At 37.5% G+C, this 57,671-nt stretch carries 48 protein-coding genes and 2 pseudogenes; 18 read left to right on the forward strand and 32 right to left on the reverse strand.

Going from position 1 to position 57,671, the window contains the following annotated elements:
• The 4 genes from B2C77_RS22420 to B2C77_RS00460 all read right to left on the reverse strand — a co-directional run.
• Positions 1-113: transposase (locus B2C77_RS22420; protein ID WP_141130633.1), on the reverse strand; the 113-nt coding region annotated here is incomplete at its 3' end.
• Positions 114-264: 151 nt separating this feature from the next.
• Positions 265-828, reverse strand: coding sequence for an HAD-IA family hydrolase (locus B2C77_RS00450; RefSeq protein ID WP_077701825.1), 564 nt, complete (start codon positions 826-828; stop codon positions 265-267).
• 64 nt (positions 829-892) lie between these two features.
• A complete protein-coding gene (locus B2C77_RS00455) occupies positions 893-1,855 on the reverse strand; it encodes a D-2-hydroxyacid dehydrogenase (protein WP_077701826.1) in 963 nt (320 codons plus the stop codon).
• A gap of 218 nt (positions 1,856-2,073) precedes the next feature.
• Positions 2,074-2,460: an SLAP domain-containing protein gene (locus B2C77_RS00460; RefSeq protein WP_077701827.1), complete on the reverse strand. Its 387-nt coding sequence runs from the start codon at positions 2,458-2,460 to the stop codon at positions 2,074-2,076.
• A gap of 251 nt (positions 2,461-2,711) precedes the next feature.
• On the opposite strand from B2C77_RS00460, the gene B2C77_RS00465 reads away from it, so the two are divergent.
• Both B2C77_RS00465 and B2C77_RS00470 read left to right on the forward strand, forming a co-directional pair.
• Entirely contained in the window at positions 2,712-3,338 is a 627-nt protein-coding gene (locus B2C77_RS00465; RefSeq protein ID WP_073008462.1) for a LysE family translocator, read from the forward strand.
• Between the two features lie 93 nt (positions 3,339-3,431).
• Positions 3,432-4,190, forward strand: a complete 759-nt coding sequence (locus B2C77_RS00470; protein WP_077701828.1) for a YqcI/YcgG family protein — start codon at positions 3,432-3,434, stop codon at positions 4,188-4,190.
• 39 nt (positions 4,191-4,229) lie between these two features.
• On the opposite strand, the gene B2C77_RS00475 is transcribed toward B2C77_RS00470, so the two are convergent.
• Together B2C77_RS00475 and B2C77_RS00480 are read right to left on the reverse strand one after the other, a co-directional pair.
• Positions 4,230-5,525: an amino acid permease gene (locus B2C77_RS00475; RefSeq protein WP_077701829.1), complete on the reverse strand. Its 1,296-nt coding sequence runs from the start codon at positions 5,523-5,525 to the stop codon at positions 4,230-4,232.
• Positions 5,526-5,530: 5 nt separating this feature from the next.
• Entirely contained in the window at positions 5,531-6,472 is a 942-nt protein-coding gene (locus B2C77_RS00480; protein ID WP_077701830.1) for an arginine deiminase family protein, read from the reverse strand.
• A 144-nt stretch (positions 6,473-6,616) separates the two neighbouring features.
• Here B2C77_RS00480 and B2C77_RS00485 point away from each other — a divergent pair, with 144 nt between their 5' ends.
• Complete coding sequence (locus B2C77_RS00485) at positions 6,617-7,240, forward strand: spore coat protein (RefSeq protein WP_077701831.1); 624 nt, start codon at positions 6,617-6,619, stop codon at positions 7,238-7,240.
• 163 nt (positions 7,241-7,403) lie between these two features.
• Here the strand turns inward: B2C77_RS00485 and ltrA (B2C77_RS00490) are convergent, their stop codons facing one another.
• The 6 genes from ltrA (B2C77_RS00490) to B2C77_RS00515 all read right to left on the reverse strand — a co-directional run bounded on the left by ltrA (B2C77_RS00490) (position 7,404) and on the right by B2C77_RS00515 (position 16,136).
• Positions 7,404-8,792 carry a group II intron reverse transcriptase/maturase gene (gene ltrA, locus B2C77_RS00490; RefSeq protein ID WP_077701832.1) on the reverse strand — a complete coding sequence of 463 codons (1,389 nt, stop codon included), beginning with the start codon at positions 8,790-8,792 and terminating at the stop codon, positions 7,404-7,406.
• A gap of 484 nt (positions 8,793-9,276) precedes the next feature.
• Entirely contained in the window at positions 9,277-10,446 is a 1,170-nt protein-coding gene (locus tag B2C77_RS00495; RefSeq protein ID WP_077701833.1) for an MFS transporter, read from the reverse strand.
• A gap of 308 nt (positions 10,447-10,754) precedes the next feature.
• A complete protein-coding gene (locus tag B2C77_RS00500) occupies positions 10,755-12,086 on the reverse strand; it encodes a 6-phospho-alpha-glucosidase (protein WP_077701834.1) in 1,332 nt (443 codons plus the stop codon).
• Between the two features lie 1,029 nt (positions 12,087-13,115).
• On the reverse strand, positions 13,116-14,444 hold the full coding sequence (locus B2C77_RS00505) for an aromatic amino acid transport family protein (protein ID WP_077701835.1): 1,329 nt from the start codon (positions 14,442-14,444) through the stop codon (positions 13,116-13,118).
• Positions 14,445-14,539: 95 nt separating this feature from the next.
• Positions 14,540-15,421, reverse strand: a complete 882-nt coding sequence (gene sdaAA, locus B2C77_RS00510) for an L-serine ammonia-lyase, iron-sulfur-dependent, subunit alpha (protein WP_077701836.1) — start codon at positions 15,419-15,421, stop codon at positions 14,540-14,542.
• Between the two features lie 22 nt (positions 15,422-15,443).
• The gene (locus tag B2C77_RS00515) at positions 15,444-16,136 is read right to left on the reverse strand and encodes a serine dehydratase beta chain (RefSeq protein WP_077701837.1); all 693 of its coding nucleotides are present in this window, start codon (positions 16,134-16,136) and stop codon (positions 15,444-15,446) included.
• Between the two features lie 909 nt (positions 16,137-17,045).
• Between B2C77_RS00515 and B2C77_RS00525 the strand changes: the two genes are divergently transcribed.
• The 3 genes from B2C77_RS00525 to sdaAA (B2C77_RS00535) all read left to right on the forward strand — a co-directional run bounded on the left by B2C77_RS00525 (position 17,046) and on the right by sdaAA (B2C77_RS00535) (position 19,974).
• Positions 17,046-17,720 (forward strand): helix-turn-helix transcriptional regulator, encoded by a 675-nt coding sequence (locus tag B2C77_RS00525; RefSeq protein ID WP_077701839.1) that lies wholly within the window; start codon positions 17,046-17,048, stop codon positions 17,718-17,720.
• 642 nt (positions 17,721-18,362) lie between these two features.
• Positions 18,363-19,025: an L-serine ammonia-lyase, iron-sulfur-dependent subunit beta gene (gene sdaAB / locus B2C77_RS00530; protein ID WP_077701840.1), complete on the forward strand. Its 663-nt coding sequence runs from the start codon at positions 18,363-18,365 to the stop codon at positions 19,023-19,025.
• 82 nt (positions 19,026-19,107) lie between these two features.
• A complete protein-coding gene (gene sdaAA, locus B2C77_RS00535; protein ID WP_077701841.1) occupies positions 19,108-19,974 on the forward strand; it encodes an L-serine ammonia-lyase, iron-sulfur-dependent, subunit alpha in 867 nt (288 codons plus the stop codon).
• Positions 19,975-20,402: 428 nt separating this feature from the next.
• Here sdaAA (B2C77_RS00535) and B2C77_RS00540 read toward each other — a convergent pair whose 3' ends face one another.
• The 5 genes from B2C77_RS00540 to B2C77_RS00560 all read right to left on the reverse strand — a co-directional run bounded on the left by B2C77_RS00540 (position 20,403) and on the right by B2C77_RS00560 (position 25,077).
• Positions 20,403-21,011, reverse strand: coding sequence for a hypothetical protein (locus tag B2C77_RS00540; protein ID WP_077701842.1), 609 nt, complete (start codon positions 21,009-21,011; stop codon positions 20,403-20,405).
• 60 nt (positions 21,012-21,071) lie between these two features.
• On the reverse strand, positions 21,072-21,386 hold the full coding sequence (locus B2C77_RS00545) for a PTS sugar transporter subunit IIA (protein ID WP_077701843.1): 315 nt from the start codon (positions 21,384-21,386) through the stop codon (positions 21,072-21,074).
• A 1-nt stretch (position 21,387) separates the two neighbouring features.
• The gene (locus tag B2C77_RS00550) at positions 21,388-21,693 is read right to left on the reverse strand and encodes a PTS sugar transporter subunit IIB (protein WP_077701844.1); all 306 of its coding nucleotides are present in this window, start codon (positions 21,691-21,693) and stop codon (positions 21,388-21,390) included.
• 90 nt (positions 21,694-21,783) lie between these two features.
• Complete coding sequence (locus tag B2C77_RS00555) at positions 21,784-23,739, reverse strand: BglG family transcription antiterminator (protein ID WP_077701845.1); 1,956 nt, start codon at positions 23,737-23,739, stop codon at positions 21,784-21,786.
• Between the two features lie 69 nt (positions 23,740-23,808).
• Complete coding sequence (locus B2C77_RS00560) at positions 23,809-25,077, reverse strand: PTS sugar transporter subunit IIC (RefSeq protein ID WP_206193304.1); 1,269 nt, start codon at positions 25,075-25,077, stop codon at positions 23,809-23,811.
• Positions 25,078-25,699: 622 nt separating this feature from the next.
• Between B2C77_RS00560 and B2C77_RS00565 the strand changes: the two genes are divergently transcribed.
• Complete coding sequence (locus B2C77_RS00565; protein ID WP_077701846.1) at positions 25,700-25,975, forward strand: hypothetical protein; 276 nt, start codon at positions 25,700-25,702, stop codon at positions 25,973-25,975.
• A 364-nt stretch (positions 25,976-26,339) separates the two neighbouring features.
• On the opposite strand, the gene B2C77_RS00570 is transcribed toward B2C77_RS00565, so the two are convergent.
• Positions 26,340-26,882, reverse strand: coding sequence for a GbsR/MarR family transcriptional regulator (locus B2C77_RS00570; protein WP_077701847.1), 543 nt, complete (start codon positions 26,880-26,882; stop codon positions 26,340-26,342).
• A 275-nt stretch (positions 26,883-27,157) separates the two neighbouring features.
• On the opposite strand from B2C77_RS00570, the gene B2C77_RS00575 reads away from it, so the two are divergent.
• From B2C77_RS00575 to B2C77_RS00590, 4 genes are all read left to right on the forward strand, one after another.
• On the forward strand, positions 27,158-28,294 hold the full coding sequence (locus B2C77_RS00575) for a betaine/proline/choline family ABC transporter ATP-binding protein (RefSeq protein ID WP_077701848.1): 1,137 nt from the start codon (positions 27,158-27,160) through the stop codon (positions 28,292-28,294).
• Between the two features lie 156 nt (positions 28,295-28,450).
• On the forward strand, positions 28,451-29,104 hold the full coding sequence (locus B2C77_RS00580) for an ABC transporter permease (protein ID WP_077701849.1): 654 nt from the start codon (positions 28,451-28,453) through the stop codon (positions 29,102-29,104).
• 17 nt (positions 29,105-29,121) lie between these two features.
• Entirely contained in the window at positions 29,122-30,039 is a 918-nt protein-coding gene (locus B2C77_RS00585; RefSeq protein WP_206193303.1) for an osmoprotectant ABC transporter substrate-binding protein, read from the forward strand.
• A gap of 21 nt (positions 30,040-30,060) precedes the next feature.
• On the forward strand, positions 30,061-30,699 hold the full coding sequence (locus B2C77_RS00590) for an ABC transporter permease (RefSeq protein ID WP_077701850.1): 639 nt from the start codon (positions 30,061-30,063) through the stop codon (positions 30,697-30,699).
• A gap of 318 nt (positions 30,700-31,017) precedes the next feature.
• Here B2C77_RS00590 and B2C77_RS00595 read toward each other — a convergent pair whose 3' ends face one another.
• Positions 31,018-32,316 (reverse strand): MFS transporter, encoded by a 1,299-nt coding sequence (locus B2C77_RS00595; RefSeq protein WP_077701851.1) that lies wholly within the window; start codon positions 32,314-32,316, stop codon positions 31,018-31,020.
• A 403-nt stretch (positions 32,317-32,719) separates the two neighbouring features.
• Here B2C77_RS00595 and B2C77_RS00600 point away from each other — a divergent pair, with 403 nt between their 5' ends.
• Positions 32,720-33,274, forward strand: a complete 555-nt coding sequence (locus B2C77_RS00600; RefSeq protein ID WP_077701852.1) for a helicase — start codon at positions 32,720-32,722, stop codon at positions 33,272-33,274.
• 291 nt (positions 33,275-33,565) lie between these two features.
• Here B2C77_RS00600 and B2C77_RS00605 read toward each other — a convergent pair whose 3' ends face one another.
• From B2C77_RS00605 to B2C77_RS00640, 8 genes are all read right to left on the reverse strand, one after another.
• Positions 33,566-35,575, reverse strand: coding sequence for a methyl-accepting chemotaxis protein (locus tag B2C77_RS00605; RefSeq protein ID WP_176087244.1), 2,010 nt, complete (start codon positions 35,573-35,575; stop codon positions 33,566-33,568).
• Positions 35,576-35,954: 379 nt separating this feature from the next.
• Complete coding sequence (locus tag B2C77_RS00610; protein ID WP_077701854.1) at positions 35,955-36,443, reverse strand: arginine repressor; 489 nt, start codon at positions 36,441-36,443, stop codon at positions 35,955-35,957.
• Positions 36,444-36,610: 167 nt separating this feature from the next.
• Positions 36,611-37,552, reverse strand: a complete 942-nt coding sequence (gene arcC, locus B2C77_RS00615) for a carbamate kinase (RefSeq protein WP_077701855.1) — start codon at positions 37,550-37,552, stop codon at positions 36,611-36,613.
• 32 nt (positions 37,553-37,584) lie between these two features.
• The gene (gene arcD, locus B2C77_RS00620; protein WP_077701856.1) at positions 37,585-39,012 is read right to left on the reverse strand and encodes an arginine-ornithine antiporter; all 1,428 of its coding nucleotides are present in this window, start codon (positions 39,010-39,012) and stop codon (positions 37,585-37,587) included.
• 47 nt (positions 39,013-39,059) lie between these two features.
• The gene (argF, locus tag B2C77_RS00625) at positions 39,060-40,076 is read right to left on the reverse strand and encodes an ornithine carbamoyltransferase (protein ID WP_077701857.1); all 1,017 of its coding nucleotides are present in this window, start codon (positions 40,074-40,076) and stop codon (positions 39,060-39,062) included.
• 129 nt (positions 40,077-40,205) lie between these two features.
• On the reverse strand, positions 40,206-41,438 hold the full coding sequence (gene arcA / locus B2C77_RS00630; protein ID WP_077701858.1) for an arginine deiminase: 1,233 nt from the start codon (positions 41,436-41,438) through the stop codon (positions 40,206-40,208).
• 462 nt (positions 41,439-41,900) lie between these two features.
• Complete coding sequence (argS, locus tag B2C77_RS00635) at positions 41,901-43,568, reverse strand: arginine--tRNA ligase (RefSeq protein ID WP_077701859.1); 1,668 nt, start codon at positions 43,566-43,568, stop codon at positions 41,901-41,903.
• 315 nt (positions 43,569-43,883) lie between these two features.
• Positions 43,884-44,561 carry a Crp/Fnr family transcriptional regulator gene (locus tag B2C77_RS00640; protein ID WP_077701860.1) on the reverse strand — a complete coding sequence of 226 codons (678 nt, stop codon included), beginning with the start codon at positions 44,559-44,561 and terminating at the stop codon, positions 43,884-43,886.
• Positions 44,562-45,571: 1,010 nt separating this feature from the next.
• Here B2C77_RS00640 and B2C77_RS00645 point away from each other — a divergent pair.
• Entirely contained in the window at positions 45,572-45,883 is a 312-nt protein-coding gene (locus tag B2C77_RS00645) for a helix-turn-helix domain-containing protein (protein WP_176087245.1), read from the forward strand.
• Between the two features lie 151 nt (positions 45,884-46,034).
• Here B2C77_RS00645 and B2C77_RS00650 read toward each other — a convergent pair whose 3' ends face one another.
• The gene (locus tag B2C77_RS00650) at positions 46,035-47,747 is read right to left on the reverse strand and encodes a sensor histidine kinase (protein ID WP_176087246.1); all 1,713 of its coding nucleotides are present in this window, start codon (positions 47,745-47,747) and stop codon (positions 46,035-46,037) included.
• Complete coding sequence (locus B2C77_RS00655) at positions 47,734-48,450, reverse strand: response regulator transcription factor (RefSeq protein ID WP_077701863.1); 717 nt, start codon at positions 48,448-48,450, stop codon at positions 47,734-47,736. Before B2C77_RS00655 ends, B2C77_RS00650 begins: the two co-directional genes overlap by 14 nt.
• Positions 48,451-48,865: 415 nt before the next feature.
• Between B2C77_RS00655 and B2C77_RS00660 the strand changes: the two genes are divergently transcribed.
• A complete protein-coding gene (locus tag B2C77_RS00660) occupies positions 48,866-49,558 on the forward strand; it encodes an ABC transporter permease (RefSeq protein ID WP_077701864.1) in 693 nt (230 codons plus the stop codon).
• Positions 49,559-50,468, forward strand: a pseudogene (locus B2C77_RS00665) (ABC transporter ATP-binding protein).
• Between the two features lie 140 nt (positions 50,469-50,608).
• On the opposite strand, the gene B2C77_RS00670 reads toward B2C77_RS00665, so the two are convergent.
• Positions 50,609-51,226: a fumarylacetoacetate hydrolase family protein gene (locus tag B2C77_RS00670; protein ID WP_176087247.1), complete on the reverse strand. Its 618-nt coding sequence runs from the start codon at positions 51,224-51,226 to the stop codon at positions 50,609-50,611.
• Positions 51,227-51,709: 483 nt separating this feature from the next.
• Here B2C77_RS00670 and B2C77_RS00675 point away from each other — a divergent pair, with 483 nt between their 5' ends.
• Positions 51,710-52,594 (forward strand): fructose bisphosphate aldolase, encoded by an 885-nt coding sequence (locus tag B2C77_RS00675; RefSeq protein ID WP_077702139.1) that lies wholly within the window; start codon positions 51,710-51,712, stop codon positions 52,592-52,594.
• 298 nt (positions 52,595-52,892) lie between these two features.
• Positions 52,893-53,807: a ferritin family protein gene (locus B2C77_RS00680; protein ID WP_077701866.1), complete on the forward strand. Its 915-nt coding sequence runs from the start codon at positions 52,893-52,895 to the stop codon at positions 53,805-53,807.
• 333 nt (positions 53,808-54,140) lie between these two features.
• Here the strand turns inward: B2C77_RS00680 and ltrA (B2C77_RS00685) are convergent, their stop codons facing one another.
• On the reverse strand, positions 54,141-55,529 hold the full coding sequence (gene ltrA, locus B2C77_RS00685; protein ID WP_077701867.1) for a group II intron reverse transcriptase/maturase: 1,389 nt from the start codon (positions 55,527-55,529) through the stop codon (positions 54,141-54,143).
• Positions 55,530-55,974: 445 nt separating this feature from the next.
• Positions 55,975-56,772, reverse strand: a pseudogene (locus tag B2C77_RS00690) (IS4 family transposase); the annotation flags it as partial.
• A gap of 397 nt (positions 56,773-57,169) precedes the next feature.
• On the opposite strand from B2C77_RS00690, the gene B2C77_RS00695 reads away from it, so the two are divergent.
• Entirely contained in the window at positions 57,170-57,508 is a 339-nt protein-coding gene (locus B2C77_RS00695; RefSeq protein WP_176087248.1) for a nucleotide pyrophosphohydrolase, read from the forward strand.
• The last annotated feature ends 163 nt before the right edge of the window (positions 57,509-57,671 follow it).

The raw sequence follows: 57,671 nt of genomic DNA on the forward strand, positions 1-57,671 counted from the left end.
ATTGGTGATTGGCTTGGAATACCATGTTTTTTCGCTAGCAATCCATAGCCCAAGGAATTTTCAAGATATTCTTTTACAATCATCAATTTAAATTCATAACTATATTTAGCCATATAAAAACACCCCAAAAGTCAGATTTTCACTCTAACTTTTGGGGTGCGGCACCGGAAAGCAAATGACCTCTCCCTTTTTACATTGATACCTACAATTTAGAAGAAAGCCATTAAATCTCTATAGCAACTTTCCTCTAAACCGTAAAATGGTCTACTTTCCTATCGTGTAAAAAAAATCATGATAGTAAGAAAGATAAAAATCTGCTTCTGCATGCGTATTTTGAAAACTGCACGTCTTCATTCCTAGCTCTTTCGCAGGTAACAAATCAAGTTCTCTGTCTCCTATCGCCATATCGATACGGTGCTTTTGATGTAAATAAGCATAGGAAGCACTATCCGGCTTACGTGGAAATCCATCATCACTTGTAACCATATCATCAAAATAAGATGTCAAACCATGGTAGTCCAAGATGCGTTTCACGTTTTTATAATCCTTATGCGTCATAATGACATTGACATCTGCTGCCTGTAATACGCGCTCCAAACCGTCGAAAGGTTTCACTTCCTCTGGTTGAATTTGATTAACAAGACGACGCACCTCTAATTCCTGGTCTTTCGTCATATGAAAATGTGCAATGGCATGAGAAAAAGATTTTTTCAGTTGCGTATATATTTCCTCCTCTGTTGCTCCTTTTCCTATAACTTGCTGACAACATTTCGTATACATCGGATACGTATTTATCAGTGTTCCGTCAAAATCCCATAATAAGTGCATCTATTTTTCCTCATTTCTTCCTATAATGAAGCTATCTCCTATAAAGAAGATAGCTACCGATATTCTAATAGCCTTTATCAAAATGAACGGCATTCACTTTAGGTGTTTTTCCTTGAAGATATTGCTGTAAGTTAGGTAGAAAAATGTCGTCTATAACACGTTCATCATAATACTCCGTCGATCCAGCGGTATGAGGAGTTATAATCACATTTTCCATTTCCCAAAGCGGGCTGTCTTCTGGTAATGGTTCTTTAGCAAAAACATCTAAACCAGCCCCGGCTATTTCATTTGCTTGCAATGCTTTAATCAAATCCTCCTCATGAACAATAGCACCACGCCCAATATTTATCAGAAGAGCAGAATCTTTCATCTGTTCAAACTGCTTTCTTGCAAACATATGTCTCGTTTCTTCTGTTAATGGCAGTGTAATAACAATAATATCGCTCTCTGCAAGTACGTGATCTAGTTGTTCAGGCTTGTACATATCATCAACATACGCAGTAGGCTTCCCGGAATGACGCACCCCGAGCACTTTCATGCCAAATGCTTTAGCAATTTTAGCTGTTTCCTGACCAATTGCTCCAGCACCGATAATACCGATCGTCTTGTGGTGTATTTCCTGATTCAAACGTGCATGATACCAAACTTTATCTTGTTGCTGCTTCACATACGTATGAATCTTTCGGGTAAGTCCCAATATAAGCGCAAAAATGGTTTCCGAAATTGGATAAGCATGCACACCATTAGCACTTGTGACGTGAACCCCTCTTTGCTCAAGCTCTGATAATGGTAGGTTATCAATGCCCGCACTCCATGTTTGCACCCACTGCAAATTCTTGTTTTCTTCAAATACAATGGATTCCATATCTTTTTTCCAATGCAACATGATTTCAGCTTCTTTTATATCGTCCTGCACGTCATCCAACGCTTTATTTGCAACAATTTTCCAATCTGGCAATGCCTGCTGAATTCTTTGCACATGTGCTTCTTTTACATCTACATTCATTACTAATGTCCGCTTAGCCATCCTATCCTCCCTTTCTAAATACACGCTGGTTTTGCTCTTATTAGAAAAACATGGATTGTCGGCAAAGACTTATGGAAAAAGCTCGTCCAATCTATTTATGACAGTTTCCTATACTTTAAGTCTTGGCGTTTAAATGCTTTTCCTACAGTAGAAACCGAGATTTTAAATGTTGTTCCGTATTAGATCTTCCTTACACCCTCCTCCTAAATGAGTTGGCTTTATCGTTGGGAAAACATCTGTAATGTCCCTTTTTTAAAATTCGGTTCCTGTTGTACGGAGCTTTCAGGAAAAATAAATGTCCACGGCATGCTGCACTTGGCAGGAACGATTAATCGCTTATCAGAAAAAACTTCCGTGGCAATAAGCTTATTTGCTTCGTAATACGTTAATTTCCCTCCACAGAGAACCCAGTCCGTTTCCAAACCATTTTGAATGAGCACAGTTACAAGCAAATCGTTACGATGATTACGCGCTTGGCTTAATATAAAAAACGATTGCCTCGATTCTTTCATTTCCTTTACTTGTTCAAAAACTTTTTCTATTTCTTCCCGATCTCTAGCATCGATTGTCTTTTCCCATGAAGCCTCAAAAAGTAAACGTTGCATCTTTTCACCTCGTCTATGCTTAGTATACCATCTGTCATCTTTCTTGTGTGCATATTCATCTATATCTCTACTACTCCTAAATAAAAAACTTTTCAGAAAAGATTAGCTTGATCAGAGATTTTTATACATTTCCGTCGTGTAAAAATAAAATAGTGGTACAAGCTACATACTATGAATACAATAGTATGGAAATATACATAGCTGTTTTCTCCATGATGCGCCATCCATTCATTTTAAAAGAAGGTGAACGAATGAATTTCTTTAGCTATATCTTATTAGGAATTTCTCTCTCTGCGCCCGTTGGACCAATAAACGCGGCACAATTAAATAAAGGGATGAATCACGGTTTTATCCATGCTTGGTTAGTTGGGCTCGGTGGAATGATTGGCGATCTAGTTTTTATGTTGCTCATTTACTTTGGCGTGGCGCAATTTTTAACGACGCCACTCATGAAGACCTTCCTCTGGCTATTTGGTTTTTTCATTCTTGTTTATACCGGAATAGAAAGTATCGTCAGCGCAAAAAAATCATTACACATTCATCGTTCTTCTCGACAAACATCAAAATTCAAATCATTTCGCGCAGGTTTTCTACTTGCTATTTCTAATCCGTTAAACATTATTTTCTGGCTAGGTATTTACGGCGCTGTATTGGCAAAAACAAGTGATTTATACAGTAATTTCCAGCTGATTATATATAGTAGTGGTATTTTTCTTGGTATTCTTATTTGGGATTTGGTGATGGCGAGTGTAGCTACTTCTTTTCGCAAATTTTTTCATGCAAAAGTGCAGTATATCATTACCGTTGGAGCTGGGATCATGCTTATCGGCTTTGGCGTCTATTTCGGATACGAGGCTTTCCTGCTGTTAACAAAGTGATATTTTACTTAACTCCTAACTTCATCATGCGTATAGGCAAGCACCTAATATGCCCTTTTTTCATACGTTACCACTAGAAAGGGGAAGTGAAAAATGGGTGCATTATATGAGAAACACTCACTTGATGAGGAAATAACCAATTTGCCACTATGGAAACAGCAAGCCTATCAGACCTTCACCAGTATGCTTATAGATACGAATACGTACCCTTGCGTTCCTGCAAGACAAGGTTTTTTAGACAATCAGCTTCGTTTCTGCTTCGTATCCGATCCACGTGAAACGAGCGCTTCAGAAGAGCTAGCAACTGCATTAAAAACTTATGGCAATCATGCTAGAAGCTTTGGCAACTACACGTCATTGGCCGTGTTCTTTGAGACACCAGAGGATATGATTCGCAATTATTCCGTAGAAGATTATCGCAATTTGTTTTGGAATGCTTTGAATCAAGTTACTGCTTATGATGAACAACCGTGGCCAGAAGCAATTCCACAAGAACCTGAACACCATGAGTGGGAATTTTGTTTTGCTGGCGAGCCTTACTTTGCTTTTTGTGCTACCCCTGCACATCGAAAAAGGAAAAGCCGCTATTTTCCTTATTTTATGATAGCATTTCAGCCACGCTGGGTATTCGAAAACCTGAATGGAAACACCACATTTGGGCGCAAAATGAAAAATATTATCCGCAAGCGTCTATTCCAGTATGACGGGATACCTGGCCACCCCGATTTAAAATGGTATGGCGAAGAGGATAACCATGAATGGAAACAATACTTCTTAAGTGACGATGATGAGAGTCCTAGCAAGTGTCCGTTTATGCGTATGAAAGAAAAAATGAGCTCGTTCTTACAATAGAAGAAGGTAATGAGAACACATGGATGGGACGCTCGCCACCTATCCATGTTGTCTTGTAGAACGAGACAAGAAGGTAGCTAAAGCAATGAAACAAATAAAAACAAAGCTGACGAAAAAACCAATTCTACTCGTTTTCTCCACCCATGTACCAGATACAGCTATGGTGATGAGTAGCATTCCAATGAGCGGCTTTATTTTTTGCCACCCTGTCTGTTTCTTTTGTTTTAAGAAAGTAGCTAATATAAACATCCAATTATAGAGTAACATTAACCCAGCAGCAGTCGTCACATATTCAAATAAGCGATCTGGTAACACAAGCGCAATAATAACGGATACCACCAACCCACCTGTCGTGCATAAAAATGCTGGCCAAGGCACATTCCATTTCCCATGATGCTGAAAAATAGAAGGGGCATGGTGGTCTTCTGCTAACGAAACTAAAATCGTGAGGACTGCAAATAGTGCTGCAACCATCGTAGAAAAGCCCGCAATAATGAAGACCCCGGTAAAAATATCTGTGACATAAGGAATGGAGAGTGGTTTAAGCGCTGTAATAAACGGACTTTCATCAGCATGGATCGTTTGCCATGATACAAGTACGAGAATGAGACTAATGGATATAATATAAATAGCAGTGAGTGCGATCATCATTACCCTTCCAGCTTTGGGAGCCTCTTTCGGTTTTTTTAAATCAATAACTAGTAACCCCATTACCTCCACACCACCGAACGCATAAAAAGCATAAATCAATGCATGCCAAACACCGGTTGGTCCTTCTGAAAATAGGTTTGTTTTGTTGAAGGAAGGGATTAAACTTTCTCCTCCTGCAAATGTCACTAATAGAAACACCGCTACGAAAATAAACATAAGGATGGCAGCTGTTTTCATTATGCCAAATAAGCCTTCTATTTTTTCAAACCCTTTCATACCGGTTAAAATGACTAGTAACCCTAGCGCGCCATATATGGCACAAAGCAGCCATAAAGAAACATTGGGAAACCAGAATTGTGTAAATATCCCTAAGGCGATAAGTTGGCTACCCATAATTAGAATTTCTGAAAAAGCATACACCCACCCATTACTAAAACCTGCCCAACTGCCAAATGCTTTTTGAGAATAGTAGCGAAATGATCCTTTATTTGGATCATCCACCGACATACTCGCCAAAGAATCGTAGACGATAAACGTTCCTGCTGCCGCTAAGACAAATGCCACTATAACCGCAGGACCACTGTTTTTAATCGCCATACTACTTCCAAGGAAAAAGCCTGTTCCAATGGTACATCCCACACCTAATAAAGACAGCTGCCACCAGTTCATTTGCCCTTTTTTCATGTTGCTTATTTACGAACCAGAGGCAGCGTCATACAACGGATACCTCCGCCAGCTTTTTCTAATTCGGAAACGTCAACTTCTATAAAGCGTTTATTCTTTAATTTGGGATGGGATTTTAACATTTGCTTATGTGCTTGTTTACTAATTAATAATGTATCTGGGTTTATATTAAGAAAGTTAATATCAGGTATCGTCTCATATTTGTCCAACCAATATACGTCAAACCCATGACGATGCAAAAACTTCTCTGTCATGTCATAGCCCTTTACACCTTCTTCATTGACAACTTGCACTGGCAAATAATACATATAGTTTTTAGCAATGACGACATCCTCTGCCGCCACATTACAATTCATATCTAAATGAAGCGTGTCTGCCCGTCTTGGCAAACTAATCAGTCCAATTTCTGTAAATCCTGCTTGAAAAATATGTCCCATCATTTGTTCCACACTCTCCAAGCTTGTACGCATACCAATATTAATAAAAACAGCATTTGCATTTAGAATGAGGACATCTCCATATTCTAATGCCTTTACACCTTTCGTGACTCCTTTAGTAAAAGTTTCTGGAAACCAGTTTTCCAAAAGTTTATGAACGTGATCATATTCTGCTCGACGCATAAACGTCCCTGCGATCCCCGGGAGTATCGTGTTTCCAAATACACATGCCAAGTCACGTACAAAAAAACGATTAATTAATTGCTCATTTAATTGCCTCGTGACCAGATCCAAGTACAAAGCATAATCAATTACCTGAACACCTTCCTGTTTCAAAACAGATATAAGTGAATGATGATTTTCCATTGCTACATCCTGTTGAACTGGAGCATTCCATTGTACATTCTCTGCCACTTGTAGACTTGGAATACTTTGCACGGAGGGAGAACAAACAAGCACTGTTTGTAATGCACCATGCTCTGACCAGCAGCTAGGTTGGTCTAATCGCACTATGAACACCGCCCTTTTTGCGTTATGATTATATGTTTGCCAATAAATAAAAGGTTATGTGTACGATAAAAAAATTTAAATACATGAAAATAAATAAACAGGAAAATCTATGAAGGAAAATACACAATCAAGGAGGAATTCATTATGCACAACATGAATCAGCAAGGTAACCAGCAACAACCTGGATCGATGCCAAATCAGCAAAACACCAATCATGGAGGTCATGAATTATTTGATGCACATGAAATCATTGCGGGAATAATTAGTATGCTTGACCAATACCAAATGTATGATCAACATATACAAGACCCTGAGTTAAAAGAGATTTTACAACGACAAACCGCTTTCGTCACGCAAGCTTACAACACGATTGTGCAAACATTTCAAACCGGACAAGACCCCGCTGTGCCAACACAACAATATGAGATGCAGCAAGATAATAATGTCGTTTATGGCATAACCCCTGGCCAACCAAAAAAACCGAACGCATCAATTAACGACTTATCTGATCAAGGTCTATCTGCTTACATGCTCGGAAATACAAAATCTTTAAGCTCACTACTTGCTATGACAGCTACGGAAATGACAAATCCTGTACTACGTCGCGTCATTGCAGATACCGTTCCAAACTTTATCGAAATGAGCTATGAAATCTTTCTATATCAAAACAAACATGGCTACTATCAAGTCCCACAGCTAGCACCACAAGACATGCAGCATATGTTAAACAGTTATACGATCGTGCAGCAAGATAATCAATTACATTAACAGCATATACAAATCATACTGACGAAACTTCTGGGTGTCGCGAGCGAAATACGTGCGGGGCGAGCGAGGTCTCGACGAACTCGGGCGAATCGAGTAGAGGGAAAAGTTAAGTAACTTTACGCCCCTCTCACACCACCGTACGTACCGTTCGGTATACGGCGGTTCAATAGTTTGAGTGTACGAACTGGTATTGTAGAGCGATGTCTTTATATCCTCTCGATGCCAGTTCTTTATCTGTTAATGAACGATGGAGTACATAACTACTGGATATAACCCAGTAGCCCTTTCTTGTATTCGACCATTCATAAGCTTTATGTTTATCGATACCTAAGCGAATTAGATTTTTCCTTTTTGTGCGTGGGTTTTTCCACTGCTTCCAGAGATATTGTCTAATTCTTCGCTTCAACCATCCATTGAGATTCTTTATAAATCCTTTCATTTCCCCTATGCCATAGTAGTTTATCCAACCTGTCATAAGTTGTTGGATTTCTTTAAGAATCACTTCGAGATGTCGTCCACGATTGCGTTTGGTGATCCGCTTGAGTTTCCTTTTGACGGTCACTTTCGCTTTATTATGCGGACGAATTTTGACACCCTTCTTCGTAGCTAATAAGCAGAAGCCAAGAAACTTACGTTTCAAAGGACTTCCAACCGCACTCTTTTCTCGGTTAACAGTTAAACTCAGATCCTTCTCAAGAAAGTTCGTTATATTATCCATTACCCGATATCCTGCTCTCCTGCTTTTCACATAGATATTACAGTCGTCCGCATAGCGGACGAATCTGTGACCACGCTTTTCTAATCGTTGGTCTAATTCATTCAGATAAATATTACTGAGTAACGGCGATAAGTTTCCACCTTGCGGCGTTCCTTCTTCCGATTTCTCAAAGATACCGTTTATCATAATTCCACTCAATAAATACTGTCTTACCAAGCGAAGCACGCGCTTATCATCTATCTGTTTTTCCACGAAATACATCAGTTTGTCATGGTTTACCGTATCGAAGTAGGATTTCATATCCAAATCCACCACATATTTGTACCCTTGTTCGTAGTATGACTTTGCCCGTATGATGGCTTGATGTGCACTACGTTTTGGACGAAACCCAAAACTATTATCGGAGAACTTTGGTTCAAATATTGGTTGGAGCACTTGGTTAATCGCTTGTTGAAGCATCCGGTCGATGACTGTCGGAATCCCCAGTTTTCTCTTTCCACCGTCTGGTTTCGGGATTTCAACCCGCAGGACGGGTTGCGGTTTGTATTTTTCTTGATATAACTGGAGTAATAGTTCCTCTTTATGTTCCTTCAAGTATGGAAGTAGTTGGTCGCACGTCATACCGTCTACACCGGCTGCCCCCTTATTTCTGACGACTTGAAGGTAAGCTTGATTGAGATTGTTCCTTGACAGGATTCTTTCAAACAGATTGGATACACCATTTTGATTGTTCTTTTCACCATGTAAGCCACTATGCGCTTCGACATACCCTTCATGTTCCACACTATCTCTCTGCCGATAGCCAGATTCTCCTGTTTTCTGCAGTTGTCGCACCTTACACACCTCCTAGAGCTTTCAAAACGACTATTGTTCGGTCCTTCATGTTTCGTCAAGTAACATTACTATGACCTCTGCTGACTTCTTGTGATTCACCAAGACGTCATCGTCTTGGTTGTGCTGGTTTGTTATCATTCAACTCCCACTGCACCCTCACAAGACCTCCCCCGGTAAGAGCGAAAACTTTCCTCCCATGTAACTGCTAGATTTACTGTATAGGTTTCGGGCAGTATTGGACTTCAGTTTGTTAGGCAACCTTATCCGACCTAATTCAGCCTTCTATCTAGTTTCTGTTCGTCAGTTCAGGAGTTTGCGTCCGACTTCCTTCAGCCACTACCTCGCGATAGCCACCTTGTCTTTCGCTAACAGTTCCTACTGCCATGCCTGTAGTGGACTTTCACCACCAAGTTTTCGCCCATGCAGGGCGCACCTTAAAAAAGCGTGTGTGCTTTTTTTCAAGCACACACGCTTTTTACTGCTCTTATTTATATATTGCTTTATGTTTTCTTGCGACTGCAGTCTTGGACATTGAAATCAATATTGTAATGATAGAAAAGCTAATCAGCACTCCACCTGCAAAGGCATTTTGTTCCACGTGAGCTTGTTCAATGACAATACTGCCGATAAAAGAACCAAACGCAATTCCAAAGTGCAAGGCAGAATTATTTAAGCTCTGCTGAATATCTGCTGTTGCAGGAGCCGATTCAATTAAATAACTTTGCAATGCTGGGGTAATCGCCCAGCTCATCATCCCCCATATAACCATTACGATAATGAATAGTGGCCATACAGAAGTTGTAAATGGAAGAATAAATATAGATGCAGCAAAAAGAATTAATGTTGTAAGCATGGTTCGCTTTGTACCAAAACGGTCGGATATCGTTCCACCTATGCCTCCACCACTTACTGCTGCAATGCCAAACACAAAATAAATCACACTAAGCCAACTGCCGCTTATCCCCATCGTTTCTTTTACAAATGGAGTGAAATAAGCATAGAGTATTGTATGTCCAGCCATAAATAAAAAAGTAGTCGAGTGCGCTAAAAATATTTTACTTTCTTTTAATGAGTTAATTTGTTCTTTTATTGGTACTTGCGGTTTAGGCTGTACTTTGTCCATTAAGAAATAAACACCGACCATGGACAACAACGTTAATAAGACAATGAATAAAAATGGAGCACGCCAGCCAAATGTATTACCAAGTACCAACCCGATTGGTACACCTAGAACGATCGAACCGCTAATTCCCATTGATACAAATCCAATTGCACGTCCACGGTGCTTCTCGCTACCAATGTTAGCAGCGATCGTTAAACAGAGAATAATTAATAGCGATCCACTTGCTGCTGAAAGCATTCGACCGACAAATAACATGCTATATACAGGGCTAAGCGCAACAACTAAATTACTTAAAGAAAAAAGCAGTAAGAAAAATAGCATGAGTCGCTTTCGCTCAAATTTGGCAGTGACAATCATTAGAAGTGGTGCTGTAATGGCAAACACAAGTGAAAATATCGTAATTAGCAGCCCCGCTTTACCAAGACTGACATTCAAATCCGATGCCACTAAATCTAATATGCCCCCGATGATTAATTCTACCATTCCAACTACAAATGATACGATAGTGAGTAAATATACACGTTTATCCATAAGATGACGCCTTTCTAAGGAATTGAAAAGAAAATATTTTGTAAGCAAAACTTAGCTTATCGCCAAATCTTTATGGCGGAAGCTGTAATTTTTCTTATACTATAAACCATAGGAAATCAAGTTTTCCTATAGTACAAGTATAAACGCGCTGTCATCCCCCGTTTTAAGCAAAAACTGGAAGGACGAAGCGCGACCTATGTTTTACAAAAGTAAAATTATTTTCTTGTTGTAAATGAAAGTTCTCTTTCATCTATCCTATAATATTATAACAGATAGCTAGCTAAATTCTACCATAATAGCAATCGTTCTTAATAAAGTTCAGGCCAATATTGCTTATTTGCTTCCATTAAATCATCAAGCAATTGCTTCGCTACCGTTGCACTTGGAACGGTTTGCGATAATGTTAAAGCTTGCCATAACTTTTGGTACGACTGCTCAATCCATGCTTCTACTACTAACTTTTCAACAGCTACCTGCTGCTCCATAAGTCCTTTTTGGAAGGTAGGAATTTCGCCCATTGCTAACGGCTCATAGCCATCTTTGCCAACAATACAAGGTATTTCCACCATAGCATCATCAGGGAAATTTTTAATAGTGCCTTTATTTTCAACAATAATTAACATACGTTCTTGCGTATTAAATGCTAACGCCGTTGCTAAATCAACAATAAACTCAGCATGTATGCCAATTTCAAGACTCGTGCCTTTGGAATGGCCATTTTTTTCAATTTCCGCACAAGCTGAGAACACTTCCGTCTCTCTGCCGTCGATTACTTCATTGGCTCTTGTATAGTTTGGATCTGTATGTTCTACTACATAATCTGGGTAGAGATAATATTTTAAATACGTATTTGGAATGGTCGTAGGTTCGACAGCAACTAAATGCTTCGCAAATAGATTCGTCTCAAACCAACTATCTTTATTTTCCGTTGCCATTCCTTCTTCTCCATTAATAAAGCCATATTGCTTCATATGTTCAATTAACGCTGGAAGTAATTCTTTTCCAGTTTTATCTTTGATGGATGTATACCATCCGAAATGATTAAGACCATAATAGCGAATATCTAAATCCTTACGAGAAGGAACACCAACAATATCAGCAATGCCATGTTCCATTCCGATTGGCATATCACAAATATTAATGACCCGTGAATTTGGTCGTAGTCTCCTAGTCGCCTCTGCCACAATAGAAGCTGGGTTCGAATAGTTTAACATCCAGCAATGCGGAGAATATTTTTCCATATAATCAATGTTTTCAATTACCCCACCAATAGAACGCATGCCATATGCTATTCCACCTGGTCCGCATGTTTCCTGTCCTACACAACCGTATTTTAATGGTATTTTCTCATCCAATTCACGCATAGGTAATTGACCTACACGTATGTGCGCTAAACAAAAATCTACATCGGTATACGCTTCTTCAGGATCTGTTGTCGCCACATATTCAATCGTTGGGTCTTTTTCTTTAATTAAAATCTCGCATGCTTTAGCAACCTTATTTTGCCTTGCTTCATCATTATCATACAGCTTAATTTTTCGTAAAGGAAGGCGATCTAGGTTGTCCAACAGCATTAAAATAATTTCTGGAGTATACGTACTCCCTCCACCTGCAATAACGACAGATAATTTGTTTTTCATGCAACGTCCCCACTTTCATAAAGTATCTCGCATAAGCTTATGTACTTTAGATGAAAAGGAAGTTCCGTTCACTCATGTATTGTCCTAGACTTAAAGTACCGGTGCTTGGTTGCACCTTTAGCATATCAATAACGTAACACCCACTCAATTAAACTTTTTCCGCTTAATTAGGAAACAAACTAGCTGTACTAATCTTCCACAGATATCAAGTAAACAAGAGCCAAAACCTCAATGAATGAATGCCCATTTTCCTATGTCTCTATTTTAATGGAGAAAATACAATCCAAAGCACTACCTATAGCATGCATCGTATTTTGACAAAGCAAAACTTTGATCAATAATGATCAAAGAGTAACCTCATCCAGTGCAACTGCACTTAACTTATTCATCACATCTATAAAATTTACTAGTTAAGCGTTTCCGTCATTTTCACATGGACAAACAATCTTTCTCAACTTTAGACAATCTTATCACTACTTACATTACAAGAGGTGAAAACATGGAAATTGTAAAACTATTATTAAGTGATAAAGCTAGTCATCCCGAATAAGCATTTTAATTTATTGGTGAGCTTACTTATTCTTTAGATGGCACATCCTTTCTGATAAAGAACTCAATGGATAGTGATACGGTTGTGTTTGTTCATACGCACATTGTATCCGTTAATGAATAAAACTACATGAAATATAAAAATAAAGAGTTATTACGTTTTGGATACTTGAAGTACCAACTTCACTATTATCACACCCCTAAAAGGGAACTATCGCACCGGAGTAGAATTGCACGTTCGGAAAATCTGTAATTGAACAATTTTCTTCCGTTTCCAATTTAATATTTAATGAATGACACTCCTTGATAACCATAAACCTGTAGTGGACGTTCATCTCCAAGTTATTCCCATGTCAAGCGACAGTAAAAAAACCTTATTCAATTCAGAATAAGGTCAAGAAGTTTGGGCTTACTTTTTTCAAACCATTTGGGACAGATAACCTGTCCCTCCCGACTATCTAATAAAAAAGTCTAATAGATTTAGAAGAATGCTTTAATACTTGATAGAACTACTAGTAGGCCCACAATAATGACAAATGCGTTGCTAATATAATTTTTTCTATATTTAGCTAGTGCAGGCACTTTATAGATTGCATACATTGGTAATAAGAATAAGATTAGCGCAATTAGTGGTGCATTAATCATATCGATGAGATCAAGAATACTTGGGTTTGCATAAGCAACTACCCAACATGTCACGATCATAAATCCAATGATGATGTTCTTCACTGTTTTGCTATTTATATTTTTTCCGCGGGATTTAGCAGCTTGCACAATAATGTCTTCCAATCCTTCATATGCACCAACATAATGGCCAAGGAAAGATTTTGTAATGGCAATAAAAGCAATAACAGGAGCTGCATATGCGAATAGTGGCATACTATACTTATTAGCAAGATAAGAAAGAATTGGTAAGTTTTGTTCTTTAGCAAGTGCAAGTTCACCAGAAGTCACACTTAAGACAGTACTGATTACAAAGAAAAATACAACTGAAATTGTCATGATATAACATACCTTTTGAATTTGGGCACATTTGCGGTCTACATTTTCTATTCCATAGCTTTCCCGTTGTTTAATAACAAAAGTAGATATCATAGGAGAATGGTTAAACGAAAATACGATGATTGGTAGGATAAACCAAGCCATTCCTAAAATATCTGTAAAACCTACCCCTCCATTTACAGATGCAAAATTACCAGCTAAACTTAAATTTGATAAATCCCATTGCGGAATCAAATATAGAGATAGAAACACCAAAGTTGCTATAAATGGATATACAATCCAACTCATTACTTTTACTGTAACATCATGACCAAAATTTACGATAAATATTAGCCCGAGAACCAAAACAAGTGATAGTATAATTCTAGGTGGCGCTTGCATGTTCAATTGATTCTCCATGAAACTGCCTGCAGTATTGGTTAATGAGACTGCATACATAAGTAATATTGCATAAATCGAAAAGAAGTAGATGATATCAAAAACTGTACTGGCCCTTTTTCCGAAATACTCCCTTACTGTAGCTGTAATTCCCTCTTCAGCAGATTCGGAAGAGTAGATCATTTTAGCCATCGCCCGATGTGAAAAGTACATGACAGGGAATGCAAGTATCATAATTAAAAGTAAAGATAATAACCCCCCTGCCCCAGCATTAATTGGTAAAAAGAGTACACCCGCCCCAATTGCTGTCCCAAAAAGACTCATTGCCCAAGTGGTATCTTGCATATGCCATTTATTAGGGTCTTTATATTGTTTAACATCTTCTGTAGTTTTTTCAACTTCATGTACTTTAGCCACAGTTTGACTCATTTTAATTTCCTCCTTGTGAGGTATAGATTTTAAATATTGTTTACAATTTCACAATGTGTTAGAAAAAATATGTTTTATTTTAATATGGTTAAATATTATTGTTCTTTTCCAAGAATTTTATTTCTAATAGCAATTCCTGTCGGTGTGTCTGCAATTCCACCTAAGCCAGTTTCCCTTAATTCCCGAGGCATCTGTCTACCTACTTTATACATTGCTTCAACTGCTTCATCAGCATTTATTAGATTCTCTACACCAGCTAATGCTAAATCTGCTGCCACTAATGCATTAGCCGTTCCAACGGCATTCCTTTTTACACAAGGAATCTCTACCAAACCTCCGACTGGATCACAAACTAAACCAAGTAAATTTTGTAGAGCGGTTGAGAAGGCATGCGCTGATTGCTCTGGTGTTCCTCCTGCAGCTTCTACTGCCGCTGCAGCCGCCATTGCGGAGGCACTACCTACTTCAGCTTGACACCCTCCTAAAGCTCCTGCAATGCACGCATTATTTGCTACAATCATGCCAAATAAAGATGAAGTAAACAGAAAATGAATTTGTTCTTCACGACTTAGCTGTAATGTTTCTTTAATAGTAAATAGCACACCCGGTGTGGTTCCACTTGCCCCAGCTGTTGGCGTAGCGCAAATAACCCCCATAGCCGCATTCACTTCATTTGTACCTATAGCATTCTGGACACCGTTCATCATTATATCACCGGAAAGCGTTTTCCTGTCCTCGCGATATTTTTTTATTTTTACCGCTTCTCCTCCAGTTAACCCTGTCAGCGAAAACACGCCATCGTCTTCAATGCTTTTATTCACAGCATTTTCCATCGTTTTTAAGTTTTTTTCCATCTTTCCCCAAGTATCATCAAAAGTAGATCTCATTACTTCCATTTCCTGCTCTATTGCTAATGTATAAATGGGTACTTGTCTTTCATTTGCAGCATCTACTATTTCTTTAATGGACATATACATACCTGTTTCACCCCTAGTATAATTAAAGTATAATGATATTAGCTATCTCACTAAGTTTTTCTAATTCTTTCCGAGCATCACTACTTAATTGTGAATCCAAATCGAATTGGTATAAGTATTTTCCATCTTTCTCCAAACTGGTGGAGTTATTAATGTCCACGTCGTGTTTTTTGAATATTCTGTGTATTTCAAGTTCCAGATTATTCCGTCCCGAAATTGCTATCATTATCGGTAATGAACCTTGAGGGTGTAAGCTAAATCCATCGATTTCAATATGTTTCACTTTAATTAATCCACCACCGACTGAAATCCCCATTGTTCGAATATATCGGCTATCGTCCTCGAGGTAAATATCAGCAGTATTGGGATGCCCAGCAGGACTATCCCCTGATTTTTCTAAAAAGGTAATATCAATACCTTTAGATTCTGCTATTTTAATAGCATCTAGTACCCTACTATCATCAGCCTCAAAACCCAATATACCAGAAATTATGGCTAAATCTGTTCCGTGTCCTTTATGCGTTTCTGCAAATGATTCATAATATTCTACTACCACTTTTTTTGGAAGATCTTTAAATAATTTATTTGCAATCAATCCCATTGCTAAAGCGCCTGCCGTATGTGAACTTGAAGGTCCGATCATAACTGGACCAATCACATCAAAACAACTTTTGTAACTGACATTCTTTTTTTCTCTCATTGTTACTACGCTCATGGCTAATCCTCCCTTGAATTTAATTAATTTACTAGAATAATCTTGAAATAACATTTATTAAAAATAAAAACGTATTTAAATTCGGCTAAATTTTACATGAAAGTGCTTCTAATGTGGTCAAAGTGAACGGGGTACCAAATATTTCAAATTACTTACTGAACTGGAGTTATATCACTTGTTCGACTAGAAATGATTTGTAAAGGCAACAATAAAAGCAGACAAATAATAAATTTTAGTAATTAGATTTCTTTATTACGGTTAGAAAGAACGATATAAAACAAAACCGCTTTCAAAATACGTCAAATTATCGATAAGAATACCTTTTTTAGTTTGTTATTTCTATTTTTAAGTTCACCTCCTAATATTATTTTGGAAAGATCCAAGAACAAGATTTCATATGTTTCTAAGAAGAATAGTACAATACCTTATACTAATAAAAATTTATTATTATTATATTGGATTGTCTTTAAAATCTGTTATAATTATCTGTATAAAAAAAGCGTTCCATTCAACATCTTTTCTTCTCTTTGGAAAGGTATTCCTATTTATTGATCGTATAATAGCTACTTTTTTAAATAAAAGAATGATTATTTTCCTCTTCCATAGCAGTTGAAATCTAACCAGTTCCATCTTATCCAGCATTACAAAAACTTGTTTGGCCTGGCATATTTTTTTGAATAGTTTAGAAAGATGTTTTAGCCGATTGTGATAACATTAAAATATTGAATAAAGATGAATGGGATAAATGAAAAATGCATTTATAAAAAGAACGAACAACCCTTTTTGAACTCTTTTTATCATCAGTAGTTGTGATACATTTATGATGGTAAACAATTCGCTTAAATTTATCTTAAAAATTCATAACCAATCTATTCAAAAGAAGGAGTTATAAAAAGGAGGAGTACCGATTTGGATGATCAACTTTTTCGACACTATAAAAATATAATGAATTATTTTGGTGAAATTTGTGGATCTAATTATGAATTCGTATTACATGTTTTAGATCCTGATGGAGGTTCTCACATTGGTCACATCATCCATGGTGAATTAAGTGGAAGGTCATTAAATAGCCCCTTAACGAACTATGCAAAAAAGTTAATTGAGGAAAAAGTATATTTAAAGAAAGATTTTATTGTAAATTATGTTGGAGAAGGGCCGAAAGGTAAAAAATTTCGTTCGTCAACCATGTTTATAAAAGACCATAAAGGTCAATTACAAGGTCTTTTATGTATAAACTTTGATGCGGATGCTTATCGGAAAGTCGCAAAGAATTTATTAAATTTAGCTAACCTAAGCTGGGATATAGCGTATATAGACAAACAAACAGAACAGGAACAATCCGTTGAAAAACTGACCGAAAATATTCACAACATTATTTATACACAAGTAGACAAAGATATATTAGAATCGGGTGCCCAATTATCACCTGAACAAAAAAAACTCGTTATTTCCAAATTAAAGGAACATGGTGTATTTGATATTAAAGGTACTGTAATGGACGTTGCTAAAATAATGGGAATGTCTGAATCAAGTGTTTACCGTTATCTGCGAATCGTATCGCTTAACGAAAATAACAATAATTGAAATACTGGGTTACTAAAATGCAGATATGCACAGCGATCATATCCAGAAAACAAATGGAATAGATGAGATTGTCTAAAGGTTGGCTTCCGTGGTACGATTGGAAGCCAGGTTTAAAAGTTACTATGTTAATTACAGAGAAAGCTCCTTACTATAATTTTTAAGTAGGGATAAAGAATCCTTCACATGAATCATGTTCGTTACTAAGATACTTGACACGAATAAAATAGCCCTTTTATGAAGCACTAGGCCATAAGCCATAAACAAAGGTGCAGGCGCCCGTTTAGCAGCGTAGCGAATAGAATTAATCAACTGAGATAAAGGAATCATGCCAACTAAAACAGGGGGATGTCGACGCCCTCCGGCAAGCCCGTTTTTAGTCGGCGTTCCTATTAGGGACGAACCGATGATGACTTATCGTAAACGATTTCGTGAAGTCGCCTAGTTGTTGGGAAATGGAGTCGGACATGGCTGTTCTGTTATGTCATTATCCACTAGCACCTCACTTTATACTTCTTATCATTCTAAAAACTTAGCTTATAGACTCTGAAAGCTTTCGTTTTGTTTTTTTCTACCGTGCAAGTAAAATCCATAAAGTTTCCTAATAGAAGTACTTCAAACAATTTTTTAAGGTGGTGACCACGTATGAAATACAATTCTGTTTTCGATATTATTGGTCCTGTTATGATCGGACCTTCCAGTTCCCATACTGCTGGTGCAGCGAGAATTGGTAAAGCAGCTAGAAATTTATTAGGAGCTGAACCGACCTGGGCCAAAATTCATTTGTATGAATCATTTGCTAAAACGCATAAAGGTCATGGCACAGATTTCGCTTTAGTGGGAGGTTTGCTTGGCTTTGAAACAGATGACCCACGTATGAATCAATCGTTAGAAATGGCAAAAGAACGCAATTTTTCCATTGATTTTATTGAAGATACAGCAGCTGTAGACCACCCTAATACAGCCCGATTAATCGTTGGTAATGATCAAAACCAAGTCGAGTTAGTCGGCATATCCATTGGTGGTGGCAAAGTCGAAATTACGGAATTAAATGGTTTTAAGCTACGTTTATCTGGCAACCATCCTGCACTTTTAATTATGCACAATGACCGTTTTGGCGCGATCGCTTCCGTAACAACTATCCTAGCCAAATATGAAATAAACATTGGTCACATGGAAGTAAATCGAAAAGATGTTGGCGATGCTGCCTTAATGGTTATTGAAGTGGATCAAAATATAAAAGATACGATTTTGGATGAGTTACGCCAAGCACCACATATTACAACTGTTTGTACAATTATTAGTTGATTTATGATTCAATATTACAAAAAAACAGGAACAATATAATGCTTGTTCATTATACCCCTGTCAAGCAGAAAGGAGTTTGTCTATGTTTCGAACAGTAGCCGAACTTGTGGAAATCGCCGAAAAAGAGAATATATTACTATCAGAAGTCATGATCCAACAAGAAATGGATGTAAAAGAAAAATCACGTGAAGAAGTAATAGGAGATATGGAAAAAAATCTCGATGTAATGGAAAAAGCCATTGAAGAAAGTTTACAAGGCGTGAAATCCGTTACTGGCTTAACAGGAGGAGACGCCGTCCTAATTCAAAATTATATGCAAGAGAAAACACCTTTATCCGGTCACCTCCTTTTAGATGGAGTGAGTAAGGCAATGGGAACAAATGAAGTAAATGCGGCAATGGGAACGATTTGCGCAACCCCAACTGCAGGGAGCGCCGGATGTGTTCCAGGGACATTATTTGCGGTAAAAAATCAATTACATCCAACACGTGAGCAAATGATTCGCTATTTATTTACCGCTGGCGCATTTGGCTTTGTCGTAGCAAATAATGCATTTATTTCAGGGGCTGCAGGAGGGTGCCAAGCAGAAGTAGGGTCAGCTGGCGCTATGGCTTCGGCTGCTATTGTGGAAATGGCTGGTGGAACCCCACAGCAATCCGCAGAAGCATTTGCCATGACATTAAAAAACATGCTCGGACTCGTTTGTGATCCCGTAGCAGGCCTTGTAGAAGTTCCTTGTGTAAAACGAAATGCTGGTGGCTCCGCACTTGCCATTGTATCTGCAGACATGGCATTAGCTGGCGTTACAAGCAGAATACCTTGTGATGAAGTGATTGGAGCTATGTATCGAATTGGAAAAACAATGCCTTCTGCTTTACGAGAAACAGGAGAAGGTGGACTTGCGGATACTCCAACAGGACGCTGGTTGAAGGAAAGGATATTTGGTTAGAGGTGCATAGCTAAGCAGTGGTTGACCTACTATTCTACAGTATGTTTGGCTATATTATGAATTATCATGTGCTTAAGCTGGGAGGATTTACAAACGATCATTAATTTGTTTCTGCATGGTGTTTACAAAAGCGGAAGCGACCGGTTAGCAACATAGCGATTGGAACGAATCAACGAAAGTTTTAGGAATCATGCCACTAAAACAGGGGGATGCCGACGCCCTTCGGCAAGCCCGTTTTTAGTCGCTCTCCTCTTATTCACGAACCAATGGACTTAGCTTAGGGCGATTCGTGAAATCACCTAGTTGCTGGACGCTGGAGCCAGACATGGCTTATTCGGTTATGTCATTATACAGAAGCCGCTAACTTTATCCTTTGTTATCGTACAGAAAAAAGGCTGAACCTCTGCTTAGAGATGCAGCCTTTTTGATTAAAATTGGTCTTGGCTATAAACAAATGCATTTGGCACAGCATTTTTTGGATCATATGTTTCAAGAATTTTACCGTAACGCTCACGATAATCATTGTCTACTTTCATTTGTGGGATAACCTTGGTTCCTTCTTCAAAGAAATGTTTTGAACCGCGTCCCATTTCTTTTCCTCGTTTTGTATGCTTATCCAATGCTACGTCCATAATTTCTGGCTTTTGTCCCATTGCAAAACCTTTAATAATAATATTTTTTAAAAAGTCACTCGATCTATCTTTCGTGCTTTCGCATAAAATACGGATGGCATGAATAAAGTACATCGGCTGATCGCCATCACTGTATGGGAAATTTTTACGCATTTCATTTAAGTTTTGCACGTGAATAGCAGCATCCAAGTTACCAAAACCAATATCTTCTACAGAAATGGTTAATAATCTTCTCCACATTCTATCGAGTAATTGCGGGGAGCTAATATATAATTCATAAGCATATGCACAAGCTTCCTCTACCATCGCTCTGCGGATGGATTTTTGTAAAGATGAAACAACTTCATCCACCTGTAAATTATTTCTTGTTTTCGTTTCTGCCCATACATTATAGGTTGCACTCATGTCTATTTATCTCCTTCATTATATAATCTATTTATCTTATCAGTTTAATAGGGTTTTAGCTTATTTTGCCTGATAAATTTCCATTAATTCTTGCACTAATATTTTTATCGTTTCTGCATTCATAAGCTGATCTTCAGCATGCACGAGTAGTAACGTTACTTGTGGCTCCAATTCTTTCATTTCATCAGATAATGCAGAGGCATGCACATGATGCGCCTCAGCAAATACATCGGAACCTTCTTGTAATTTTTTTTGCGCTTCTTCTACATTACCTTTTTTCGCATCTTCTAAAGCCATTAAATAATTCGATTTAGCAAGCCCTGCACAGGTAATAATTTTCATTGCCATTTCTGATAACCGCTCTACTTTGGACATATCATGCTTTCCCTTCCTCATGCATTTTGAAAGCTTGTTTCAATGCCTCTTCACCATTTGCCATGGCATAAGTCCGTGGTTCTACAGCAGCAACCGGAATGCCCAAAGTTGCTTTAATAGAGTCAACCGCATAGATAATTTGTGGGCCTACTAAACAAATATCCCATTTTCCTTTTTCTTCGTTAATGGCATTATTTGATCTTGCTTCTACAACTACATCCAAATTTTGTGCAGCTGCAGCCTTTTTCATTTTATCTACTAAAATCGAGCTGGACATTCCAGCATTACATACCAATAATATGTTCATTTCGTTCTCTCCTTTTAGAAAAACTTAGAGTTTATGGAAAAATATTCCTTTATCCTCTACTATAATCTACTACAAAATAAATACAAAACGTTACTCTATATAATGTTTGTTAAAAAACGATGTCGATAAGGCGATAATTTTCTCTAAAAATGCTTCTTTTCCATCTGCATCTAATAAACTGGCGATAGAGTCCTGATCTAAAGCTAATTGCTGCATAAAGTGAAACAACGTGCTTACATCATCATCCATTTTATTTTCAATGGCTAGCAAAAACACCATTTTAATTTTTTCTCCTTTATGCAAGAGAGGCTTTTTCAGCACCGCTACATGAACGGTTGTTTTATTGGCAAATGAAGACAATGGGTGTGGGATCATAAAATGCTTCCCAATCGTTGTTGGATAATTTTCCTCACGTTGGATAACATCCTTTACATACCCTTCTAAATCTTGAATGCGGTGATGTCTTTTTAATTTCTGCGCCATATTTTTAATTAGCTCGTCAAACGTCCACTGTTCTTCCTCATAGATATCAACAAATTCTTCGCTGAACATGCGTAATATCAGCTTTTCATATCGATTACTATTTTTGATTTTGTGTATTTTATTTGTAAGTGAATAATAATCACTGCGCTCAGGAATTCGCTCAATAACATGGCAAGGGATAGCTTGATTAAGATTTAAAATATTCGTCGTAATAATTAAATCCACTTGATGACTTTCCACATAGCTGTCTAATGCGATCAATGGCAAGCATGCAACTACCTCCAAATGATTCCTGAAGTTGCTAGTGAGCCAATTTTGAATAATATCATTAATCCCCATACTCGTATCACTAATAACAATCGTCTTCAAACGGTTATTATTTTTTCGTAAAAATATTTCAATATAAATCGCAATATAAGAGATTTCATCATCTGCTAAATACTTCTCTTGATAACGATATACAATATGAACAATTAACATTGCTACTTCATACGAAAATGGATAACGTTTTTTTATATCATTAATGATTGGATTGGATAATTCATAATTCGTATCTAAACGGCGGAGCATATATTCCATATGCACTTTCAGATTTTCCATCGTTTCTACGCTTTCTTTTAAATCGATACTATATTTATCCAATACTTCTCTACGAAATTCATTTAAAATGGTTAGTGCTGTTATACTAATATTTTCTTCTAACGAACTCGAGCTTGTTGGAATTTTAAGCGACCAAAAAAACCGATTGAGACTCGTTTTATCTTTTTCCTTTATATCTATGCCTGATTTCACCAATTCCTGTAATAAAGAACTGACATTTCCATTAAAATAGGACTGTACATCAGACTTTATTGTAAATCCAAATCGATTCCTTAACACCGTAAGATAAATAGCGCCAACCATCATTTCAAACGATTTATCATCTATAATGAGCTTCTGGGAGGCTAAATAATTTTTCATTTTTATCGTTAATAAATCAAACTCTTTTTGATCAAAGTGACCATTTACTAACAGGTTGACATCTGTTAAATAATCGGGCTTGTCCGATAAAATAAGCCCCTTTAAGATTTTAAACAATAAATACCTAATTTCTTCCTCTGTGACAGAAAAATAAATTTGATTATGCTGGATTTCCATTGGCTGTATTTTATACTTTGTTTCCAAAAGTTGTCTTATTTTGCTTAAGTCCTTAAAAATCGTTTGTTCGGACACGTAGAGCTCATCCGCTAATTGAAAGCAATCCTGGTCTTTTAAAAACAGCACCTTCCCTAAAATAACATATAAACGTTGTTCCTGATTTTGAAATCCTTGACGCTGTATGTTGGTGGTAGGATTCATAAAAGCTGTTAAAGTCTGTATATTTGCAGGCAAAAGATAATAGCCTTTTTTATTCGAAGACAAAATGCGCAACGATTCATGAATTAGCGTTTTATTGATGGAGGCAATATCGTTTCTTACGGTTCTTGTGGATACATTTAATTTATCAGCTAATTTCGCGCCAAAAATACCATTTGGATTTTTTAAAATTAACTCAATGATTTCCTTTTGTCGTTCCGTAAACATCGATATCACCTGCTTATTATCTTTATTTTACTAAGGTTTCCTAATGAACACGCATTTATAAAGCGACACTTAAACTGTTTTTTCGCTCTCTTTTTTTATTTCGTTTGCTTCCATTGCTTTAAAGAATGGCAAATAGATAAGCGTCATTAAAATTAAACTAAGGAAAACAAATACAACTGCTCGCCAATCCAATGTCATGAGGAAGGCTCCTACCCCAGGCGGTAAAAACCCTGGTGGGTTGGCAATTGGCATACCCATTAGACCAGATGTCATACCAAAATAAGTTAATGTCGTAACAATAAGTGGACCAAAGACAAAAGGAATAAACATAAATGGATTTAGTATGATTGGAGCGCCAAAGATAAGTGGCTCGTTAATTCCAAATAACGAAGGAATAATGGACACTTTACCGATCGCATTTAAGTTTTTCGCTCTTGAACGCATCATAAGTAATACGAGCCCTAATGTAAGTCCAGAACCGGACACTTGTAATATGTTATAGTATAACCCAAATGTAAAGATATGGGTTACATCAGCACCTGCTGCGTAGTTGGCAATATTTTCCGCTTGGTATGTGATCGCAAATGGCGCCCATACAGCAGAAGTAATGGCTGGACCGTGTAAACCAAAAAACCAAAGAAATTGCGTTAGAAATATAACAATTAATAAGGATGGCAAGCTATCCATGGAACTGATTGCTGGTGCTAGCACATTCATAATTACTTGCGGAAAGGCAACCTCTCCTAAACTCGTTGATAAAATAGCTATGATAGAACCAAGTAGAATATTAACAATCATTGGGAATAAATTACTAAAGCTATCTCCTACCATTTGTGGTACGCTGTCTGGCAATCGAACAACCATTTTTTTCTTAATCATAAAGCGAGTCACTTCAACGCTTAAAATAGCAGATATAATACTAACGAATAACCCTTGTGCTCCTAAATAAGTCATATCAAGTCCATTTTCCGTAACAACACCGCTCAGAATCACATGTGTAATTACAGCTGTAATCCCATATTGTGCGGAATGCATCCCATATTTCTTAGCCAAGGAATCAGCAATAAAGAATGCTGCATAAACGGATAACAAACCATTTGTAAACTTATCTGGATACGTTAATTTATCAATATGGTTAGCAAAAAACTCATGAATAGGGCCGCTTTGGAATACGTTCATAAATGCAATCGGCAATATAAAAAACGAACCTATGATGATAATTGGAACAATTGCAATCATTCCGTCTTTTATTGCTTGTAAATGCTTCTGTTGCTCCACTTTATTCGCAATCGGCATCAGCCATTTCATTAAAGTGGACTGAAGTTTTGAGCTGTTCATAGTGACCTCCTGTTTGTGAAGTATTTTTCTTGCTTGCTATAGCTTAACTATAATTGAAAACGGTTTTTACCAGCAAATAAACATTTTCCGCCATGCTAGGAAACAGCATGACAGGTAGGGGAAAAGACGAGTCAAGTATGAATGGTTACAGAAACTTTGCTTAAACTATAAACCTCAAAACAACAGATGCTACCCTAAGGTAAAAAAACAACCACCTTATTATTTCCCCTTCGTCTTTTAACATACATTGTCATATTAAAACGCTATGCAAAGACAGTTTTTTAGAAAAACTTGGCTGTCGCCAAGTCTAATGGTGACAGCCTTTGTTTTTCTTATACTATAATCCTTAAAATTTTATACTTTCCTATAGTGGAACATAGTCTCAGGGCGCCCGTTTAGCAACGTAGTGACGGGAACGAATCAACGAAAGATTTTAGAAATCATACCCCTAAAACAGGGGTATGCCGACGTTGATTTGCGCCTATGAATTGCACGTTGATTCGCTCGCAATTTTCCTAAAACAAACAAAACAATTTTTTCTGTGACTTCAAGTAAAACCTCTTGCATAGCTTTCAAAACCTATTTTGGAATAACAAAAGAATGTGTAAATGAGGTGATAACAATGAGTCGCACCTTTGACCGTAATCGCGAAATGTTACACAAATTAATTGATGACCTTCCAGAAGATAAATTACCAAAAGCTACAGATATATTTGAAAAAATAATCGGCGAAGAAACTGTGAGCGATGAAGACAAAAAAGAATTGGATATCGCACGAAAAGAAATTGCAAATGGAGAATCTTATTCATTTGACGAAGTGTTTGGGAAGTTGGAAAAGGTAATGTACGATATTATTTTCTCCTGTGGTAGATTTTCCAAACCACTGCTTTCGCTGTAGCATTTGTTAGTTAAAAGGTGAAAAATTCAAAGACAAACAAGCTATTTTTTTTGCAAAAAAGTAGAGATTTGATATTGTGTGTGCTAACATGCGATTAACTCATTAAGAGGGTTTTTCTTTTTTTACATTTCTCCTAGATTTAGTTTTCGCTTTTGTAGATTAAGCCCCCACCACGTTGTTATACACAAGCCACTAACATCTATACTTTCCTATAGCGCAATAAAAAAACAGACCTATTCGTATATTAGAACAGACCTGTTTTTCGTAACACTACATATTCTACATAACACCTATGTATTTCATGTCTATCATTCATACATTTTAAGCTATGCCATCGTTTTTCGAAAACGTTTAAGCAACAGGCTCATTTATCCTCGGCTTTTGGCACATGCTTAAAAATCTCACCAGACTCAAAAAATTCAATAAGACGACTTATCCAATCCAAGTAATCGAGCGAACCTTTAATTTCTACTAATAAATTATCCAATTGTGCTTCTAATTCTGCGTTAAGCACACCTTCCTCACGCAAATGCAACAATTTTTTATATAAGCTATGTTCATGCAATCTACTTTTACTAATAGTTTTCCGCCAATTTGCTGTAAACAAAGCAATAAACGTTTGATAATAATCGTTTTCTACTTTTACTAAATCCTTGCGAACACCTTTCATAAACACTTTTTCTGCGAGGTTTAATTCAATCATTTCTCGAACAACCTGGCTCATCCGCATTTTACTCATTCCCATAGCTTCAGACAATTGCTCAAGCGTCATCGGATCCCTATTTAACGAAATAATACCAAATACACGTCCAACTGTCTTGGAAACTCCAAATGTATACACATTATCTGCTATCTTTTCAACAACTTGATTCTCTAACTTTTCAATTTGATTTTCCAAGTTTTCCATACCATTTTTCTCCTTGAACAATTTGTATATAACAGTAAATATACCACAGTTTATTTTAAAAACAAAAAGGCAAATGAGTAGTTAATATTAGAAAAATGAAGCATTTCTAAGAATAAGCTTATATAAAATGAATAAAATATATTTTTTATATATGTTATAATATATATAAGGATATATGCTGTTTTCTTTTTAATATTCCTTATTTTATAATAAGTTCAAGTAGCGACGATGAGCTTAGCAAATTATTTTGACAAAAATAAAGGGGGTGCTTTGTTTTGCTTCGATTAGAACATGTATCAAAAATATTTGAAGACGGAACAAAAGCAGTCGATGACATTAACTTAGAAATAGGTAGTGGAGAGTTTGTTGTTTTTATCGGCCCAAGCGGCTGCGGAAAAACAACCACCATGAAGATGATTAATCGCTTAATTGAAACGACAGAAGGTAACATTTTTATTGAACAAGAAAATATTAAAGACAAAGACGTTGTCGAACTAAGACGTTCGATCGGCTATGTGATACAACAAATTGGCTTATTTCCTCATATGACGATCGCAGAAAACATTTCACTTGTCCCAAAATTACTTCACTGGCCGGAGGATAAGCGTCGTGCACGTGCAGAAGAATTACTACAGCTCGTAAATATGGATAAAGCTTACTTAGATAAATATCCGAATGAACTAAGTGGTGGTCAACAGCAACGAATCGGTGTCCAACGTGCTCTCGCCGCTGACCCACCACTTATTTTAATGGACGAACCTTTTGGAGCACTCGATCCAATCACTCGTGATAGTTTACAAGAAGAATTTAAAAAGCTGCAACAATCCTTAGGAAAAACAATCGTATTTGTTACGCATGATATGGATGAAGCCATTAAACTAGCAGATCGTATCGTCATTATGCGCCAAGGAAAAATTGTTCAGGTAGGATCACCAGAAGAAATTCTTAGTCAGCCGGCGAATGCGTTCGTCGAAGAATTCATTGGAAAACACCGCCTCATTGAATCTAGACCAACATTACAGACCGTACAACAAATTATGAACGAAAACCCAATTTCCATTAATGAAGAGCAAACCATTTCTGAAGCTATCCGACTAATGAAAGATCATAAAGTTGACTCCTTGCTCGTCATCGATGAAAAACGTGTACTGCAAGGGATGATTGACATCGAAATGATTGAACAAAACAGAAAAAAACAAGGAAATGTGAAAGATATCATGGAAACTTCCATCTATAAGGTAGAACAGCATGCGCTTTTACGTGATACAGTTCACAAAATTTTACGTAATGGTTTCCGCTATGTACCTGTGGTAGATAGGGAAAACAAGCTAATCGGGATTGTAACGCGAGCCAGCTTAGCAAATATTGTCTATGATTCTATCTGGGGAAACAGTGAAAGCATTTCTGTGTAAAGAGCTCATGTAGTGGACAAAATGTCGTTCTCTATTCTTAAAACAGGCAAAGTTAGAACAACTTGTTTTTTGCCAAATCTCTATGGCGATGAAATGCCGCCGATCTGCTTAGCTATCGTATAAATCCATTCTCCCATTTACAAAGGAAGTGATAACGTGGAGACATTGCAAACATTTTTTGCGGAATACGGAAATCAATTGTTATTTAAAACGTGGGAACATCTATATATTTCTCTCATCTCGATATCTTTAGGAATCTTCGTTGCTGTTCCACTAGGAGTGGCATTAACACGTATTCCTAAAGTAGCGGACAAAATCATGTCCCTGGTAGGTATTATTCAAACATTCCCTACTTTAGCGATATTAGCCTTCTTCATCCCACTTTTAGGAATAGGAAAAGTGCCTGCTATCGTTGCCTTATTTTTCTACTCTCTCCTCCCTATTCTTCGTAATACGTACACAGGTGTTTATAGCGTAAGTGACAATATTATTGAAGCCGGCCGAGGAATGGGCATGACAAGCTGGGAACGAATACGCATGGTGGAATTACCACTAGCAGTCCCTGTAATCATGGCAGGCATTCGCGTATCTACCGTCTACTTAATCGGTTGGGCAACGCTCGCCTCTTATATTGGTGCAGGAGGTTTAGGTGACTTTATTTTTGATGGTCTGAATTTATTTAAAACCGAATTCATTTTGGCAGGAGCGATTCCGACGACCTTGCTCGCTTTAATAATTGATTATGTATTAGGTCGACTAGAAGCACGTCTAACCCCTACAGGACTTAGAAATCCATCGGAAGCTGCATAGAAAGGAGGTTACGTACATTGTTGCATGTTAGAAAGATACTCATCATCTTGACAATCACTTTACTACTACTAAGTGGTTGCTCGTTACCAGGTCTAAGCGGCTCTTCCAAAGATACATTAAAAATTGGCACCTTAAACACGTCTGAATCGATGACTGTTGGATACATTATTAAACAATTAATTGAACATAAAACCGATTATCATGCAGAGATCATTGGAAATATGGGATCATCCATTGTCCAGCACCAAGCACTTGAACAAGGAGAAGTCGATATAACAGGAACGAGGTATACAGGTACTGACTTACCTGGCGCTTTACAAATGGAACTGATTACTGATCCAGATAAAGCTTTGAAAGTAGTACAAAGGGAGTTTAAGGAACGTTTTGACCAAACTTGGTTCGATCCTTATGGTTTTGAAAACTCGTATGCATTTACCGTTACAAGTGAACTAGCTAAAGAAAAAAGTTTAGAAAAAGTTTCCGATGTGGAACCGTATGCTGCCGATTTACGTCTTGGAGTGGATAATTCTTGGTTAAACCGTGAAGGGGACGGTTACCAAGGGTTTATTGATACGTATGGGTTTGAATTTGGCAAAGCATATCCGATGCAAATTGGACTAGTCTATCAAGCGGTTGATAGTGGCAATATGGATGTCGTTCTTGCCTATACAACAGACGGGCGAATTGAAGAATTTAATCTTGTCAACTTAGAAGATGATAAAGATTTCTTCCCACCTTACGACGCTTCACCTGTAGCAAGAAACGATATATTGGAAAAGTACCCTGAAGTACGTGATATCTTGGAATCTTTAGCTGGAAAAATTGATGAAGAAACAATGCGTCATATGAACTATGAGGCAGATGTAAAAATGAAAGAACCTTATGTTGTCGCAAAAGAATTTTTAGAAGAGCATCATTACTTTGAACATGAATAAGGAAGGAAAGTAGGTGATTTTTTGGAAACGTTAGTGGAGTTATGGAACTATTATGCACAAAATTATGCTTATGTATGGGAAGAATTTTATCGACATTTTCTCATGTCTGCTTATGGAGTGTTATTTGCAGCTATTGTCGCTATTCCTGTAGGCATTTTCATCGCCAGAAAAGCCCATTTAAGTAAGTGGATATTTTCATTTACAAATGTTATTCAAACCATTCCAGCATTAGCAATGCTAGCAGTGTTAATGTTGGTATTAGGGTTAGGCCCAAACACCGTTGTCGCTGCATTATTTTTATATTCCCTACTTCCAATTGTTCGTAACACATATACAGGCATCCGCAATGTTGATCAAGCATTAATCGAATCAGGGAGAGGAATGGGGATGACAAAGTTGCAATTATTACGAATGGTTGAATTCCCCTTAGCTCTTTCCGTCATCATGGCTGGGCTTCGAACAGCACTCGTAATTAGCATTAGTATCGCTACGATTGGTGCTTTTATTGGAGGTGGCGGTTTAGGAGCAATCATCATCCGAGGCACGAACGTATCCGATGGAACAGCCATTATTTTAGCTGGGGCCATTCCGACAGCACTCATGGCGGTCGTTGCTGACTTGGGCTTGGGGTGGATTGAAAAACGACTGATGCCGCGGTAAGATGAGTTTTCGTCGTGAGGTTTTAGATTAGTAAACAATATAAAGTGAATCTTCAATGAGTGGAGGTTTTCTCTCTTCTTTCACTGATTGTTAGTAGCTCAAGGGTATGATTTAAACGCCTCTTACAAAAAAGGGGATTTAGGTGCTGTTATACTCCCGCTTAAATTTGTCCAGATCAAATCTACAAATTCTTGAAGTGGCAGTCTTACAGCACCTTATATCACGGATAAACTCAGAAAAAAATAGAGAGAGAGGAATGATTTATTTAGAAAAATACAGCAGAAGATGTTGCTATCTATAGAACCACGCTGTCAACAATCATGCAGACAGCGTGGATTCTTCCCTTCTTTTTTGTTTTAATCGTGCCCAATATACGATCGGTATTAACATAAGCGCGACAGATGTACCGATAAAACCCAACATCGCATAGCTTGAATAAGCAACGATAACACCTGATACAACACTTCCGAATGAACCACCAAGTGCTACCCAAACATCAATGGACCCTTGTGTTTTCGCTCGATGATGAATCGTTGTGGAATCAATAATAATGGATGTTCCACTGATAACCCCGAAGTTCCAACCAAGACCTAATAGAACAAGAGCGATCGTTAAACCAATGAATGAATCACCAGGGACAAAAGCGGCCAAAACTCCAGATATAGCTAACGTAATTGCTGTGGCGACCGCCATGGCATTTCTACCAATCCGATCTACTAACGCTCCTGTACCAAGTGATGGCAAATACATCGCCGCGATATGAAGACCAATCACCATTCCAATTGCTGTTAAGCCGCCACCGTGATTTTGCATATGAACGGGTGTCATTGTCATAACCGCCACCATGACAACTTGAGATAACACTAGGAGCATTGCCCCAGCAAATATCCCAACGCGACTTACTTTTTGTGCTGGAATAGATTCTACAGATTCAGTATGCTTTTGCTTTGCTTCATAAGCGGCTAGAGCCCTTGCAATGATTAAAGGGTCTGGTCGCATGAACAAGAAAATCGTTAGCCCAGCTAACAAATAGGCTACGGCAGCAAGAATAAATGGACCAGCTAATGGGTGCATCCCGATAGCCTTAGCCACTTCTCCCATTGGTGTAACTAAATTAGGACCAGCCACAGCGCCAAATGTCGTGGCAACCATAGCAATACTAACAGATTTAGCCCGTTGTTTTTCAGAAGCGAGGTCCGTACCCGCATAACGAGCCATTAAGTTCGTCGCTGTACCTGCACCATACACAAAAAGAGATATAAATAACAACAGTACACTATTCATGTTCGCAGCTACTATGACGCCAATAGCGCCAACACCCCCGGAAATAAATCCAAAGGTCAACCCATGACGACGTCCTAAACGTTGTGTCAAACGCCCTACAAGATATGCAGCTAGTGCAGAACCAAGTGTAAATAAAGCTGCCGGTACCCCTGCAAAACTTTCTGTTCCTAGCATATCTTGAGCTAGCAGTGCTCCAACAGTAATACCAGCAGCTAATCCTGCACCGCCAAAAATTTGCGATAGTAAAACAATCCATAAAGATCGTTTATACAGCTTTTGCCTTTCTTCCTGTGACTCCATATAATGTTGAATCATTTTCTTATCTTCTTTCATTGCCCTTCCCTCCTCTTAAATCCGAATAAGATAAGCTTATACTATAATAGAACTAATTAGCGTTCACACCAAAAAAGCTATGTAGTTAAGCTCATCACTATATACAGTTTCAACAACCCACCATTACCATATTTATATTTGCAACACAGATATTTTTAAGTAGAGTACTATTTGTTAAAAACCATATCGGTTCATCCACCCTATAAATACCTACCAAGGTATTATACAAGACGATTTACCTTAATGCTATCTATCTGTTTAAGAATATGTAATTACAACTATACAGATGCTTATGGTTTAATGATAGAATGATAACATTAAACCATAGGCAACGGACTGAAAATTCAATATTCCCTTGTTCCATTTTTTACTTCACAACCCAAAATAGAGGAGTGAATGATAAATGAATATAAAAGGTAAACAAGTATACCCTAATTGCCCAACTATTCATAGAGCTTTAGTAATTGGTGGGATGACTAAAACCCAGCTTATTCAAAAATTGCAACAAAGCACCATCGCATTAAACGAATATGCACAACAACTGTTCGCTAGTGATATATTTACAACTTCTCATACAAAATATACGGTACACACCGTACAATTAACCGTACGTGACCTTGGTTACGCTAAAGGAGCTACTACGCATGAGCTGTTTAAACGAGCGAGCGACCTCGGTTTAAAATTATGCCCTCTTGAATTAGCGGTCTACCTCAGACTGGAATACGTAAATCAGCCAGAATATAGCTTGAATAATAGTTCAAAACGCCATCAAGCTCCATCTGGCTCCATTACAATAGCATCGGAAATACGAACAGAGGACGATCATTTCCCTAAAGGGTTCTACCTAAGACGAATTAACGACGTATTATGGCTTCGAGGTTACCTTGCTGATCACTTGCACGTATGGAACCCAGGCGACCACTTTATTTTTTGCCAAACAACTTTTAGAAAAACTTAGCTATCATGACGATAGCCATAATTTTTCTGATGCTATAAACCCTATAGTGGAAACAAAAAAAGCAATGCATTCCCTCTGTAAACTAGGAATAAAATTGCTTTTTTCAAAACATTAAATGGGGGGGATAAATTTTAGTCAACCTATCCTATTTGATGTTTCTTATCCGCTATACACAAATATTCTTCCCTAATCCATATAGATTCTCATTGTTAACAAGTATGAAACTAACTGCTACATCAAATAAATTACTACCATCGATATGAGGCTTCCTTCACGTTATCAATGATCTCTCTAAAATGTAAACTTCGTCATCAACTGATGAAGCTTGTCTGCTAACTTCTCCATTTTTTCCGAATTACGAACAATCTCTTCCATAGAACTACTTGTTTCTTCTGTAGTCGCAGATATTTCTTCTACCCCAGCAGCAGCCTGTTCTGCACTAGAAGCAACCTCCTCAATCGAACGATTCATATCTTGGCTTGACGCTGTCATATCACGGAGATGATTGGAGATGTTTGTAATATGCTCTCCCATTTTAGCAATAGATGTGTTAATTTGTACAAATGTTTCTAACGTCGTTTGAATTTGGCTTGCCCCCACTTCTACCTCTTGGTACCCCGTTTGTAAAGATGTCGTTACGTTCATCGATTCTTGTTGAATATTGCCTACAATTTCCGTAATATCCGTTACAGATGTTGCCACTTCTTCTGCAAGCTTTCTTATCTCCGTGGCTACTACGGCAAAGCCTTGTCCATGTTCCCCTGCACGAGCAGCTTCTATAGAAGCATTCAAAGCTAATAAATTCGTTTGATCTGCAATATCATGAACGATCGTAATTAATTCACTAATCTGTTTTGACTGCTGATCAAGACCTCTCACTTTTTCAACCGCCTCATGAACAATATGATAAATGGTATCCATTTGTTCCTTCGATGCTTGCATTCGCCTGCTTCCTTCATCTGTTAAGTTTTGAACTTTTTTAGAGTTCGTCTCCGTCAGCTCCCCTTTTTCATTCACATCTTTCATTTTCGTGTCAAATTCACCCATCCCATGAGCTAACTGATTCGCACTATGAGCTTGCGTCTCTGAACCTGCAGCAAGTTCCTCCATCGTTGCAGCAATTTGATCTGTACCAGCATGTACTTCATTCGCAAATTGCGTTAGGTCTTCACTATGATGACGAACCGCCTCGGAAGCTGTCTGCATTTCATCCAGTAAATGGCGCATATTTTCCCCCATCTTATTAGAAGCGCGAACGAGTTGCCCTGTTTCATCTGCTGAATGTGAGATTAATGGTGGGTCGCTCAAGTCACCAGCAGCAATCTTATTCATGCGATACATAACAGATTTAATCGGTTTTGTTATTCGATTCGTAATGAGCAAGGAGAGAATGACACCGATAATAATAACGATAATTAAAGCAACAACAATAGGTATAATGACACTTTTGGCTTTACTGGCAAATTCCGCTTGATCTACTGTTCCACCAATAATCCAGCCAGTAGTTGGATTTGTAGCAAAGCTGATCACTTTCTCTTCGTCATTTACTTCGTATTCCAAAGATCCTTGCTTTTGCGTATTTGTTAACTTTTCAAACAAAATCTCATCCATTTGCTGTCCTACTTTTTCTTCCTCTGGATGAACAATATAATGCCCTGCTTGGTCAAGTACCATTGCATAACCCGTTTCTCCTATACTCACCTGTTTTACCATATCCATTAACGTATTGATCGTTACATCAACAGCAAATACACCCTGCAACTTCTGATTATCATAATAAGCCCTTGCTGCTGTCAACACCGTTTTTCCTGTACCTTCATCCACATAAGGACGCGTCCAAATCGTCTCTCCATCTGCTTTTACAGCCTGTTGATACCAAGGTCTTTCTTTCGGGTTGTAGTTTTCATCTAAATCACCTGTAGGATCAATCATATCCCCTGTCTTTTCATCACCTGCGTATATAAACGCAATCGAAGCATGAGCATCTTTAGTCTCTTGTAAACGTGATATTAATTCCGCATGATTTTCTTGTTTATACTCCAACAGTAAGCTATTAACAGTATACTGTTGGATAATATTGTCTGTATTACTAAAAAACATGTCAAATGTTTCGCTCATACTTTTCATTTGGCTTTCTGAACTATTTGTCAGTTCATTCACCATCATTTTAATGGTAAAATTATAACTAATAAGTGCAACTGTTCCACCTGCAAATAGAATGAGCAGTGTAAAAGGAATAAGTAATTTTGTTTTTATTGATTTTTGTTTAAAAATATGTCGGTTATTTTTGTTAGTGATCATATTTACTCCCCTAACAGTTATAAATGATAATACTTGCATGAAGTAACTGGATTTCCAATATTAGAAAAACTTAGCTTATCATTTTACTTACACTATAATCCTTAAAACTTACACTTTCTTAGTGCTAAAAATTCGCTTTTAATTAACAAAACCAAGAAAGTTCGAAGGTAAATCCAGTCACAAGGGGGTTCAAGATAGAGCGGCTCTTTCATTGGCAGCTCATTATTAGTAACCTTTGGAAACATAGCTTATCACCGATGAAAGCCGTTGTCTTACATCTTCTATAAAGAATATAATTTATACTCCCTAAAGTCCTCTTAGGAAACAGCGTATTTACATGATAGACTTATCCAATACATAGCATCCATTCTGGTAAAAACTAGAATTCTTCTAAATTTGTCGTTGTACGGAAATTTATGGAGTTAAATCGATGTTTTATGTTATTCGCCTCCATTTTCGTTCGGCAAAGCAATAAACAGTTGTCGTCTCCGCTAATAACACCAGCAACCTCTTTCCAATGAAGGCACTCGATGAAATAACCAATCGCTTTAGCATTGCCTGGTTCTGACTTTACAATAACAAAGTTACCTGAAACATGAACAGATCGTATCGTATCAGAAAATAATTCCTGCATTTTTTTTATCGGATGATTCGTATGTTTATTAACATTGCCAAAAAAGCAATACACGTTATCCCCATTAGGAAAACGCTTTTTACCTATCTCCATTTCTTTTAAATCTTTAGAGAGTGTGGACTTCGCTACATGATAACCAGCATCGGATAACCGTTTGCGTAAATCTGCTTGTGTTCCAATATCATTTGTCATAATAAGTTCCCTTATTTTTCGTTGACGCTTTTGCTTATTCATACTAGTTTCCTCCTGGAATACGTGAGAGAATCTGTAAACATGTAAATACGTGTTTATCACTCATTTTCATGACGTTTCACAAAGCCTAAAGATAGTCCATTTTGGCATATCATTAGGGAAGAATACATCCAAAATTATTTACAAATTACGATTCTCTCTCATTCTTCCTATGCTTTAACGATCGTTCCGGCACGCCCTTCTATCGCTTCTAATGCTTTATTTAGTGACGTAATAATACATTTCCTTCCTAGTTTTGATTCAGCAAACGCGATGGCAGCTCTTACTTTAGGAAGCATACTACCCACAGCAAACTGTCCTTCTTCAGCAAACCTTTTCAGTTCTTCTACCCCTACTTCATGAAGCGCTTGTTGCTGTGGAGAATTATAATTCGTATATACATGCTCGACTTCAGTTAAAATTATTAAAGTGTCTGCTTGAATTAGTTCTGCTAATGTCTCGGAGGCAAAATCTTTATCGATGACTGCTTCCAAGCCAAAAATTTTATTGTCTTGTCGATATACTGGAACACCTCCACCTCCTGTGCTAATAACAACAGTATCGTTATTCACCATTGATTTAATGACCGCATGCTCTAAGATGCTTACAGGCTGTGGGGAAGGGACAACTTTCCGAAAGCCTCGTCCAGCATCCTCACGAAATTGTACATCATCTGTTTGCATTTGTTTTTTAGCTTCCTCTTCGGAGTAAAAAGGACCAATAGGCTTTGTTGGATGACGAAAAGCTTCATCAGTAGGATCTACTTCTACACGTGTAACAATAGAAGCAACCTCTTTATCCAATCCTTCTTTCTGCAATTGTTCATCTAACGCATTTTCCAACCAATAACCAAGCATTCCCTGACTCATTGCCCCACATGTATCTAAGGGCATGGCAGGTGTTTGTTCACTATCTGACTGTATTTGCTGTAATAATATATTGCCAACTTGAGGACCATTTCCATGGGTAATGGCTACTTGGTAACCTTGTTTTATAATCTTAATTAATTGTTCTGCTGTTTGGTTTAATGCTTGCTGTTGCGCTATAGCAGTGGCACTTCCAGATTGAATCGCATTTCCACCAAGCGCAATAACGATGCGTTTACCTCTCATATTCCCACTCCTTTTACTGAATATTTCGTTTTTTAAATATTTATTTTTCCTGTCAATAATCCAGCTAGTGCGATAACACCTAGGATAACAATGATAAACATGAACATTCTTTCTATTTTTGTATCTTGTTTTTGAATATTATTTTCTTTTAATGCCCATTTATAAAGAATAATGCCTGGTGCATACAGCAACATTGTTAACAATAAATAATCGATTCCAGCTGCATATACAAGCCATATTGCATAAATACTTGCAATGACACCGACGATTTTTTCCTTTTTACGTTTCTTCACTGATTGATACGTTTCGCCCGTTAAAGTCAGTTTTACTTGATAGAATGCAGACAGCATATACGGAATTAAAATCGCTGAAGATGCTAGTGAAAAAGTAAAGTTATAAGCCGTTTCTGAAAATAAAAGTGTAATTAAAAATAGCTGTACGAGACCATTTGTTAGCCATAAAGAGTTAACAGGTGCTTTATTTTTATTTTCTTTGGCTAACCATTTTGGAAACACTTTATCTTTTGCAGTGACATAAGGCAATTCAGCCGCAAACATCGTCCATCCTAGCCATGCTCCCATAACAGAAATGATTAGCCCGAGGTTAATAACAATGGCTCCCCATTTTCCGACAATTTCTTCCATCACGTAAGCCATAGCTGGGTTAGGTAATGCGGCTAACTCCTCTCTAGGCATAATTCCTAAGGAGAGTAAAGAAATTAAAATATAAATAAGCAAGACACTGATCAAACCAATGACAGTTGCTTTTCCTACATCAGATCGATTTTTCGCCCGCCCGGACATAACAACTGCGCCTTCAATACCAATAAACACCCATAATGTTACAAGCATCGTACTTTTCACTTGTTCTGAAACAGATCCCCACGAAAACCCTTCACTTCCCCAAAACTCAAATGTAAAAGTATCCCATTTGAATCCAATAATTGCAATGATAAGAAACAGGAATATTGGGATTACTTTTGCAATCGTAGCAATTGTGTTAATAAATGCAGCAGAGTTTATCCCTCGCAATACCAGGTAGTGCACGAGCCATAAAGCAACTGATGCTCCTAGTATACTGGCTATATTTTGCCCTCCTTCAAATACCGGGATAAAATAACCAATGGAGGAGAATACCAACGTCGCATAGGCTACGTTACCTAACCAAGCGGATAGCCAATACCCCCAGGCACTATTAAAACCTAAAAACGTGCCAAACCCATCTTTCGCATAGCTGTATATACCACTGTCAAGTTCGGGTTTTCTCATTGTTAAATTTTGAAAGACAAAAGCAAGTGCTATAATCCCAATTCCAGTTATAATCCAGCCGATAATGACAGCACCAGCATTGGCTCCAAGCGCAATATCTCCCGCTAAGTTAAATGCGCCTCCACCGACCATGGAACCAACTACAAGCGCAATCAACGCAACGAGACTTAGCCTTTTATCGTCTTCACCCATTTTATTCACCTTCTTTTAAAGAGTAGGGAGAAAAACGTTTCTCCCTCTTAGCTTTTTACACTTCCGTTTGTCGCAGCCATCACAGCTTTAATCGTGTGCAACCTATTTTCTGCTTCTTCAAATACAAAGGAATTTTCACTTTGAAAGACCTCATCTGTTACTTCCATTTCTTTAAGACCAAACTTTTCATAAATTTCTCTACCTACTTCCGTCTCTAAATCATGAAAGCTTGGTAAACAGTGCAAAAACATCACTTGCTTATTCCCTGTTTTGTCGAGCATTTTTTTATTTACTTGATAAGGAGACAGTAATTCTATTCGTTCTTTAAATTGGTCTTCTTCTCCCATAGACACCCAGACATCTGTATAAATCACGTCAGCTCCCGAAACTGCTTCATCAATGTTCGACGTAACTGTTATTTTGCCACCAGACTCTTTAGACACTTCTTTGGCATAAGCAATGACGTCTTGTTCAGGAAACAAACTTTCAGGTGAACAAATGCGTACATCCATACCGACTTTTGCACCACCAATTAGCAAGCTATTTCCCATATTGTTTCTGCCATCACCAACATAGACCAGTTTTACGCCTTTAAGATGACCAATATTTTCTTTAATTGTTAATAAATCAGCAAGAATTTGCGTTGGATGAAATTGGTTCGTTAATCCATTCCAAACTGGTACGCCCGAATGTTCGGCTAGACCATTAACTGTGCTTTGTTCAAATCCTCGAAATTGGATACCATCAAACATTCTTCCTAGCACAATAGCTGTATCACGAACAGACTCTTTCTTACCAAATTGAATATCATTCTTTCCAAGGTATTCTGGATGGGCTCCTAGGTCGATACAAGCAACCGTAAAAGCACATCGCGTTCTCGTTGACGGTTTTTCAAATAATAAAGCAATATTTTGCCCCTCCATGTAGCGATGCGTGATGCCGGCGTTTTTCTTTTCTTTAAGATCGCTAGCAAGATCAAGCAAATAGTGAATTTCTTCTGTTGTAAAATCTTTTAATGTTAAAAAATGTCTACCTGCTAATTGATTTGTTAAAGTTGTCCCCATATTTCTTCCTCCTCGTAGTTGGGTAGAAGAAGGTAAATGGATAAGATGTTCCTTCTTCTATCCACATTCATTTGATCAAAATCTCACAATAACTGTTTCATCCCTATTCTTTTTTCTCCTAGAATTGATTTAGATATCTTTACGAACAAGTGGCATACTCATACAACGCGGACCGCCACGCCCTCTAGATAATTCAGAACTGATAACCTCTATAACTTCGATTCCATGTTCGCGAAGTAGTTTATTGGAAACATAGTTTCGGTCATATGTGACAACGACGCCTGGTGCAATCGCCAATGTGTTCGATCCATCGTTCCATTGTTCTCTTGGTGCCGCAATAACATCCCCACCACCACATGGAATTAACGTTACTTCCTTCAAACCTAGCGCCTCTTTCAACGCCTCCATTAAATTCGTTTTGTGGGTAATCTTGACTGTATCTTCATCTCTTCCTTTTTCAAGAACATAAATATTCATTTCGCCTTTTTTATTTTGAATTTCTGGATGAATGGTGAATTTATCGTAATCCACCATTGTGAAAACAGTGTCTAAATGCATGAACGCTCTGGATTTTGGTATTTCAACAGCAACGACTCGTTTCATATCTGCTTGTCGTTTAAACAGGTTGACAGCTAACCGTTCAATAGATTTTGCCGCTGTTCTAGCACTAATTCCAATAGCAACGGTATCCTTGCTTAACACAAGCTCATCGCCACCTTCGATTGGATGCGGGTAGTCTCTGTCTAACCAGATTGGAATATCATATTGCGCATATCTTGGATGATGATGAATAATGTAGCTCATAAATAAGGATTCTCTCCTCCTAGCTACTTCTCGCATCGTATTAATCGTTAAACCATTGCCAATCGTTGCTGCTGGATCCCTCGTAAAATATAAATTCGGCATTGGGTCTAAATAGAATGGATAATGGTCATCTAATAACTCATACAAATGCGTCTTTTTATTTACTGGAATCTCTGATTTCCTAATACCAGCCATTATTTTTTTAACCATTGCTTCTGTTTCAAACGATAGTAAATAATCAACAATTTGTTGCGAAGAACCATTCATGCTTAAATTGGATTCCTTAAGCACATCTGCCACAAATTTCTTTTTTAAGTCATCTGTATGAAGTGCTTCTGTCAATAAAGTTGTAAGGTACAACACTTCTATTCCTCGATTGCGTAATGTTTGAGCAAAGTAATCATGTTCTTTTTGAATAAGAGGTAAATATGGAATGTCATCAAATAGCAAATGTTGTAAGTACTCAGGAGTTAAATTTTCAACTTCCTCACCTGGCCGATGTAATAAAACCGTTTGTAATTCTCCAATTTCTGACGTAACATGTAATGGATGTTTCAATTCAATGACCTCCTAAAATAAATGTTTTATCTTTCACTATCTATCTTAATTTCCTTTCGTTTTCCCTGATGCGTAAGCGGTTACAGGATAATTATGAAATTTTTCTCTACCTCTCTGGCAAATATCGACATTTTTTGTATGAGATAACCACACGCTAAATGTGAATTTATTCACATTTAGCGTGTGGTTATTTTGTTCTTACACCCTCTCGTTCGTTCTGTAGATGAGATGGCGAGCGTTTTTCGTGCTAGGGAGAGCGAATTCTGCGTGGGGGTGAGCGTTTTTCGGACTAAATGGAGCGAATGCCTCGCAAGGGCGGGCGATTTTCAAACGAGCAGGAGCGAATTCCGCTCGAACACAAGCGATCCATTTCTAGCTCCTCGTTTTGCTTCTACATATTTTTACAATACAAATAGCCGAACAATTATCTTATGATTGTTCGGCTTCTATTTATATAACGTTTTACATTTTTTCTGGTGCATGTACACCAACCATACGAAGCGCATTACCAAGCGTTATTTTAACTGCTTCTAGCAACGCTAGCCTTGCTTTCGTTACTTCTAACTGACTTTCATCTAACACTTTCTCTGCATTATAGAAACTGTGCAATTGAGAAGCTACATCAAATGCATACTGGGTTATTTTATGCGGAATTCGTTTCTCCGCAGCATCCAACACCAGTTGCGGAAATGTAGCTAATAGCTTTAACAAGTTTATTTCACTCGTTTGTTTTAATAAAGAACTGTCATACTTTTCATAAGCATAACCATTTGTTTCTGCCTTATCTAATAACGTACAAATTCGTGCATGCGCATATTGTACATAATAAACCGGGTTGTCATTCGATTGGGAACGAGCAAGATTTATATCAAAATCCAAATGCGTATCACAGGAGCGCGTATTCATCATGTAACGCATGGCATCAACGCCTACTTCTTCCATCAGTTGCCTTAGTGTTAGCGCCTTTCCAGACCGCTTACTCATTTTCACTCGCTCGCCGTCTTCAAATAAATTCACCATTTGAATAATCTCCGTCTCTAACTTCCCTTTTGGATACCCTAATGCTTGGATTGCCGCTTCCATTCGCGGAACATAACCATGATGATCCGCTCCCCATACGTTAATTAACTGATCAAAGCCACGCTCCAATTTATCGTTATGATAAGCAATATCAGACGCTAAATACGTGTAGCTTCCATCTGATTTAATAACGACGCGATCTTTATCGTCCCCATATTTTGTCGTCCGAAACCATGTAGCACCATCCTGTTCATAAATGTCACCAGATGTGCGCATTTTATCGAGCGCTTGATCTACTTTCCCCTTTTCATATAAAGACATTTCCGAAAACCATTGATCAAATGGCACCCGAAATTGGTTTAAATCATGCTCGATCTTTTTCAATTCAAAGTCTAATCCGTAGCGCCGAAAATAAGCTAAACGCTCTTCTTTCGGTTTGTGCAACCATACATCGCCTTCATCTGCGGCTAATTTTTTCCCAATATCAATAATGTCTTGTCCGTAATAGCCATCCGCTGGCATTTCCGCTTCTCGTCCTAGCGCTTGCATATACCGCGCTTCCACTGATAAAGCAAGGTTATGCATTTGATTACCAGCATCATTGATATAATATTCTCGCTCGACGTGATAACCAGCAGCTTCCAATACGTTACCAAGCGCATCCCCATAACTCGCACCACGAGCATGACCTAAATGAAGATCCCCTGTAGGATTGGCAGAAACAAACTCAATTTGAATACGATAATCTTTCGTATCATGTTTGCCATAATCCGCTTGTTCTTCCAAAATATACGGTACTAACGGTGTTAAATAATCATAGTCCATAAAAATATTAATAAAACCAGGTCCAGCAATGTCCACCTTGCGTATATATGTACCTGCTACATCGATGTGGTCGACAATAGCTTGGGCGATTTGCCTTGGCGATTGCTTTGCCATTTTTGTCAGTTGCATAGCAATATTCGTTGCGTAATCACCGTGCTGTTCATTGTTTGGCTTTTCTAAGACAATTGGAGGAACATCCGATATTCTCTCTATCCACTCCGTTTTTAAAACCGCTTGCTGTATTACATTTCTTATTACATCTTCCGCTTCCCGTCGAATATTCATTTTCCTTCCCTCCCTATTTGTTCAATAGATCACATATAAATGTAATCGCTCATTGTTTTTATTAGAAAAACTTAGAATGTCTCCAAGTCCTTATGGTGAAAGGCGTAGTTTTTCTTATACTATAAACCTTTAAACTTTCATACTTTCCTATAGTGCAAAGATATGACCTAAAGCCATCTAAACGAAAAAAAATAAAGTGCTACTCCTTCCTAGCCTTCACCAAATAACAACTTCTCATTATCGTAGCTGGAAACTTGCAACACCATATTATCCGAGATAAAAAGGTGTTCGCTCATGAACAGCCATACTGGTTTCCTACACGGCAAAATAATCTCTATCATATATAATAAAACGCCTGTCCTCCAATATAAGAATACCTGATTTTTTTAAATCATTATAAATATGCGAAACAGTTTCACGAGACGCACCTGTTAATTTCGACAACTCCGTTAACGTCATTGGTAAATCGATAATCCATCTCCCGTTATTCTTATAACCAAAATCTTTGATCAAACATGCTAGAGACTGCTCTACCCTATCTCTTACGTTTGAAGTAGTTAAAGTTTGGAGGCGATTTTCATGATATTCCAATATTTTTGATAAATGATGAATGATAGCGAAAATTTGCTTCGTATTATACATTGCCTTTTCTTCTAAAATTCTTGTGGGGATATAATATACAACGATATTCGTTAGAGCAGATGCTGAGAAATGATAGAAATTATCTTTAAAAAAACCACCGTACGGAAACATATTATATGCTCTTACATAGTCAACATAAAGCATGGTTCCATCCGAACTAACTTTTTCTAATTTTACAAACCCTTCCTTTAAAAAATAAATCCTCTCTCTAGGATCACCCTCCATAAATAATAATTGGTTCTTTTTATATGTTCTTAAAAACAGAAAGTTCTCTAAATCAAATAATTCCGCTCTCGTAAAATACGATAAAAATTCAAATTGACTATAGTCTATTGTTTCTTTCACTTTCATACTAGTATGCCACCCCCATAACTATGTAGAAGTGTAAAGTGAATTTTCAATCAACAGGAGTTTTTTAATCCCCTTCCTCACTGCTTGTCGTATCATTATAAAAACTTGACTTATTGCCAATTCTTTATACGATAGACCCTTATTTACTTTTATATATTGTAAAAGCTCATTTAGTATGTTTCATTTCAACTCGTCCAGTACACTTGAAAATTTTATTTTAGAAAAGCTTGCGATGTCTTTATGGCGATGAAATACCGATGTTTTGTGCTTATACGATAAATCCTAAAAGTTTTACACTTTCCCACGGCGCAAGTGAAAGTAAGGAATAACGCATCGTTTTCCTTATCGTTCATCATATAAGATAGCGCTTTCAATAATTGTTCATTTTCGTTGTCTTTACAAACAATAAATTATGAAGAACACAAAATCTGAAATAGTCATTGTGACATAATAAATAGTGTTATTATTGTTTCAAGTCGACATAAGAAAAAGATCATCTATAAGGTAAATCGAATGAGCATATTTAATGAACTAAAACGTACTTAAAGCCCCGTTCATACCACAAGCTCTAAGTTCTATTGCTGTTCTTATTAGTTGTATGAGCAAATGTTTTACATAGTTTAAGGTAGACTTGATTTAGCGTCAAAATTGTAAGTAAAAGTAAAAATTTGCATTCTTTATATGGTTGAATTTATATTCAATCTCGCAATATGCGACGGCCTTTTTTTAAAATTATCAAATGTTAGAAAAACTTGACTTAACGCCAAAGCTTCATTGGAAAAGCCATCATTTTGTTTATACGATAAAACCTAAAATTTTTACTTTCTAAATTAGAAGCATATTGGGCATACCTAAGTGATATAAAAACATTCTTATTCTAGGCACAATAAGCAAGGAACCGTCCACATTCCCAAAAACCAATTACCAACTTGGTAATTAATTTTATAATAGCTTTTTTTCTTGATCATGTCAAGCAGTAAATTACCAAACTGGTAAAAGAGGTGAGCATTTTGGATGATATTGGAAAAAGACTCGTTCAATTAAGAAAATTAGAAAATCTAGGTCAAAAGGAGGCAGCAAAACTGATAGGAATTTCTAGTGTTAATTTATCCCGTTACGAAAAGGGAAATCGAACTCCTAACCCTGACATGATAAAAAAACTAGCAAAATTTTATTGTGTGAAGCCATCCTACCTAGCCTTTGGCGAAGAAGAGCATTTAAATTTTCTATCTGACATAACGAAAGAAGAAGCAAAAATGTTAAAAGATTATTTGATTAGAATTCGTGAAGAAAGACAAAAGCACGGGGGAGAAATTTTATAAGAAGAGAAGAATTAATGATGTTCCAAAAAAGTTAGGCTTGTGGTTTATAAGAAGCAAGGACCTGTAACATTAAATGTAACTGCTTAACTGTTTATAAATACATCATTTAATGTTACTACCTTGTTCTCGCTAATGATAAAGAGACCTATTCCTAACTCAAAGGCAATAAAATACGAATTACCGTCCCCTCTCCAGGCTTACTTTGCACCCGAATCGATCCATTGTGTAGTGCAATCAATTGTTTGGAAATCGCCATACCAAGACCTGTTCCGCTATCTGTTTCGGTGGTGTTCGTACCTCGATAATAACGGGTAAATAAGTGGTTGACGGTTTGGTTATCCATGCCCACACCATTATCTACAATCTTAATCACCATTACATGCTGCTCGATCAACTCGGTGGATATGGTAATAATTGTCCCTGCAGGGTTATATTTGATTGCATTTGCTATGACATTATCCATAATTCGCTGAAACCATTTACGGTCAATGAAACCGATAATCTCGTTATGAGATGGTTGAAAGCGAAGTTCCTTATCAGCATACAACTTATTGTTCATAAACTGAAGAATTGTTCTACGAATACATTCGTTCATGTCTGTGCACTCTTTTGTAATCGGCAATTCTCGGTTTTTTAATTGATATGTTATGTTTAAATCTTCAATCAGATCTTTCATATACGTTGATTTTTTGCTTATTACAGAGGCAAATTCTCTTATTTCAGCTTCATTCCAAGAATACGCATCAGACTCCATCATGTTCGCATATCCTTGTATAGAGGCCAACGGTGTTTTTAAATCGTGAGAGATACCACTCACCCATTCTTCCCTTGACCGGGATATACGTCTTCGTTCTACATCTCTTTCCCGTAGAATATCCGTTAATTGTGTTAACGTAAAGAATAGATCTTTATAAAGTCGATACTTTCTTTTTATGTCACCATATTTATTGAACAACATAGGTTGTCCTGTTCTTGGATGTACTGGTTGCTCGTAGCTGCCATGTCCAAGATTTTGAAGCCACCTTATAAACATAAGTAATGGGGAGCTAAATTTGTGTGCATACCAGTAAGTGGCCAATAACAAAAACAAGATAACGAAAACAGCCACTACAATGACACTATTACTAATCTTCCCCTCCATGTTTCCTGCAAGGCTAGAAGAGGAGGTTGGCTCTTCCCCAACAATTAAAGTAAGTCGAGAAGGCTCATGAAAATAACTTTTCGCATGACTCCATTTTTGATCCGCTTCGATAGCAATTAAATCTTTTGTCGGATAAGATGTTGGAGCATCTTTCCCATAACTGTCCAATGTCTTTCCAGTATAATCCACAAGTAACGCCCAACCATCTATCTTATCCAGTTTCGTTTTTACCGACCCTAAAAGCTCTAACTTTTGATTCTTCCAGCTTATATTTTCTTTTATTTCTTGCATGATATTTTTTTGCCAGTTATGTTTGCCAAATACGACATAGTACTGCTTTTCTGCAAATTCTCCCCATACCCAGTATGTACTTATATTATTGTCTTCGGAATACAATAACGTTTCCATACGTTTACCTTTCAAGCTTGGAGGGGTGTTATGAGAACCAATTACTTTGCCTTCTTCTGTTAAAACAGCAAGCCAACCATCTTGTTCTTCCACTCGTATTTTTAACCCCTGTTCGATCTCGGCCGTTCCTGCTTCTACTTCTACACGATTTTCAATAAATAGATCACTAGCCTTTGTCAGATCTTCCACTGACTCTGTTTGTTCTGTGAAATAGGAGATTAAGATAAATATCGTTATGTTGAGTACAAACGCAAATACAAACAGCATCAGTAATTGCAAGAGCAATTGCACTATAAATCTTCTATGTATTTGCATGCGATCCACCATCTGGTATAAATTTATAACCAAGCCCTCTCACGGTAATTACATAGCAAGGCTTACTTGGATTTCCTTCTATTTGTTCCCTTAATTTACGTATATGTACCATGACGGTATTATCTTCCCCTAAATACTCCTCGCCCCAAACTTGCTCATAAAGCTGGCTTTTACTAAACACTTGATTCGGGTGCTGACAAAAAAATAATAACAATTGATAAACTTGTGCTGGCAATGTAACTTTTTTCCCTTTCAGCATCACTTCAGCAGACAGCGTGTTGATCCGTATATTCCCATCATCATAATACGTTTTTTGACGGTGAGCCGTTCGACCTTGCTTTCTCCGCAAGTGCGCCTTTATCCGAGCGACGACTTCAAGTGGATTGAACGGTTTCGTAATATAATCATCCGCTCCTACCGCAAAGCCAGATAGCTTATCCAAATCGGACGTCCGAGCTGTTAAAAAGAAAATAGTTGCATCGGAAATAGCTCTAATTTTAGGGCAGACATCAAAACCATCCTCCCCAGGCAGCATGACATCTAATAGAATGACGTCGTATTGCTTACTTTTACACAGTTGGATAGCCCCTTCAGCCGTCTTTGTAACATCAATATGGGTGAATCCTTCTTTACTTAATATAGTTTGTAGCATTTGTAATATGGCTTGTTCATCGTCCACAATTAATAACGGAGAATGTTGCATAAAAACACTCCTAACAGCAGTTTTATGATAGATATATAGAACCTGTTTAGAACTTGGCCTTTTATCAAAGTTTTTAGACAATTGCCGTAGTTTTTCTTATACTATAAACAAAATAGTGCAAGATGTGGCAGTTACAGCTGGACAAGTCTCCATAGAAGATAACAGCATTTAACCACGATTGGATAAAAGCCCGTCTAAATATTGATTCACTTTATCTATTCTTTATCATACCATCGCCTTAAACAAAACATAGATCAATTAAGGAAAAATTAAGGTGCTAGTTGCTTCACGTTAAGGTTGGCTATTTATAATAGATTTACAGAGGTTGTTCAAAAAGTACACTAAAGTGGAATGCTCATGTTTTGAGCTAGTACGCTTTGAACGGAACCTTACATTGGAATGAGGAGGAGAAATCATGCTTGCCATTAGCAAAAGAGAGTTTATTGAATCTTTTAAAGGAATTAAACCAATTATTATCATCGCTATATTTTTAATTACCGCCTATTATTCAGGCAAATTTTCCGATTTGCTATTATCTGCAAATATTGATTTTACGGCTGAAGAACTAGAAGTCATTCACACAATTGCCATTTCCGGACTCTTAATAATATTTGGTATGCTATTTGTTATGGGACTATCACACGATACGATGAATCGTGAAATTCATGAGCGTACCATTCGTTTTTTAGTGACACGTACTTCACGCTCTGCCATCATTATTGGAAAGTTTGTAGGTATTTGGTTTTTTTGGATCGTTTGCTTAGTTACTTCCTTCTTGGTCATTAGCATATTTGTACATAAATTTGACATGATTACTTTATTCCAGGCTACAAGCTTGGTTGCGTATTATCTTGCTCTTACTATTTTATTATCTGTACTCATCCCGAAACCAGGCTTTACCATGTTTCTTAGTATTGTACTTGGAATAGCATTTCCTATTTTTAATTCTTGGACTGTATTCACTTCCAATCCTTGGGTAAGCTGGATGAAATATCTACTTCCCTTCTATTATATAAATGATCGTAATTTCTATTTTGTTGGGATTTTATTATTAGTCGGTGTTATCTTATTTATTGCAATAGCAATATTTAAAAGGAGGGAATGCTAGATGTTTGCTATTGAAACAAAGCAGTTAACGAAAACCTTTGGAAAAAACAAGGTTGTCGATCAGATTGACTTGCAAGTGAAATCAGGAGAAAGAAATATTAGGTTTTTTAGGTCGCAATGGTGCGGGAAAATCGACTTTTATTAATATGCTAACAGGGATCATCCAACCTAGTTCGGGATCGTACTCTCTTTTAGACGTACAAGGCCCGAATGATGACATAAAAAAGCAGATTGGCGTCATGCCCAATTACTCTGCTTTATATGCTTCTATGACTGCGATGAAACATTTGAAATTTTTAGCAGCTGTTTCTGAAAAGCCTGTATCTGATGAACGTTGTATGGACATATTAAAACTTGTTGGGCTTGAAGAACATGCACATAAAAAAGCGGGCAAATTTTCATTTGGGATGAAAAAGAAACTTGCTATTGCTCAAGCAATCATTCATGATCCGCAACTTATCTTCCTTGACGAACCAACGTCCGGACTTGATGCGGAATCGGTTATTCACATTCATCATTTAATTCAACAATTACATCAACAAGGAAAAACTATTTTTATGACGTCACACAACTTAGATGAAGTAGAAAAAATATGTTCCCGTATCGCTATTATGAAAGACGGAAAAATAGGCAAGATCGGCTCCATGGATGAATTACGTGCATACTATCAATCTACCATTACTGTAACTATTAAGCATTCACCAATCCGCTCTACTCATTTACCAACACTCGAACAATGGCTCACTTTAACAGGCACACAGCTAGAAATGAAAACTTCCCAGTTTACGATTCATGTTGCGAGTGAAAAAAAGATTGCGGAAATAATTCGCGCACTTGGTAAATACAACATAGATATTTATCGCGTAGACGTAGATGAGCCTTCTCTGGAAGAAATATTTTTAGATGAGTAAAGCGGAGAAATCTCACTAAGAAAACAGGCTTTATAGCGAAAGCCGTACATTTTGTTTATACGATAGTCCCTAAAAAGTAAGAATGGAAAACAAGCTTGCCAGTTCAAAATAATGAGCTGGCAAGATCTGCTTATGGTTTCCTATCGTACACGAAAGCTTCCCTTTACTTCTTCGCCCCATTTCAATGCATACGTTTCACCATGATGAATCGGCCCGACGCCTTCAGGTGTGCCTGTATAAATAATATCTCCTGCTTTTAAACTAAAATTTGCTTGCAAGTAATCAATTATTGCTTGAAATGGAAAAATCATGGAAGCACTATTTCCTGTCTGCACTATCTCTTTATCACGTAATAAGGTGAAATCTTTTTCTAAACAAGCTGCTTGTCCAGGGAAATCCCAAAGATCCGTATAAGCCGCCGCATTTTTAAACCCCTTTGCCACAAGCCATGGATGCCCTTTCTTTTTCAGTTCTGTTTGCACATCGCGCAATGTAAAATCAATTCCTAAAGCCATTTTTGTCACTACATCATCCACTTTATCTCCTGCTGAAACATCTTTGCCAACATATAAAATAATCTCTAATTCATGATGGATTTCGCCTTGGTTAGCTGGAAAATCAATAGGAGTGCCATCAGCAATTACCAAGGAGTTGGTAGGTTTTGAAAAAATCAAGGGTTTTTCTGGTATATCGTTCCCTAACTCAACGGCATGATCTGCATAATTACGTCCAACGCAAAATATATTGTTTATTTTCATATGTATCCCCCTCCGTTTAGATACTGCTTTTAAATCATTATTTTACTCGAATAACTTCTATATTAAACTTTAAATTATTGGATACTTATTGTTCTTATTTTTCTATTATTGTATCATACATGCTACAAGTCGGGGCTCACAAACTTACAAAGCGTTTATGCAACATACAAAACACAATTACTAAGAGATTTAATGTAAAATGAATTCATTTTCATGCGTTAAACTATATCCTTTTTGTTGTAAGTGCTACAATAATAGTAGATGAACTGTTCATTTAAATGAAGCTGGCTTTTTGCGTTGTAGAGCATGTCTATCGTAAAAAAAGCTACTTGTGGCAGACATTTATTTAATACGGAACCTTTGAAATCAAAGGTTATATTCCCCAGATTGGACAGTCACTAAAATCTGTTGCTTCTGTCACCTTCTTATGTATAATTCGTTCTGAGCTGAAGAAGCTAGCACTATTACTAAAAAGGAGTGGAAATCATGCAACAACAATTTGAAAAAATGAAAAACGGCAAAGGTTTTATTGCCGCACTGGATCAAAGTGGGGGCAGTACTCCAAAAGCATTAGCTGCTTACGGAATTTCTGAAGACGCTTATTCCAACAAAGATGAAATGTTTGATTTAGTACACGAAATGCGTACACGAATCATTACATCGCCTGCATTTGATTCAAATTACATTTTAGGGGCTATTTTATTTGAACAAACAATGGATCGTAAAATTGAAGGAATGTATACAGGCGATTACTTAGCTGAGAAAAAAGGAATTGTACCCTTTCTAAAAGTAGACAAAGGACTTGCTGAGGAAACAAATGGCGTCCAATTAATGAAGCCTATTACAGACCTTGACGAAACATTAAAACGGGCAAACGAACGCCACATATTCGGTACAAAAATGCGCTCTGTGATCAAAGAAGCAAATGCGGAAGGAATTAAAGCTGTCGTAGATCAACAATTTGAGGTTGGTAAACAAATTATCGCTGCTGGTTTAGTTCCAATTATTGAGCCAGAGGTAGACATAAACAGCCCAGAAAAAGAAAAATGCGAGCAAATGTTAAAAGTCGAAATTCTCAAACATTTAAATAACTTAACGAAAGATGAATTCGTGATGCTAAAATTAACTATCCCTACTGTACCAAACTTGTATAAAGTGCTTATCGATCATCCAAATGTTGTGCGTGTTGTTGCGTTATCAGGTGGTTACTCAAGAGATGAAGCAAATGCCAAACTAAAAGAAAATGATGGATTAATTGCCAGCTTCTCTCGTGCACTTAGCCAAGATTTAAATGTTAGCCAGACAGATGAAGAATTTAACCAAGCATTGCAACAAGCGGTTAAATCGATCTATGAAGCTTCAATTTAATGCATTTTCATGCTTTATATAAAGGGAATTTTCAATCCTTGGGGGAGTTTTTTGTTCATCCCCCAAGGATTTTGTTTAGATGAGCGAATTGCATATTTAGTAGCTGTTATCTCCCGGTTATACTTGTTGCTCAGCATCTTTCCATTTTTGAAATGGGAGTCTTACAGTGCCTTATATACGCGAAATAAACTTACCAACTATACGCCAGCATCTTTAATAATTTGAACAACAGTCCTGCACTCCGCCTATTTTCACAACATATACTATGACAGTATGAAGATAGAAGGAGGACCATATCATGCAACCAAATTATGATAATTATCATTTGCCTACCCAATACAATCGACCAACAAATCAAACACATCTGATGAATCAAATCCAGACAGCCATTCACGCAGAGTACAGTGCAATAGCCTGCTATGAAAAATTAGCGTCTTTAGCGCCAACTTCCTTTGCAAAACAACAGATCTTGGAAATACAACAAGACGAAAAGCGCCACTTAGAAACATTTACCCATATCTATACGAGATTAACGCATAAACAACCAACTTATCAAGTTACCGAATCCTGCCCAGACACCTATGATGCAGGCATTGCATTTGCATTTAAAGATGAGCAAGGAGCCGTGGATTTTTATTTAGACATAGCAGATCAAGCTGAAGATCAGTATATAAAAGAACGATTCCGACGTGCCGCTGCCGATGAACAAAATCACGCGGTATGGTTTTTATATTTACTACATTCCACATCACAAAAGCCACCAAGGTGCTATCGCCAAAACGAAAACTATGGCGCTAAAGGGGCACTGAATGACCCTAATCTCACATTGATGTCCATGCTCACTTACGCACTTCAAGACGAGTATTTGGCTCAAGCCAGATACAATACGATTTTAGAGACATTTGGCTACATTCGTACATTCGCACAAATTCAAGAAGCAGAAAAGCGGCATATCGGAGCCTTACTAACGTTATTTGACCGTTATCAAGTTGCCATACCAGAAGACGCATCCGCAAAGTTCGTAACCACCCCGGATAATATAAAAGCTGCCTATGCTCAAGGCGTAGAAGGGGAAATAGATAATATTTCTATGTATGAAAAATTTTTAACGTATACTATTCCAGCCGATATGCAAACTGTTTTCTCTCAGTTACGAAATGCCTCCTTAAATCATTTACAAGCATTTGAAAATGGGCTCGCCAGACATTCATGAGAAATAATGTGTGAAAGGCATGTTAACTTTTCAAAACAAAGGCACAAGCGCACGTAGCAACGTAGCTATTAGAACCAATCAACGGAGATAAAGGAATCACGGTGAGGTACGATCCGATGATGACTTATCTTAGGGATAATGGAGTGAAGTTATCTCGTTGCTGGGCGATGAATCTAGACGTGGCTAATCATTTCAAAAACAAGATAACGAAAACAGCCACTACAATAACACTATTACTAATCTTCCCTTCCATACGCAATCGAGTAGAGGGAAAAGTTAAGTAACTTTTCACCCCTCTCACACCACCGTACGTACCGTTCGGTATACGGCGGTTCAATAGTTTGAGTGTACGAACTGGTATTGTAGAGCGATGTCTTTATATCCTCTCGATGCCAGTTCTTTATCTGTTAATGAACGATGGAGTACATAACTACTGGATATAACCCAGTAGCCCTTTCTTGTATTCGACCATTCATAAGCTTTATGTTTATCGATACCTAAGCGAATTAGATTTTTCCTTTTTGTGCGTGGGTTTTTCCACTGCTTCCAGATATATTGTCTAATTCTTCGCTTCAACCATCCATTGAGATTCTTTATAAATCCTTTCATTTCCCCTATGCCATAGTAGTTTATCCAACCTGTCATAAGTTGTTGGATTTCTTTAAGAATCACTTCGAGATGTCGTCCACGATTGCGTTTGGTGATCCGCTTGAGTTTCCTTTTGACGGTCGCTTTCGCTTTATTATGCGGACGAATTTTGACACCCTTCTTCATAGCTAATAAGCAGAAGCCAAGAAACTTACGTTTCAAAGGACTTCCAACCGCACTCTTTTCTCGGTTAACAATTAAACTCAGATCCCTCTCAAGGAAGTTCGTTATATTATCCATTACCCGATATCCTGCTCTCCTGCTTTTCACATAGATATTACAGTCGTCCGCATAGCGGACGAATCTGTGACCACGCTTTTCTAATCGTTGGTCTAATTCATTCAGATAAATATTACTGAGTAACGGCGATAAGTTTCCACCTTGCGGCGTTCCTTCTTCCGATTTCTCAAAGATACCGTTTATCATAATTCCACTCAATAAATACTGTCTTACCAAGCGAAGCACGCGCTTATCATCTATCTGTTTTTCCACGAAATACATCAGTTTGTCATGATTTACCGTATCGAAGTAGGATTTCATATCCAAATCCACCACATATTTGTACCCTTGTTCGTAGTATGACTTTGCCCGTATGATGGCTTGATGTGCACTACGTTTTGGACGAAACCCAAAACTATTATCGGAGAACTTTGGTTCAAATATTGGTTGGAGCACTTGGTTAATCGCTTGTTGAAGCATCCGGTCGATGACTGTCGGAATCCCCAGTTTTCTCTTTCCACCGTCTGGTTTCGGGATTTCAACCCGCAGGACGGGTTGCGGTTTGTATTTTTCTTGATATAACTGGAGTAATAGTTCCTCTTTATGTTCCTTCAAGTATGGAAGTAGTTGGTCGCACGTCATACCGTCTACACCGGCTGCCCCCTTATTTCTGACGACTTGAAGGTAAGCTTGATTGAGATTGTTCCTTGACAGGATTCTTTCAAACAGATTGGATACACCATTTTGATTGTTCTTTTCACCATGTAAGCCACTATGCGCTTCGACATACCCTTCATGTTCCACACTATCTCTCTGCCGATAGCCAGATTCTCCTGTTTTCTGCAGTTGTCGCACCTTACACACCTCCTAGAGCTTTCAAAACGACTATTGTTCGGTCCTTCATGTTTCGTCAAGTAACATTACTATGACCTCTGCTGACTTCTTGTGATTCACCAAGACGTCATCGTCTTGGTTGTGCTGGTTTGTTATCATTCAACTCCCACTGCACCCTCACAAGACCTCCCCCGGTAAGAGCGAAAACTTTCCTCCCATGTAACTGCTAGATTTACTGTATAGGTTTCGGGCAGTATTGGACTTCAGTTTGTTAGGCAACCTTATCCGACCTAATTCAGCCTTCTATCTAGTTTCTGTTCGTCAGTTCAGGAGTTTGCGTCCGACTTCCTTCAGCCACTACCTCGCGATAGCCACCTTGTCTTTCGCTAACAGTTCCTACTGCCATGCCTGTAGTGGACTTTCACCACCAAGTTTTCGCCCATGCAGGGCGCACCTAAAAANGAATGTTTCCCTTTGTATCCACTACTTCAAGTAGGCGGAATACATTCTCTGTACGATTTTGCGTCGAACCGATGTAAACCATCTTGTCGGATAAAACCGTAGAATCTTTAGGTATAGAAAATGATTCTACTTCACGAGTGATGGCGTTTTTCTTCAGTCTTGATACGAAAAAATAGCCTTCATCTGTCATTCGATCAAATCGTTCATAATCAACGTATCCACGGTCAAACACATACATGGCTTCTTTGTCGTCTACGAGAACTTCCAGTTGATTTCTGTCATGTTCTTTGGCTGTTGTAATCACTGCTTTTTCAGGATAGACGGTATCTTTATTCATAAATATAAGTCGTAAATGTAGCTTAACTCCTGCTTTTGTTTTACGGAACTTTGCCCACTTATGATTCGTTAAGTTTAATGGAAGCGTGCTAGAATCAATGATTTTCAATGGCATGTATTTCCCGTTTTTAAATTGGATACCTTTTATTTTGTAAACAAGGTCCAAGAATAAATGGGAAAGGATCATTGGATTCATTTCATTATTCTTCCTTGATAGCTGAGATGTACTAATCGATTCAAACCCCAGTGCTTTCTGAAGTCCATCATCTATTAGGGCATCGCTCATTTCTTCCAAGCTCTCGAATCCTTGCAGTTGGGCAAGTAACATGAGCTTTATATACCCTGTAGTTGTTAGCTTTTTTGTGTAGTAATCTTGTTTATTTTCTTCTACTTGTTCAAATAGTTTTTTCGTATTTATAGGTGAAAACCATTTACCAAATGATGATTTTAGTGTATTCTTGTCCATACGGATTATCCTTTACTTTTGGATTTGGACAGGAACCACCTGTACTTCCATTGTAAAGGATTTTTTTGTATCATGAACACGTAATTATTGAACATTTTCAGTATTTTGAATCATCAGGTTTAATTAATGCAATGCTAGTGATGTATCTCAAACAATAAAATAAGATAACATATCTAAAATACAAGCTCTATTCAATTTATTTCGACAGTATATATGGAATTATACAATTATTTTACATGATAAACGGGGAAGAGGTACATCATTTTATATAATTAAATTTTAGTATAAAATGTTAATGTTGGATTATCGACTATGTTATACTTCATGACATAGCATAATGCAGTAATAAAAAAATGTCTAGATGGTCTATATAAATAATTATAAAGGAAGGGACAATATGAATGATATAAGAAAATTAATCCAGAAATTGAACGCCTTTCGCGATGAGCGAGATTGGAGACAGTTTCACAACCCGAAAGATTTGGCTATCTCTCTGTCGTTAGAAGCAGCTGAATTACTGGAAGATTTTCAATGGAAAACAAGTGAACAAGCAATCGAGGAGAACCTAGAAAACATAAAAGAAGAACTCGCTGATGTCATGATTTATGCACTGATGCTTAGCCATGATCTTGATTTAGACGTTAAAGAAATAATATTGGATAAAATGCAGAAAAACGCGCAGAAATACCCTGTAGAAAAGAGCAAAGGTAGGAAATTAAAATACGATAATTTATAGGTAACATTAGCGGTACGAAGCTTTTCATCTAGGTGCGACGAACTACCCCGCATACAAGCTTGGATGGGAAGGGAGAGCGTACAGCCCTTAATAACCGTAAAGTAAAAGCAAATCCATACTCTCCTAATACAAAAAAGAGCTGGGTGACTCATAATGCCTCATC

The sequence above is a fragment of the Virgibacillus dokdonensis genome, assembly GCF_900166595.1.
Lineage (GTDB): Bacteria > Bacillota > Bacilli > Bacillales > Amphibacillaceae > Virgibacillus > Virgibacillus dokdonensis.

Bases quoted from the DNA above. Each gene is read 5' to 3' on its own strand.
- B2C77_RS00450 (WP_077701825.1), bottom strand. From the start codon at position 828: ATGCACTTATTATGGGATTTTGACGGAACACTGATAAATACGTATCCG.
- B2C77_RS00455 (WP_077701826.1), bottom strand. From the start codon at position 1,855: ATGGCTAAGCGGACATTAGTAATGAATGTAGATGTAAAAGAAGCACAT.
- B2C77_RS00460 (WP_077701827.1), bottom strand. From the start codon at position 2,460: ATGCAACGTTTACTTTTTGAGGCTTCATGGGAAAAGACAATCGATGCT.
- B2C77_RS00465 (WP_073008462.1), top strand. From the start codon at position 2,712: ATGAATTTCTTTAGCTATATCTTATTAGGAATTTCTCTCTCTGCGCCC.
- B2C77_RS00470 (WP_077701828.1), top strand. From the start codon at position 3,432: ATGGGTGCATTATATGAGAAACACTCACTTGATGAGGAAATAACCAAT.
- B2C77_RS00475 (WP_077701829.1), bottom strand. From the start codon at position 5,525: ATGAAAAAAGGGCAAATGAACTGGTGGCAGCTGTCTTTATTAGGTGTG.
- B2C77_RS00485 (WP_077701831.1), top strand. From the start codon at position 6,617: ATGCACAACATGAATCAGCAAGGTAACCAGCAACAACCTGGATCGATG.
- B2C77_RS00495 (WP_077701833.1), bottom strand. From the start codon at position 10,446: ATGGATAAACGTGTATATTTACTCACTATCGTATCATTTGTAGTTGGA.
- B2C77_RS00500 (WP_077701834.1), bottom strand. From the start codon at position 12,086: ATGAAAAACAAATTATCTGTCGTTATTGCAGGTGGAGGGAGTACGTAT.
- B2C77_RS00505 (WP_077701835.1), bottom strand. From the start codon at position 14,444: ATGAGTCAAACTGTGGCTAAAGTACATGAAGTTGAAAAAACTACAGAA.
- sdaAA (WP_077701836.1), bottom strand. From the start codon at position 15,421: ATGTATATGTCCATTAAAGAAATAGTAGATGCTGCAAATGAAAGACAA.
- B2C77_RS00515 (WP_077701837.1), bottom strand. From the start codon at position 16,136: ATGAGCGTAGTAACAATGAGAGAAAAAAAGAATGTCAGTTACAAAAGT.
- sdaAB (WP_077701840.1), top strand. From the start codon at position 18,363: ATGAAATACAATTCTGTTTTCGATATTATTGGTCCTGTTATGATCGGA.
- sdaAA (WP_077701841.1), top strand. From the start codon at position 19,108: ATGTTTCGAACAGTAGCCGAACTTGTGGAAATCGCCGAAAAAGAGAAT.
- B2C77_RS00540 (WP_077701842.1), bottom strand. From the start codon at position 21,011: ATGAGTGCAACCTATAATGTATGGGCAGAAACGAAAACAAGAAATAAT.
- B2C77_RS00545 (WP_077701843.1), bottom strand. From the start codon at position 21,386: ATGTCCAAAGTAGAGCGGTTATCAGAAATGGCAATGAAAATTATTACC.
- B2C77_RS00550 (WP_077701844.1), bottom strand. From the start codon at position 21,693: ATGAACATATTATTGGTATGTAATGCTGGAATGTCCAGCTCGATTTTA.
- B2C77_RS00555 (WP_077701845.1), bottom strand. From the start codon at position 23,739: ATGTTTACGGAACGACAAAAGGAAATCATTGAGTTAATTTTAAAAAAT.
- B2C77_RS00560 (WP_206193304.1), bottom strand. From the start codon at position 25,077: ATGAACAGCTCAAAACTTCAGTCCACTTTAATGAAATGGCTGATGCCG.
- B2C77_RS00565 (WP_077701846.1), top strand. From the start codon at position 25,700: ATGAGTCGCACCTTTGACCGTAATCGCGAAATGTTACACAAATTAATT.
- B2C77_RS00570 (WP_077701847.1), bottom strand. From the start codon at position 26,882: ATGGAAAACTTGGAAAATCAAATTGAAAAGTTAGAGAATCAAGTTGTT.
- B2C77_RS00595 (WP_077701851.1), bottom strand. From the start codon at position 32,316: ATGAAAGAAGATAAGAAAATGATTCAACATTATATGGAGTCACAGGAA.
- B2C77_RS00600 (WP_077701852.1), top strand. From the start codon at position 32,720: ATGAATATAAAAGGTAAACAAGTATACCCTAATTGCCCAACTATTCAT.
- B2C77_RS00605 (WP_176087244.1), bottom strand. From the start codon at position 35,575: ATGATCACTAACAAAAATAACCGACATATTTTTAAACAAAAATCAATA.
- B2C77_RS00610 (WP_077701854.1), bottom strand. From the start codon at position 36,443: ATGAATAAGCAAAAGCGTCAACGAAAAATAAGGGAACTTATTATGACA.
- arcC (WP_077701855.1), bottom strand. From the start codon at position 37,552: ATGAGAGGTAAACGCATCGTTATTGCGCTTGGTGGAAATGCGATTCAA.
- arcD (WP_077701856.1), bottom strand. From the start codon at position 39,012: ATGGGTGAAGACGATAAAAGGCTAAGTCTCGTTGCGTTGATTGCGCTT.
- argF (WP_077701857.1), bottom strand. From the start codon at position 40,076: ATGGGGACAACTTTAACAAATCAATTAGCAGGTAGACATTTTTTAACA.
- argS (WP_077701859.1), bottom strand. From the start codon at position 43,568: ATGAATATTCGACGGGAAGCGGAAGATGTAATAAGAAATGTAATACAG.
- B2C77_RS00640 (WP_077701860.1), bottom strand. From the start codon at position 44,561: ATGAAAGTGAAAGAAACAATAGACTATAGTCAATTTGAATTTTTATCG.
- B2C77_RS00650 (WP_176087246.1), bottom strand. From the start codon at position 47,747: ATGCAAATACATAGAAGATTTATAGTGCAATTGCTCTTGCAATTACTG.
- B2C77_RS00655 (WP_077701863.1), bottom strand. From the start codon at position 48,450: ATGCAACATTCTCCGTTATTAATTGTGGACGATGAACAAGCCATATTA.
- B2C77_RS00660 (WP_077701864.1), top strand. From the start codon at position 48,866: ATGCTTGCCATTAGCAAAAGAGAGTTTATTGAATCTTTTAAAGGAATT.
- B2C77_RS00670 (WP_176087247.1), bottom strand. From the start codon at position 51,226: ATGAAAATAAACAATATATTTTGCGTTGGACGTAATTATGCAGATCAT.
- B2C77_RS00680 (WP_077701866.1), top strand. From the start codon at position 52,893: ATGCAACCAAATTATGATAATTATCATTTGCCTACCCAATACAATCGA.
- B2C77_RS00695 (WP_176087248.1), top strand. From the start codon at position 57,170: ATGAATGATATAAGAAAATTAATCCAGAAATTGAACGCCTTTCGCGAT.